This is a genomic window from Synechococcus sp. MIT S9452 (genome assembly GCF_047304245.1).
Classification (GTDB): domain Bacteria; phylum Cyanobacteriota; class Cyanobacteriia; order PCC-6307; family Cyanobiaceae; genus RCC307.
In genome coordinates this window covers 215,769-269,515 of record NZ_CP138956.1, presented here as the reverse complement: position 1 = coordinate 269,515, position 53,747 = coordinate 215,769, and the positions used below count along the sequence as shown (strand labels likewise).

60 protein-coding genes and 1 other RNA gene (2 of these 61 cut by a window edge) are annotated in these 53,747 nt (G+C 60.0%); 27 read left to right on the top strand and 34 right to left on the bottom strand.

All coding sequences use genetic code 11. The annotated features are described in order from the left end of the window. Positions 1–1,173: the 5' portion of an FGGY family carbohydrate kinase gene (locus tag SIB46_RS01355; RefSeq protein WP_413296762.1), read on the bottom strand. It extends 342 nt beyond the left edge of the window; 1,173 of the gene's 1,515 nt are visible here — the first part of the coding sequence; its start codon is at positions 1,171–1,173; its stop codon lies beyond the left edge, outside the window. A 175-nt stretch (positions 1,174–1,348) separates the two neighbouring features. On the opposite strand from SIB46_RS01355, the gene rpmB reads away from it, so the two are divergent. Then, positions 1,349–1,585, top strand: a complete 237-nt coding sequence (gene rpmB, locus SIB46_RS01350) for a 50S ribosomal protein L28 (protein ID WP_413296760.1) — start codon at positions 1,349–1,351, stop codon at positions 1,583–1,585. A 37-nt stretch (positions 1,586–1,622) separates the two neighbouring features. Next, positions 1,623–2,168 carry a peroxiredoxin gene (locus tag SIB46_RS01345; RefSeq protein ID WP_413296759.1) on the top strand — a complete coding sequence of 182 codons (546 nt, stop codon included), beginning with the start codon at positions 1,623–1,625 and terminating at the stop codon, positions 2,166–2,168. Here SIB46_RS01345 and csaB read toward each other — a convergent pair. Continuing rightward, the gene (csaB, locus tag SIB46_RS01340) at positions 2,149–3,201 is read right to left on the bottom strand and encodes a polysaccharide pyruvyl transferase CsaB (protein WP_413296758.1); all 1,053 of its coding nucleotides are present in this window, start codon (positions 3,199–3,201) and stop codon (positions 2,149–2,151) included. The genes SIB46_RS01345 and csaB overlap by 20 nt on opposite strands. A gap of 64 nt (positions 3,202–3,265) precedes the next feature. Between csaB and SIB46_RS01335 the strand changes: the two genes are divergently transcribed. Genes SIB46_RS01335 through psaK form a run of 3 tightly spaced genes read left to right on the top strand, consistent with a single transcriptional unit; the run spans position 3,266 to position 4,205 of the window. Next, positions 3,266–3,571, top strand: a complete 306-nt coding sequence (locus SIB46_RS01335; RefSeq protein WP_413296757.1) for a DUF2499 domain-containing protein — start codon at positions 3,266–3,268, stop codon at positions 3,569–3,571. After that, entirely contained in the window at positions 3,568–3,933 is a 366-nt protein-coding gene (locus SIB46_RS01330; RefSeq protein ID WP_413296756.1) for a DUF3593 domain-containing protein, read from the top strand. Before SIB46_RS01335 ends, SIB46_RS01330 begins: the two co-directional genes overlap by 4 nt. Continuing rightward, positions 3,930–4,205: a photosystem I reaction center subunit PsaK gene (gene psaK, locus SIB46_RS01325; RefSeq protein ID WP_011935805.1), complete on the top strand. Its 276-nt coding sequence runs from the start codon at positions 3,930–3,932 to the stop codon at positions 4,203–4,205. The genes SIB46_RS01330 and psaK overlap by 4 nt, the downstream gene beginning before the upstream one ends. Positions 4,206–4,216: 11 nt before the next feature. On the opposite strand, the gene SIB46_RS01320 is transcribed toward psaK, so the two are convergent. Beyond that, positions 4,217–5,383: an NAD(P)/FAD-dependent oxidoreductase gene (locus tag SIB46_RS01320; RefSeq protein WP_413296754.1), complete on the bottom strand. Its 1,167-nt coding sequence runs from the start codon at positions 5,381–5,383 to the stop codon at positions 4,217–4,219. Between the two features lie 18 nt (positions 5,384–5,401). After that, positions 5,402–7,324 carry a 1-deoxy-D-xylulose-5-phosphate synthase gene (gene dxs, locus SIB46_RS01315; RefSeq protein WP_413296753.1) on the bottom strand — a complete coding sequence of 641 codons (1,923 nt, stop codon included), beginning with the start codon at positions 7,322–7,324 and terminating at the stop codon, positions 5,402–5,404. Between the two features lie 101 nt (positions 7,325–7,425). Here dxs and ilvA point away from each other — a divergent pair, with 101 nt between their 5' ends. The 4 genes from ilvA to SIB46_RS01295 all read left to right on the top strand — a co-directional run bounded on the left by ilvA (position 7,426) and on the right by SIB46_RS01295 (position 10,994). Continuing rightward, entirely contained in the window at positions 7,426–8,949 is a 1,524-nt protein-coding gene (gene ilvA / locus SIB46_RS01310; protein ID WP_413296752.1) for a threonine ammonia-lyase, biosynthetic, read from the top strand. A gap of 27 nt (positions 8,950–8,976) precedes the next feature. Beyond that, the gene (gene scpB / locus SIB46_RS01305) at positions 8,977–9,465 is read left to right on the top strand and encodes an SMC-Scp complex subunit ScpB (protein WP_011935809.1); all 489 of its coding nucleotides are present in this window, start codon (positions 8,977–8,979) and stop codon (positions 9,463–9,465) included. 219 nt (positions 9,466–9,684) lie between these two features. Continuing rightward, positions 9,685–10,617 (top strand): phycobilisome rod-core linker polypeptide, encoded by a 933-nt coding sequence (locus SIB46_RS01300; protein ID WP_413296751.1) that lies wholly within the window; start codon positions 9,685–9,687, stop codon positions 10,615–10,617. Positions 10,618–10,703: 86 nt separating this feature from the next. After that, a complete protein-coding gene (locus tag SIB46_RS01295; RefSeq protein ID WP_011935811.1) occupies positions 10,704–10,994 on the top strand; it encodes a YggT family protein in 291 nt (96 codons plus the stop codon). Positions 10,995–11,534: 540 nt separating this feature from the next. On the opposite strand, the gene SIB46_RS01290 is transcribed toward SIB46_RS01295, so the two are convergent. Together SIB46_RS01290 and SIB46_RS01285 are read right to left on the bottom strand one after the other, a co-directional pair. After that, on the bottom strand, positions 11,535–11,996 hold the full coding sequence (locus SIB46_RS01290; protein ID WP_413296750.1) for a hypothetical protein: 462 nt from the start codon (positions 11,994–11,996) through the stop codon (positions 11,535–11,537). Further along, positions 11,993–12,322: a nucleoside triphosphate pyrophosphohydrolase family protein gene (locus tag SIB46_RS01285; protein ID WP_413296749.1), complete on the bottom strand. Its 330-nt coding sequence runs from the start codon at positions 12,320–12,322 to the stop codon at positions 11,993–11,995. Before SIB46_RS01285 ends, SIB46_RS01290 begins: the two co-directional genes overlap by 4 nt. 45 nt (positions 12,323–12,367) lie before the next feature. Between SIB46_RS01285 and pyk the strand changes: the two genes are divergently transcribed. Genes pyk through ftsH form a run of 4 tightly spaced genes read left to right on the top strand, consistent with a single transcriptional unit; the run spans position 12,368 to position 17,783 of the window. Further along, positions 12,368–14,152 carry a pyruvate kinase gene (pyk, locus tag SIB46_RS01280; RefSeq protein ID WP_413296748.1) on the top strand — a complete coding sequence of 595 codons (1,785 nt, stop codon included), beginning with the start codon at positions 12,368–12,370 and terminating at the stop codon, positions 14,150–14,152. Beyond that, complete coding sequence (locus tag SIB46_RS01275) at positions 14,121–15,395, top strand: ABC transporter permease (protein WP_413296747.1); 1,275 nt, start codon at positions 14,121–14,123, stop codon at positions 15,393–15,395. The genes pyk and SIB46_RS01275 overlap by 32 nt, the downstream gene beginning before the upstream one ends. Beyond that, positions 15,392–15,817, top strand: a complete 426-nt coding sequence (locus tag SIB46_RS01270) for an NUDIX hydrolase (RefSeq protein WP_413296746.1) — start codon at positions 15,392–15,394, stop codon at positions 15,815–15,817. The genes SIB46_RS01275 and SIB46_RS01270 overlap by 4 nt, the downstream gene beginning before the upstream one ends. 49 nt (positions 15,818–15,866) lie before the next feature. Next, positions 15,867–17,783 (top strand): ATP-dependent zinc metalloprotease FtsH, encoded by a 1,917-nt coding sequence (ftsH, locus tag SIB46_RS01265; protein ID WP_413296745.1) that lies wholly within the window; start codon positions 15,867–15,869, stop codon positions 17,781–17,783. An 81-nt stretch (positions 17,784–17,864) separates the two neighbouring features. On the opposite strand, the gene clpP is transcribed toward ftsH, so the two are convergent. After that, positions 17,865–18,455, bottom strand: coding sequence for an ATP-dependent Clp endopeptidase proteolytic subunit ClpP (clpP, locus tag SIB46_RS01260; RefSeq protein ID WP_011935821.1), 591 nt, complete (start codon positions 18,453–18,455; stop codon positions 17,865–17,867). Positions 18,456–18,512: 57 nt separating this feature from the next. Here clpP and psb29 point away from each other — a divergent pair, with 57 nt between their 5' ends. Continuing rightward, the gene (gene psb29, locus SIB46_RS01255; RefSeq protein ID WP_413296744.1) at positions 18,513–19,247 is read left to right on the top strand and encodes a photosystem II biogenesis protein Psp29; all 735 of its coding nucleotides are present in this window, start codon (positions 18,513–18,515) and stop codon (positions 19,245–19,247) included. Here the strand turns inward: psb29 and SIB46_RS01250 are convergent. The 3 genes from SIB46_RS01250 to petN are packed head-to-tail and all read right to left on the bottom strand — an operon-like array spanning position 19,193 to position 20,684. Next, positions 19,193–20,431 (bottom strand): hypothetical protein, encoded by a 1,239-nt coding sequence (locus SIB46_RS01250; RefSeq protein ID WP_413296743.1) that lies wholly within the window; start codon positions 20,429–20,431, stop codon positions 19,193–19,195. The two genes, psb29 and SIB46_RS01250, sit on opposite strands and share 55 nt — an antisense overlap. 6 nt (positions 20,432–20,437) lie before the next feature. Beyond that, on the bottom strand, positions 20,438–20,572 hold the full coding sequence (locus SIB46_RS01245; RefSeq protein WP_255445338.1) for a hypothetical protein: 135 nt from the start codon (positions 20,570–20,572) through the stop codon (positions 20,438–20,440). Positions 20,573–20,582: 10 nt separating this feature from the next. Then, positions 20,583–20,684 (bottom strand): cytochrome b6-f complex subunit PetN, encoded by a 102-nt coding sequence (petN, locus tag SIB46_RS01240; protein ID WP_011935824.1) that lies wholly within the window; start codon positions 20,682–20,684, stop codon positions 20,583–20,585. 83 nt (positions 20,685–20,767) lie between these two features. Between petN and clpS the strand changes: the two genes are divergently transcribed. Both clpS and SIB46_RS01230 read left to right on the top strand, forming a co-directional pair. After that, a complete protein-coding gene (gene clpS, locus SIB46_RS01235; RefSeq protein ID WP_413296742.1) occupies positions 20,768–21,064 on the top strand; it encodes an ATP-dependent Clp protease adapter ClpS in 297 nt (98 codons plus the stop codon). Between the two features lie 4 nt (positions 21,065–21,068). Beyond that, positions 21,069–21,350, top strand: coding sequence for a DUF2103 domain-containing protein (locus tag SIB46_RS01230; protein ID WP_413296741.1), 282 nt, complete (start codon positions 21,069–21,071; stop codon positions 21,348–21,350). Positions 21,351–21,449: 99 nt separating this feature from the next. Here the strand turns inward: SIB46_RS01230 and SIB46_RS01225 are convergent, their stop codons facing one another. From SIB46_RS01225 to SIB46_RS01195, 7 genes are all read right to left on the bottom strand, one after another. Continuing rightward, positions 21,450–22,196, bottom strand: coding sequence for a methylglyoxal synthase (locus SIB46_RS01225; RefSeq protein ID WP_413296740.1), 747 nt, complete (start codon positions 22,194–22,196; stop codon positions 21,450–21,452). Between the two features lie 519 nt (positions 22,197–22,715). Further along, the gene (locus SIB46_RS01220; RefSeq protein ID WP_413296739.1) at positions 22,716–22,907 is read right to left on the bottom strand and encodes a hypothetical protein; all 192 of its coding nucleotides are present in this window, start codon (positions 22,905–22,907) and stop codon (positions 22,716–22,718) included. 101 nt (positions 22,908–23,008) lie between these two features. Next, positions 23,009–23,479, bottom strand: a complete 471-nt coding sequence (locus SIB46_RS01215; protein ID WP_413296738.1) for a hypothetical protein — start codon at positions 23,477–23,479, stop codon at positions 23,009–23,011. 70 nt (positions 23,480–23,549) lie between these two features. After that, positions 23,550–23,801: a hypothetical protein gene (locus tag SIB46_RS01210; protein WP_413296737.1), complete on the bottom strand. Its 252-nt coding sequence runs from the start codon at positions 23,799–23,801 to the stop codon at positions 23,550–23,552. Positions 23,802–25,241: 1,440 nt separating this feature from the next. Then, positions 25,242–25,424, bottom strand: a non-coding RNA gene (gene ssrS, locus SIB46_RS01205) — 6S RNA. Between the two features lie 6 nt (positions 25,425–25,430). Further along, positions 25,431–26,591, bottom strand: coding sequence for a 5-(carboxyamino)imidazole ribonucleotide synthase (locus SIB46_RS01200; RefSeq protein WP_413296735.1), 1,161 nt, complete (start codon positions 26,589–26,591; stop codon positions 25,431–25,433). Between the two features lie 25 nt (positions 26,592–26,616). Next, on the bottom strand, positions 26,617–27,489 hold the full coding sequence (locus SIB46_RS01195; protein ID WP_413296734.1) for a carbohydrate ABC transporter permease: 873 nt from the start codon (positions 27,487–27,489) through the stop codon (positions 26,617–26,619). A 91-nt stretch (positions 27,490–27,580) separates the two neighbouring features. Here SIB46_RS01195 and aroB point away from each other — a divergent pair, with 91 nt between their 5' ends. Further along, complete coding sequence (gene aroB / locus SIB46_RS01190) at positions 27,581–28,684, top strand: 3-dehydroquinate synthase (protein ID WP_413297807.1); 1,104 nt, start codon at positions 27,581–27,583, stop codon at positions 28,682–28,684. Here the strand turns inward: aroB and SIB46_RS01185 are convergent. Then, the gene (locus SIB46_RS01185; protein WP_413296733.1) at positions 28,681–29,451 is read right to left on the bottom strand and encodes a methyltransferase domain-containing protein; all 771 of its coding nucleotides are present in this window, start codon (positions 29,449–29,451) and stop codon (positions 28,681–28,683) included. The genes aroB and SIB46_RS01185 overlap by 4 nt on opposite strands. 74 nt (positions 29,452–29,525) lie before the next feature. Further along, complete coding sequence (locus SIB46_RS01180; protein WP_413296732.1) at positions 29,526–30,020, bottom strand: DoxX family protein; 495 nt, start codon at positions 30,018–30,020, stop codon at positions 29,526–29,528. A 285-nt stretch (positions 30,021–30,305) separates the two neighbouring features. On the opposite strand from SIB46_RS01180, the gene SIB46_RS01175 reads away from it, so the two are divergent. Next, on the top strand, positions 30,306–30,716 hold the full coding sequence (locus tag SIB46_RS01175) for a tautomerase family protein (RefSeq protein ID WP_413296731.1): 411 nt from the start codon (positions 30,306–30,308) through the stop codon (positions 30,714–30,716). Between the two features lie 5 nt (positions 30,717–30,721). Here SIB46_RS01175 and SIB46_RS01170 read toward each other — a convergent pair whose 3' ends face one another. Beyond that, positions 30,722–31,906, bottom strand: a complete 1,185-nt coding sequence (locus SIB46_RS01170) for a class I SAM-dependent methyltransferase (RefSeq protein WP_413296730.1) — start codon at positions 31,904–31,906, stop codon at positions 30,722–30,724. Between the two features lie 33 nt (positions 31,907–31,939). Here SIB46_RS01170 and SIB46_RS01165 point away from each other — a divergent pair, with 33 nt between their 5' ends. Continuing rightward, the gene (locus SIB46_RS01165) at positions 31,940–32,734 is read left to right on the top strand and encodes a TPM domain-containing protein (RefSeq protein WP_413296729.1); all 795 of its coding nucleotides are present in this window, start codon (positions 31,940–31,942) and stop codon (positions 32,732–32,734) included. Between the two features lies 1 nt (position 32,735). Here the strand turns inward: SIB46_RS01165 and SIB46_RS01160 are convergent, their stop codons facing one another. From SIB46_RS01160 to SIB46_RS01140, 5 genes are all read right to left on the bottom strand, one after another. Beyond that, on the bottom strand, positions 32,736–33,452 hold the full coding sequence (locus SIB46_RS01160; RefSeq protein WP_413296727.1) for an endolysin: 717 nt from the start codon (positions 33,450–33,452) through the stop codon (positions 32,736–32,738). Positions 33,453–33,733: 281 nt separating this feature from the next. Continuing rightward, complete coding sequence (locus tag SIB46_RS01155; RefSeq protein ID WP_413296726.1) at positions 33,734–34,813, bottom strand: hypothetical protein; 1,080 nt, start codon at positions 34,811–34,813, stop codon at positions 33,734–33,736. Positions 34,814–34,830: 17 nt separating this feature from the next. After that, positions 34,831–35,004: a hypothetical protein gene (locus tag SIB46_RS01150; protein ID WP_413296725.1), complete on the bottom strand. Its 174-nt coding sequence runs from the start codon at positions 35,002–35,004 to the stop codon at positions 34,831–34,833. Further along, the gene (locus tag SIB46_RS01145) at positions 35,005–35,568 is read right to left on the bottom strand and encodes a recombinase family protein (RefSeq protein ID WP_413296724.1); all 564 of its coding nucleotides are present in this window, start codon (positions 35,566–35,568) and stop codon (positions 35,005–35,007) included. It lies immediately after the preceding gene. A 119-nt stretch (positions 35,569–35,687) separates the two neighbouring features. Beyond that, entirely contained in the window at positions 35,688–36,542 is an 855-nt protein-coding gene (locus SIB46_RS01140) for a TIGR04168 family protein (protein ID WP_413297806.1), read from the bottom strand. A gap of 57 nt (positions 36,543–36,599) precedes the next feature. Between SIB46_RS01140 and nadA the strand changes: the two genes are divergently transcribed. Continuing rightward, a complete protein-coding gene (gene nadA, locus SIB46_RS01135) occupies positions 36,600–37,553 on the top strand; it encodes a quinolinate synthase NadA (RefSeq protein ID WP_413296723.1) in 954 nt (317 codons plus the stop codon). Next, positions 37,550–38,539 (top strand): ligase-associated DNA damage response exonuclease, encoded by a 990-nt coding sequence (locus SIB46_RS01130; RefSeq protein WP_413297805.1) that lies wholly within the window; start codon positions 37,550–37,552, stop codon positions 38,537–38,539. The genes nadA and SIB46_RS01130 overlap by 4 nt, the downstream gene beginning before the upstream one ends. Before the next feature lie 14 nt (positions 38,540–38,553). On the opposite strand, the gene SIB46_RS01125 is transcribed toward SIB46_RS01130, so the two are convergent. From SIB46_RS01125 to SIB46_RS01105, 5 genes are all read right to left on the bottom strand, one after another. Beyond that, the gene (locus SIB46_RS01125) at positions 38,554–38,847 is read right to left on the bottom strand and encodes a hypothetical protein (protein ID WP_413296722.1); all 294 of its coding nucleotides are present in this window, start codon (positions 38,845–38,847) and stop codon (positions 38,554–38,556) included. 51 nt (positions 38,848–38,898) lie between these two features. Next, positions 38,899–39,606, bottom strand: coding sequence for a LuxR C-terminal-related transcriptional regulator (locus SIB46_RS01120; protein ID WP_413296721.1), 708 nt, complete (start codon positions 39,604–39,606; stop codon positions 38,899–38,901). An 82-nt stretch (positions 39,607–39,688) separates the two neighbouring features. After that, positions 39,689–39,955 carry a hypothetical protein gene (locus SIB46_RS01115; protein WP_413296720.1) on the bottom strand — a complete coding sequence of 89 codons (267 nt, stop codon included), beginning with the start codon at positions 39,953–39,955 and terminating at the stop codon, positions 39,689–39,691. Positions 39,956–39,958: 3 nt separating this feature from the next. Continuing rightward, a complete protein-coding gene (locus tag SIB46_RS01110) occupies positions 39,959–43,357 on the bottom strand; it encodes an efflux RND transporter permease subunit (RefSeq protein WP_413296719.1) in 3,399 nt (1,132 codons plus the stop codon). 8 nt (positions 43,358–43,365) lie between these two features. Then, positions 43,366–44,445, bottom strand: coding sequence for an efflux RND transporter periplasmic adaptor subunit (locus SIB46_RS01105; RefSeq protein WP_413296718.1), 1,080 nt, complete (start codon positions 44,443–44,445; stop codon positions 43,366–43,368). 151 nt (positions 44,446–44,596) lie between these two features. On the opposite strand from SIB46_RS01105, the gene SIB46_RS01100 reads away from it, so the two are divergent. Together SIB46_RS01100 and SIB46_RS01095 are read left to right on the top strand one after the other, a co-directional pair. Further along, positions 44,597–45,913, top strand: coding sequence for a cation:proton antiporter (locus SIB46_RS01100; protein WP_413296717.1), 1,317 nt, complete (start codon positions 44,597–44,599; stop codon positions 45,911–45,913). A gap of 8 nt (positions 45,914–45,921) precedes the next feature. Beyond that, the gene (locus SIB46_RS01095; RefSeq protein WP_413296716.1) at positions 45,922–46,608 is read left to right on the top strand and encodes an esterase/lipase family protein; all 687 of its coding nucleotides are present in this window, start codon (positions 45,922–45,924) and stop codon (positions 46,606–46,608) included. A 96-nt stretch (positions 46,609–46,704) separates the two neighbouring features. Here SIB46_RS01095 and psbA (SIB46_RS01090) read toward each other — a convergent pair whose 3' ends face one another. From psbA (SIB46_RS01090) to SIB46_RS01080, 3 genes are all read right to left on the bottom strand, one after another. After that, positions 46,705–47,784, bottom strand: a complete 1,080-nt coding sequence (gene psbA / locus SIB46_RS01090) for a photosystem II q(b) protein (RefSeq protein ID WP_011935857.1) — start codon at positions 47,782–47,784, stop codon at positions 46,705–46,707. Between the two features lie 236 nt (positions 47,785–48,020). Continuing rightward, positions 48,021–49,097 (bottom strand): photosystem II q(b) protein, encoded by a 1,077-nt coding sequence (gene psbA / locus SIB46_RS01085; protein ID WP_413296715.1) that lies wholly within the window; start codon positions 49,095–49,097, stop codon positions 48,021–48,023. Positions 49,098–49,235: 138 nt separating this feature from the next. Beyond that, a complete protein-coding gene (locus SIB46_RS01080; protein ID WP_413296714.1) occupies positions 49,236–50,510 on the bottom strand; it encodes a DUF697 domain-containing protein in 1,275 nt (424 codons plus the stop codon). A gap of 42 nt (positions 50,511–50,552) precedes the next feature. On the opposite strand from SIB46_RS01080, the gene SIB46_RS01075 reads away from it, so the two are divergent. From SIB46_RS01075 to SIB46_RS01060, 4 genes are all read left to right on the top strand, one after another. Continuing rightward, on the top strand, positions 50,553–51,077 hold the full coding sequence (locus tag SIB46_RS01075; RefSeq protein WP_413296713.1) for a hypothetical protein: 525 nt from the start codon (positions 50,553–50,555) through the stop codon (positions 51,075–51,077). Positions 51,078–51,099: 22 nt separating this feature from the next. Next, positions 51,100–51,597, top strand: coding sequence for a hypothetical protein (locus tag SIB46_RS01070; protein ID WP_413296712.1), 498 nt, complete (start codon positions 51,100–51,102; stop codon positions 51,595–51,597). After that, positions 51,597–52,619, top strand: coding sequence for a tryptophan--tRNA ligase (trpS, locus tag SIB46_RS01065; RefSeq protein WP_413296710.1), 1,023 nt, complete (start codon positions 51,597–51,599; stop codon positions 52,617–52,619). The genes SIB46_RS01070 and trpS overlap by 1 nt, the downstream gene beginning before the upstream one ends. A 237-nt stretch (positions 52,620–52,856) precedes the next feature. Then, positions 52,857–53,516, top strand: coding sequence for a muramidase (locus SIB46_RS01060; RefSeq protein ID WP_413296709.1), 660 nt, complete (start codon positions 52,857–52,859; stop codon positions 53,514–53,516). Position 53,517: 1 nt separating this feature from the next. Here the strand turns inward: SIB46_RS01060 and hslO are convergent, their stop codons facing one another. Next, on the bottom strand, positions 53,518–53,747 hold the 3' end of the coding sequence (gene hslO, locus SIB46_RS01055; protein WP_413296708.1) for an Hsp33 family molecular chaperone HslO. 679 nt of this gene lie beyond the right edge of the window; only the last 230 of its 909 coding nucleotides appear in the window; its start codon lies beyond the right edge, outside the window; its stop codon occupies positions 53,518–53,520.

The following is a 53,747-nucleotide window of genomic DNA, read 5'->3' as shown; positions in this document are numbered from 1 at the left end:
CGTTGTGACCGCCAAGGCAATGCCCTCGAGGGCCGCACGGGCGATTTGGCCGGGCCCGGTGTCTCGGGTCAACCCAATCATGAGTCCACGGGCTTCGGGATCCCAGTGGGGAGTGCCCCAACCGGTGAAGGCGGGCACCAGCATTAGTTCACCAGCGCTATCCACCGAAGCGGCCAACTCCTCAATCGCCGCTGAGTTAGGAATCAGCCCCAAGCCATCGCGCAGCCATTGGACAACGGTTCCGGCGTTGAAGAGGCTGCCTTCGATGCAATAGGTGGTGCTGCCATCGGCCTCGGTCCATCCCACGGTGCTGAGCAAGCCCCCGGGTGCGCGCACAGGCGTTGACCCCACATTGATAACCAGAAAAGCGCCCGTTCCATAGGTGCATTTGGCTTGGCCAGGCTCCAAGCACAGCTGACCAAAACTGGCGGCCTGTTGATCCCCCAACAGGGCGGTGATTGGCACCCCGGCAAAGGGCAGGCCTGCCGCGATGAAGCCGAAATGGCTGCGGCAGGGCTTGAGCTCCGGCAGGGCTGAGGCCGATAAACCCACACGCTCACAGGCCTCTGGCAGCCAACAGCCACGGTCGAGATCCAACAGCAAGGTGCGGCTGGCATTGCTGAGGTCGGTGGCGTGCACCGAGCCTGCGGTCAGCTGCCACAGCAACCAACTGTCAACGGTGCCAAAGCGCAGGCTGCCATCGGCCTGGGCTGCAGCCGCCTCGGCGCTGTTCTGCAGCAGCCACTGCACCTTGCTGGCACTGAAATAGGGGTCGAGCACCAGCCCCGTGCGCTGCTGCCAGCTCTCAGCTTCCGGCTGCTGACGCCAGTGGCGGCAAATGGAAGAGGTCCGCCGGTCCTGCCAGACCAGCGCCGGGCCGCAGGGTTGGCCCTGATCCGATCGCCAGAGCACCGTGGTTTCGCGCTGATTGGTGATGCCACAGGCGGCCACAGCAGCACGCTGCTCCGGGCTCAATTGGTCCTCCAGCTGCTGCATGGCTTGCAGCTGGCTGCTCCAAATCGCAAGCGGGTCCTGTTCCACCCAACCATCGGCGGGGTATTCAATCGGCAACGGCACTTGCACCGATGCCAACGCCTGTCCGCTGCCATCGAAAATCACGGCGCGGGAGCTGCTGGTGCCCTGATCAAGGGCCAGCAAGAGAGGTTCGGCCATGCCTTGCATCACCACCCTCCGGTCTTAACTCGCCTCAGCTGCGCTTTCAGGCAGCTGAGGCAGGAGATTGACTGAAGATTGAAGTGAGTTGGTAGGCTTAGCCCTTGGCTAATTGATCAAAGATTGGCCAATCGGATCAATGCATCCGATTCAATTCGTTCGGAAGGAATCAGTCATGTCCCGGGTCTGCCAACTCAGCGGCAAGCGCGCCAACAACGGCATGGCTGTGAGCCACTCCCACGTGCGCACCAAGAAGCTGCAACAGGTGAACCTGCAACAGCGGCGCCTGTGGTGGGCCGAAGGCAACCGTTGGGTGAAGCTGCGGGTTTCCACCTCAGCGCTGCGCACCATCCAAAAAAAGGGCTTGGGCGCTTACGCCAAAGAGATGGGCATCAACCTCGCCAAGATCTGAGCGCGCTGCCTAGCTTGGCGGTCGCTTTACAGCTGTGATGCGGCGTCAAGAGGTTCTCAAATTGCTCGGGGCTCTGCCCCTATTGGCCTTGCGGCCCAGCCCAGCAGCAGCGATGGGCGGCACCTTGCCTGCACTCGATCAACTCGCTCCTGATTTCGATCTCGAATCAGCAGGTCAAACCGGGGCACTGGGCCAACGTCTGCAGCGCGATGACTTTCGCGGCAGCTGGCTCGTTCTCTATTTCTATCCGCGCGATTTCACCAGCGGCTGCACCCTGGAAGCCCGTGGCTTTCAGCGCGATTTGAGCCTCTACAAAGCCGCTGATGCTGCGGTGGTGGGCGTTAGCGCTGATGGCAGCGACAAACACGCCAGCTTTTGCACCAGCGAGGGGCTCGACTTCCCGCTGTTATCCGATCCCGGCGGCGTGGTGAGCAAGCTCTATGGCTCGTGGATTCCGCCCTTCAGCCAGCGGCACACCTTTGTGATCGACCCCGACGGCATCCTGCGGGCCCGCTTTGTTGGTGTGAATCCATCGATTCACAGCGAGGAAGTGCTCAGCACACTCAAGGAGTTGCAGGTTTAAGCAGCTCTCGGTGCTGCGCGGCCGACTGGACCTGCGCCGCGATCGCGGCACTGGGCAGGGGGTGATCAAGCTGCTGCTGCCAGCTGATTGTCAGCGCTTGAGCCGAAGGCAATGGCTGCAAATCAGCCCAGGGGCAGCCCAAGGCGTCAGCAGCAGCAGCCACTTTCGGGTCGTAACTCAGGGCCGACACCGGAGCCCCGGCGCGCGCCGCCAGGATTAAGCCATGCAGACGCATCGCCAACACCAGGCCCGCAGCTGAGGCCTGAGCCATCAATTCTTCAGGGCGCTGCAATCGAATTTCGCGGCTGCGCGCCGCCAAGGTCTCCGGCATCAGCTCTTGCTCCTTCAAGCGCTGCATCAAGCCTCCGTCTTGGATGTCATGGAGTGGCAGCCACAACACAGGGCGATCGTTCTGTTCTGCCAAGGCATTCAGGGCCTGAAGCAACACGCCCCAATCGGCATCGCTGAGCAGGCTTGAGGGTCGCCAAGCCAGCACGATCGGACCGCCACGGCCGCGCCAATGCATCGCTGGCAGGGTCCAAACCGGATCCGCAGCCACTGGATCCATCCCACGACTGACGCCGGCGAGCCGCTGGGCCAACGCAGCCGACTGTCGGTCGCGCCAACTGGCAGCAGATACCAGCGGCAACAGGCGTGAGGCAAGCGCACGGCTGCGGCGCCGCCGCAAGGGTCCCAGCCCTTGGGCCCACAGGATCACAGGCTTGCCCTGAAGCCGTGCCGAGAGGATCAAGGCTGCGTAATAGAGCAGGCTGCGCCAGCTGGTGCTGTCTTGCAGCAGGCTGCCGCCACCGAGGATCAACCCATCGCAGTCCGCCAAGGCGCGCAAGGTGGCGCGCAAACGGCGCCGGTCGCAGGTGGTCACGCCAAAGCGCTGCTGCACCTGCTGTTGATCAGCTGCCGTCACGCACGGCTTGGCCTCAGCCGGCAACGCACTCAACAGCGCTTGCAACAGGGCGTCATCGCCGATGTTGTGTTCGCCGTAGTAACCGCACAGCAGGGGACGAGCCAACACGGCCGAAGAGGGCGTCACACAGGCAAATCCAGGGCCCGTACATTACGGATCTTCGCTGAGGTTCATGCACGTTCTCTCCTTTCACACCTGGGTGATCCACATCAGTTCTGTTCTGGAGTGGATGCTGGCGATTGCCGCGGTGACGCTCTGGGGAGAGCGGCGCGCCGAGCCGGAATGGCGTTGGCTGGCGGTGGCGATGCTGCCGGCCCTGGCGAGCGCCCTGTGCGCCTGCACATGGCACCTATTTGATAACGCCCCTGAGCTGCACTGGCTGGTCACCGTGCAAGCCGCGCTGACCCTGGTGGGCAATAGCGCTTTGGCCATGGCGGCTTGGTGGATTTGGCGGAGCCAACGCCAGGGGGCCGCATGAACGATCCTGCAGCCCCTCTTTTCGCCCTCTCGCTGCTGCCCTATCTGCTGTTTCTGTGGTGGGCCTGGCGTAGTCAACGCTTTCCACGGCTGGCTTTTGTGGGCTTTGCCCTCACCCTGCTGTTTGTGGCGATCACCATTGCCGCCGCCCTGGTGGCTCAGCTGCGCTATGACGCCGAGCTGGCCAATGTTGACTGGCTCCATGGCGGGGCTGAAGCCTTTTTGAGCCTTAGCAATCTGATCTTGCTGCTGGGCTTTGGCGGTGAACAACTCTTACGAGCTGACACAAAAGCCAGAGGTTCAAAGGATGATGCCGGGGACATCCCGTTTGACCCGTCTGCCTGCAGGCGCCTCTCCCCATGACCCTGTTTCCCGCATTGGTGTCTCCTCTGCTCGCCTTGGCTCCCGCCACCGTGGCTTGGAGCCCCAAGGTTGGTTTGGTGATGATCCTCTGCAACGTCATGGCCATTGCCATCGGCAAAGCCACCATCAAGTACCCCAATGAGGGCGGTGCTCTGCCCAACAGCTCCTTCTTCGGCGGCATGGGCATGGGCGCCCTGCTTGGCACCACCAGCCTGGGTCACGTGATCGGCATCGCCAGCATCCAAGGCTTGGCTGCCAGCGGCGTTCTCTGATCGTCAGATCCCTAGCGCCCTAGCCCCAGCATGTAGGGCAGGGCGCGCCAACCGAAGCGTTCGAAGCGATAGTCAAACAGCAGCGCGGAGAGCTCAACCGCGCTGCAACTTTCGAGCGCTCTGAGCCAATGCTCGAGGCGCTGATCAGCTTTGGGGCTGTGCAAGCCAAGCCAGGTGCGCCGGGCCAAACGGCCGCTCAAATTCCAACGCCAACCGAGCTGCTGACGTAGCGCTTTGCGGTAGGGCTCAACCAGGTCAGCTTGCGGATGCTGCAGCAGCGAAGCCAGCACGCGAGCACTGGACATGGCATGGCGAATCCCCTCTCCCCCCAACAAATTTCCAGTACTCACGGCATCGCCCAGGGCCAATAGCCGGCCATGGCCGTGGCAGTCCTGGCGCCGAATGCGGCTGCGCATCAAACCGCCATGGCGATCGAGCACTTCAGCATCGGCTAAGTCCAACTGCGCCAACAGCTGCTGCTGCAAGGTTTGCAAGCCCGGTTGGGTGCGGCGTGGGTCCAACAAACGACACACCCCAAGCTTGAGCACACCTGGCTGCATCGGAAACACCCAGCCATAGCCCTGGGGAACCCACTGGGAACCCAGCACAAACGACAAGCTGCCCTGCCAGCGCAACCACTGCTGCTGATTCACCTGCAGCAACCACTCCAAGCCAACCCCGCTCACCAACGGATCGGGACCTAAGGGGCCATCGCCAACCAAGGCCCGTTGCTGACCACTGGCATCGATCAGCCAATCGCTGCGGATGCTGCAGCGGGCGCCGCTGGCATCACGGCAGAGGGTGATCACCCCGCCATCGGCTGCCGATTCGCTGCCAATGGCGGTCCAACCCAACTGCAAACGGCCGCCCCACGCTTGCAGTTGCTCACCGAGCCAGCAGCGCAAGGCCCCGAAATCCAGCACCACCCCCAAGGGCTGCTGCTGCTGCCAAGCGCGCCACTGCCCGCTAGGCCCCAGCAAGTTCCAGCTCGTCCAGCGCGAACCCACCACCTGGGCGGGCAAGCCAAACTCCTCAACAGCTCCCATCGGCATGGCAGCACTGCTGAAGGCCGCCCGCCTCAGGTCAGGCAAGCGATCAATCACGCAGACATCAACGCCGGCTTTGGCCAGGCAACGCCCGAGCTCAGCCCCCGCAGGACCGGCTCCCACCACCAGCACGGAGCAACGCTCCAGAACTCACACCGAGAGGGTTTGGCGCTGCAGACGATCGCCAAAGGCCGAGCCGAAGCGTTCGCAGATGCGCTCAGCCATTTGCGGCGGCGTCAAACCAAGGGCTTGTTTGGATTCATCGGGGCTGGCGTGATCCACCAACTGATCAGGAATGCCCAACCGCAGCATCGGCACCAACACATCACGCTCATGCAGCGCTTCCATCACTGCAGCACCAAAACCGCCGGCCAAACAGCCTTCTTCCATGGTCACCACGCGGCCGATGCGATTGGCAAGAGGCACCAGCAACGCTTCATCAAGGGGGCGCAGGAAGCGGGCATTGACGACGGTGGCGCGGATGCCCTGCTCTTGCAGCAGACCAGCTGTGGCCATCGCTGGAGCCACCATGGCGCCATAGGCCACGATCAAAAGATCATCCCCCTCAGCCAGCAGTTCACCGCGACCGATCTCGAGAGGTTCCCAGCCATCTTCCAAACAAGGAACACCCTCGCCAGAGCCCCGCGGAATGCGCAAGGCAATGGGACCGTCATGGCGCAAACCAGTCACCAGCATGCGCTGCAGCTCGGCTTCGTCTTTGGGCGCCATCACGGTGAAGTTGGGGACGCAACGCAGGTAAGAGATGTCGTACTGGCCTTGGTGGGTGGGGCCATCAGCGCCCACGATGCCGGCACGGTCCAACACAAAGGTGACCGGCAGCTTTTGAATTCCCACGTCGTGGATCAGCTGGTCGTAGGCCCGCTGCAGGAACGTGCTGTAGATGGCCACCACAGGCTTGAGGCCATCGGAAGCCATGCCTGCGGCCAGGGTGACGGCATGTTGCTCAGCAATGCCTACGTCGACGTATTGATCGGGTACAGCCTTCTGCAACAAATCCAAGCCGGTGCCGGTGGCCATCGCCGCAGTGATGCCAACGATGCGTGAGTCCTGCTCGCAGAGCTTGACCAGGGTCTGGCCAAACACCTTGCTGTAGCTGGGGGGCTTGGGTTTTTTCGCCGGGAAGGATTTACCGGTGGTGAGATCAAAGGCCGACTGGGCGTGATAACCCACTTGGTCGGCTTCGGCATAGGGGTAGCCCTTGCCCTTGGTGGTGGCCACGTGCACCAGCACCGGGCCTTCGCTGCGGTGAGCCTCCTGGAAGGTGCGCACCAGGGCCCCGATGTCATGGCCATCAACCGGGCCCATATAGGTGAAGCCAAGCTCCTCAAACACAGCGCCCACCTTGGGCACCGCCAAGCGCTTCATGCCCTCTTTGATCCGGTTGAGCTCAGCTGGCACTTGCCCCTGCATGAAGGGCAGATGACGCACCGCTTCTTCCGCACTGCCCGTCAGGAATTGCATGGGCGGGCTAAGCCGCATGCGATTGAGGTGATTGGAGAGGGCCCCCACCGGTGGTGAGATCGACATGTCGTTGTCGTTCAACACCACCAACAGGCGTGTTTTCGGCAGATGGCCGGCGTGGTTGATGGCCTCCAGAGCCATGCCTCCGGTGAGGGCTCCATCGCCAATCACCGCAACACATTTGTGGTTTTGCCCCTGGCGATCGCGGGCAATCGCCATACCCAGAGCCGCCGAGATGCTGGTGGAGGCATGGCCTGCGCCGAAATGATCAAAGCTGCTCTCGGAGCGCTTGAGATAGCCAGCCACACCATCTTTCTTGCGCAGGGTGTGGAATTCGTTGAAACGCCCGGTAATCAGCTTGTGGGGATAGGCCTGGTGCCCCACGTCCCACACAACCCGGTCGTGGTCGAGATCCAGGGTTTGATAGAGGGCCAAGGTGAGCTCCACTACCCCCAGGCCTGGGCCCAGGTGTCCACCACTGGTGGACACGGTTTTCAGGTGCTTCTCACGGATCTGTCGCGCAACGTCTTCGAGCTCTGAGCTGCTCAGACCATGCAATTCATTGGGATGACTCAGCTCGCTGAGATGCATTCTGCTGACGCCCCGTAAGCGTCAAATCTAAAACCCCTTCCCAACGGTTGATGGCATCAACGGCAGCAAACCGGGAGGATGGGGGCAATCAAGACCAGGTCATGGAGGGTTACCTGCAGCGGATCCTGCGCGCCAGGGTCTATGAGGTGGCCCGCGAAACGCCACTGGATCCTGCCACGCGCCTATCGCAGCGACTGGGCCACTCGGTTCTGCTCAAACGCGAAGATCTGCAACCTGTTTTCTCCTTCAAGCTGCGGGGCGCCTTCAACAAGATGGTGCAGCTGCCCGCCGAACAGCTGCAGCGCGGGGTTATTGCAGCCAGTGCCGGCAACCATGCCCAAGGCGTGGCCTTAGCCGCCCAGCGCCTGGGTTGCTCAGCGGTAATCGTGATGCCGGTGACAACGCCGCGCACCAAGGTGGAAGCGGTCCGTAGCCGCGGAGCAGAAGTGGTGCTCCATGGCGACAGCTTCGACGCGGCCCAGGCCCATGCCCGAAGCCTTGAGGAGGAGCGGGGGCTTTGTTTTATCCATCCCTTCGATGACCCCGAAGTCATCGCTGGTCAAGGAACCATTGGCATGGAAATCCTCCGCCAATGCAACGAACCACCGGCGGCGATCTACCTGGCCGTGGGGGGCGGGGGCCTGATTGCTGGCGTTGGCGCCTACGTCAAAGCCCTCTGGCCGAATGTTCAGATCATTGGCGTCGAACCGCTGGATGCCGATGCCATGACCCGCTCCCTCGCAGCCGGCGAGCGCCAACGGCTCGAGCAGGTGGGGCTATTTGCCGATGGCGTGGCTGTGCGTGAAGTGGGGGAAGAAACCTTTCGTCTGGCGCAGCAGGTGGTGGACCGGATGGTGACGGTCGATAGCGATGCCATCTGTGCCGCTATCAAAGATGTCTTTGAAGACACCCGCTCAATCCTTGAACCGGCTGGAGCCCTTGCTGTGGCTGGTTTAAAAGCCGACGCGGCCCGTTGGCCCCAGGGCAGCGCCTTGGTGGCGGTGGCCTGCGGCGCCAACATGAATTTCGAGCGGCTGCGCTTTGTGGCCGAACGGGCGGAATTGGGCGAGCAACGCGAAGCGATGCTGGCCGTCGAAATCCCTGAGCAACCCGGCAGCCTGCGGAAGTTCTGCCGTTTGCTTGGCAGTCACAGCCTGACGGAATTCAGTTATCGCCAGGCCCGCGGGCACCGGGCGCAAATCTTCGTGGGGGTGGAGACCAGCAACCGCCAAGACGCCATGGCATTAACAGCCTTGCTGGAAGAGGGGGGATTCTCCTGCGTGGATCTCTCCAGCAATGAATTGGCCAAATTGCACCTGCGCCACATGGTGGGCGGGCGGCTACCAGAAGCAGCACCAGGGCAAGACCCAGTCCCTGAGCGGCTCTATCGCTTCGAATTCCCCGAACGCCCCGGTGCCCTGATGGCGTTTGTGGAAGCCCTTCACCCGGGCTGGACCATCAGCATTTTTCATTACCGAAACCAGGGCTCTGATGTGGGCCGGATCGTTGTGGGAGTCCAAGTTCCAGCTGAGGAGTTGGAGCAATGGCAGCAGGTTTTAGCTGGGCTGCCCTTCCAAAGCTGGGAGGAAACCAACAACCCCGCCTATCAGCTTTTCCTGGCCTGAGACAAAAACGACCGCTACGTTGCGCCAATGGTCTCAACCGAGCTCTCCCTTCCAGCCCAACTCGAGGCGATCCTCTACCTCAAGGGGCGCTGCCTGAGCCTGGCGGAATTGAGCGAGCTCGCCGGTTGTGAGCGCGATGAGGTGGAGCTAGCGCTGATCACCTTGATGGCGGACTATGCCCACCGCGATACGGCGCTGGAAATCCGCCAAGAAAGTGCTGGTTACAGCCTGCAATTGCGCCAAAACCTGGCGGCGTTGGTGCAAGAGCTGGTTCCTGTGGACCTCAGCACCGCCAGCCTGCGGACCCTGGCCACGGTGGCGCTGAAAAAACGAATCCTGCAATCGGAGCTCGTGGACCTGCGCGGCAGTGGGGCCTACGACCACATCAAAGAGCTGCTGCAACACGGCTTCATCGAACGCAAACGCCAGAGTGAGGGCCGTTCGTTTTGGATCAGCCTCACCGAGAAATTTCATCGCACATTTGCCTTAAACAACGTCAGCGCCGAAGCGGCGTAGCAGAAGCAGCACATAAAAACAGCCTGAAGTTCGCACTTTCACATTCCTCAACGCAAATTTTCTTTGAGGTAATTCAAGTTTGATTACCTGGCGAGTTGATTGCAGTCGTAGCGGATAGTTTGAGCTGGCGCAGAGTGCGTTTATACGCCCTCAAGTGCATCCTCTGCCTGGCTTTATCGCCATGGCAATGCATACAGCCGACCCGAAAATCGACGCCCCATGGACAACTCCCTGTCACCCAAGATGGACTTTGGTGGAATCACCAAAACCGAGGGCGTTACCTACAGCAAATCGAATGGTGATGCGGCCGTTGCAGCGCTCACCAACGCCGACTTCCTGCGGGCTTCTTGCGCTGAAATGAAGCTTGGCGTGGGGCCTCGAGATCACCACGAGTGCCCGCACCGGGTGACCTTCAACTATTACTCAGCCTCGGATAGCGCAACGCTTCAGCAAGCCATTCATGCCACCTACCGGCATCTTCATGGCAACTGCTATGTGATGGACAATGAGCGGGCCTCTGAGCTGGAATCCCAGCTCAGCAACGGCTCTCTCAACATTCGTGAATTTGTGCGTGCTTTGGTCAAGCGCGATTTTTACAAGGACCGTTTTTTCTCAGCCGTTGCCCCATTCCGCGGGATTGAGTTGGCCTACAAGCATTTGCTCGGCAGACCGCCCCTAAGCGAGCAAGAAGTAGCTGCTGCAATCTCACTCCAAGCCGAGCATGGGTACGACGCCATGGTCGATAGCTTGATTGATTCGGCCGAATACACAGAAGTCTTTGGAGCTGCCACGGTTCCTTACTCAAGAGCTTGGACCTCAGCCAGCGGCATGCCAATGATCAACTTTGTTCGTATGGCAGCGCTGGAGCAAAACTTTGTGACCAGCGATCGCAACAACGGCTCCGCATCGATTTTGCTTAGCAATCTGGCCAAGGGAACTCCCCTGCCCATCAAGGTGAGCAAGAAGGTCAATTTCGTTGGCGTGTCGGCGGCTTGGGGGGCTGGCAAGCCTCCAGCCGATTTCGAGAAGCTGTGGCGTGGTCTGGCCCTGGTCGGTGGCGCTCACCTGGCGGGAATGCTCGTCAATGTGCTCTCACAGATGGCCGGCATTCATGCCCTTGATCGCATTCCAGCGATGTTCCTGGGTCTTTGATCGCTGTTAATCCATCAGGGGCTGCCACCACAGCCCCTCTTCCTTTAAAAGTGATGCTCGATAGATTCGGATAAATCCCACACACGATGGATCTCAGCTTCCTACTCGGTGTTCTGGCTCAAACCTTGAGCATCTACACGGTCGTGCTGATCGTTCGTGTCCTGCTGAGCTGGTTTCCCAACCTCGACTGGGGCAACCCCGTGCTGAGCGCCGTCAGCTCGATCACCGATCCCTATCTCAATGTCTTCCGAGGCTTGATCCCACCCCTTGGCGGTTTGGATCTATCGGCCATCATTGCCTTCATCGCCTTAAACCTTCTGCAATCACTGCTCTCGAGCGCCAGCGCGTCGTTTTACAGCGGTGGGTTCGGTTACTGATTCAGAGCCCAATCCAAGACACAAGGCCAGCTGGAGGAGCAAACTGATCAAGTGCTTTTGATTAGTTAGGTGAACCCTGAGCATGTGGCGTCTGCCACGCAAGAAACGCTCAACGAGGTGGTTTGGCTACTGGACCGCCTTAAGGCAATGAGTGGCTGCACTGATGAACACATCGCTAAAAGCCTGGAGCACTTGGCTCGTGGCTATCGCCAGTTCCGCCAACCCAAATCAGTGACCTACGGCAAGACGGGCCAACCTGACGCTTGAGCACTGAGCGCAGCCGTTAGCCAACCGTTTACCGAATCTTTGCCTCAAGCCAACGGCAGCTTGACCTTGCTCGAGCAACGTTTGCCAAAATCCCTCTGTCTCCATGGACTTGGCGATCAGATGCGTGTGTGCCTGCGTGATCTTGTGGGCGGCCGAGAAGATCTTCGAAGACGGCTTTCACCTCAGCCTTGTGGGGTTTGTGGGGCTGGCCTTTGTGGTGGCTTGGGCAACCCTTCAGGCGTGAAGTCAACAGCTCGAGCACCAGTAAGGGCCTTAGCCCTGCAGCTCCAGTTCCAAGGGCAGCAATTCATCGTCTGAGCCAGCGCGGGTGCGCACGGGCGCGGTAAAGCCCCTGGCCCGTGCCTTCGACACGCTCAAAGGCTCTGGGGTGCCCGCAGGGATCGATAAGCGCAGAGCAAAGTCGGAATCACCAGGCGGCACATCGCCAAGGGATCCGACCCGGGTGCGGTTCTGCAGAGCAGGCTCACCCCCGCGATCGAAGATCTGTGCAAACAGATCGGCATCCACCACGGCCCGCTTGCCGGGGTTGTGAACCACACCGCGCAGGGCATAGCAACTCGCCCCCACAGGCCGCTTCAAATCCGGCTGGGCGCCGGCGTCACCCTCTGGGCAAGGGGCCAGCTGCAAATCACTAACGCTCAGCTCAGCGGCCCAGAGCGGCTGCGGGAAACACAGGGCAAGCACCACAAGGGCCATCAAAAAGGCGCGTTTCATCGCTGATCTCCGCTGCCGCCAATCACCTGACGCTGGGCTCGACTGGCCAGCTTGTCCAGATTGGCCTGCGCCACGCTCTCCAGGCTGAAGCCCAGCTCATCGGCGAGTTGAGAGACGTACCAGAGCACATCACCAAGCTCCAAGGCGATGGCCTGGCGGCGCTCATCGCTGAACACCCCTGCCTCATCCCGCAACACCTTCTTGACCTTGTCAGCCACCTCTCCGGCTTCCCCACAGAGCCCCAAAGCTGGATAGATGGGATTGCTGCCCAGATCGGGGTACAGGGCTGTGTTGCGCGCTTGCCGCTGATAATTGTTGAGATCCATGGGAACGTTCGGGTGGTAGCTTCCGCAACGCTTCAGGCCCGGTCCATGCCCCTGCCCGATCATCAGCGACGTACCAAAATCGTCGCCACAATCGGGCCGGCCACAGAATCACCAGACAGCATTCGGCAGCTGATTCTGGCCGGTGCCACAACCTTCCGACTGAACTTCTCCCACGGAGATCATGAGGAGCATGCCCAGCGCGCCGCCACGATCCGACAGGTGGCCCATGAACTGGGAGTTCACGTTGGAATCCTGCAAGACCTGCAAGGGCCGAAGATCCGCCTCGGCCGTTTTGCCGATGGTCCAATCACCGTGGCCAAGGGAGATTCCTTCGCCCTAACGGCACGCGATGTGCCCTGCACCCAAAGCATCGCCACAGTCACCTACGACAAGCTGGCCAGCGAAGTGGAGCCAGGCAGCCGCATCCTTCTTGATGACGGCAAGGTGGAGATGAAGGTCGACTGGATCGACCAGGCCGAGCAGACCCTGCACTGCAAGATCACCGTTGGCGGCAAGCTCTCCAACAACAAAGGCGTCAACTTCCCCGACTGCCTACTCTCGGTCCGCGCGCTGACGGCCAAAGACCGTAATGACTTGGCCTTTGGTTTGCAGCTCGGCGTCGACTGGGTGGCGCTCAGCTTTGTGCGCAACCCCTCCGACATGCAGGAGATCAAGGAGCTGATCAGCTCCTTGGGCCATGCCACGCCAGTGGTGGCCAAAATCGAAAAATTTGAGGCGATCGATCAGATCGACGCCATCTTGCCGCTCTGCGACGGGGTGATGGTGGCCCGCGGCGACCTGGGCGTGGAGATGGCGGCCGAGGAAGTGCCCCTGCTGCAGAAGGAGTTGATCCGCAAGGCCAACTCCATGGGCATCCCGATCATCACGGCCACCCAGATGCTCGACAGCATGGTGGCCAATGCCCGGCCCACCCGCGCCGAGGTGAGCGATGTGGCCAACGCGATTCTCGATGGCACCGATGCGGTGATGCTCTCTAACGAGACCGCTGTTGGCGACTACGCCGTTGAAGCCGTTGAAACCATGGACCGGATCGCCAGGCGCATTGAGAAGGACTACCCAAACCGCCAACCCGACACCCAGCTGGCCTGCACAATCCCCAACGCCATCAGCATGGCGGTGAGCACGATCGCCACCCAACTCGATGCCGCCGCGATCTTGACGCTCACCAAAAGTGGCGCCACGGGACGCACCGTTAGCAAGTTCCGCCCTTCAACTCCGATCCTGGCGATCACGAGCGACGTGAAGGTGGCCCGCCAGCTGCAATTGGTTTGGGGCGTAAACCCTCTGGTGATTGCCACCCAGGCCTCCACCAGCCGCACCTTCAGCCTGGCCATGGGCGTTGCTCAAGAACAAAAGCTGCTGCAAGACGGCGATCTGGTGATCCAAACCGCAGGAACCCTGGCCGGCGTCAGTGGCTCCACCGATCTGGTCAAGGTGGGCATCGTTTCAGCAGTGCTGGGACGGGGCACTGGTTTTGGCAGCCAGCCAGTGAGCGGCCAGGTGTGCATTGCCAATTCACCGCAGGAAGCCGCCCGCATCGAAGCCGGCGAAATCTTGGTGGTGCCCCACACCGATGCGAGTTACCTCGAAGCCATTCGCCGCTGCGGTGGTGTGATTGCTGAAGAAGATGGCAGCCAAAGCCATGCCGCTGTGATCGGCCAGCGGTTGGGAATCCCTGTGATCACAGGGGTAGCCAATGCCACCCGCGACGTGCGCCAAGGAGAGGTGGTTACCCTCGATGTCCGCTACGGGATGGTGCACCGGGGCACCCACGTCCATGACCACAGCAGCGCCGACACGATCGGTTGAATCCGCCGCGGTGGTCGTTGCCCGACTACCGCTCCGTGAAACCGTTGGAATGGCCCTGGGCGCGCTCGGGGCCAACCGCTTGCGCTCTCTGCTGACGATGCTGGGCATCGTCATTGGCAATGCCTCGGTGATCACCCTGGTGGGTGTGGGCCAAGGCGCCCAAAACCTGGCCAAAGATCAGCTCAGCAGCCTGGGGGCCAACGTACTGTTTGTGGTGCCGGGCAACAACGACACCCGCCGCCGCGGCATTAGCAATCCCAAAACCCTGGTGTTGGCCGATGCCGACGCCATCGCTGAGCAAGTGCCGAGCGTGGCCAAGGTGGCCCCTCAAATCACCACCAGCCAAACGGTTCGAGCCGGCAACCTCAGCGCCACGGTGACCGTGACGGGAATCACGCCGGAGTTTCTCTCGGTGCGGCGCTTTGACATGGCCCAGGGCCGTTTCTTCTCGGACGAAGACCTCAAAGCGGCCCGCACCGTGACGGTGTTGGGACCTGATCTCGCCGAGCGACTGCTGCCTGAAGGCTCACCGATTGGACGCTCGGTTCGCATCAAGAACCAAAGCTTCCAGGTGATAGGAATCATGGCCTCCAAAGGGGCCTTCCTAGGGCAAAACCAAGACGACGCGGCCTATGTGCCGCTCAGCACGATGGTGAACCGCCTTAGCGGACGTGATCCCACCTATGGCACGTCCTTGAGCTTCATCAGCGTTGAGGCTCGCGACCCGGCATCCATTAGTGCAGCAAGGTTTCAGATCACCAACCTGCTGAGGCAACGGCACCGAATCCTGCGAGAAGACGATTTTGCTGTGAGATCCCAGAAAGATGCCCTCTCGATCGTGGGCACGATCACAGGCGGGCTCACTTTGATGCTGGCCGCCATTGGCGGTATTTCCCTGTTGGTGGGCGGCATCGGGATCATGAACATCATGTTGGTGTCGGTGAGTGAGCGCACCCAAGAGATCGGGCTGCGCAAGGCCGTGGGTGCCCGCAGCGGCGATGTGCTGCTGCAGTTTTTGGTGGAAGCGCTGGTGGTCTCCAGCCTTGGCGGCTTACTGGGCAGTGGCCTGGGTGTGGGCGCTGTGATAGCCGTGGCGGCCTTCACCCCGCTGCCCGCCAGCATTGGCGCGGTGAGCGTGCTGGGCACGGTGTTGCTCTCCGGCTCGATTGGCCTGTTCTTTGGTGTAGTGCCCGCGCGCCGCGCCGCCCAACTCGATCCGATCGTGGCCCTCAGACGCCTGTGAGCGAAGTGGCCATCGCGATGATCGAGTGCGATGGCCGCTGGTTGCTGCAGCTTCGCGACGACATCGAAGGCATCCTCTATCCCGGTCAGTGGGCTCTCTTTGGCGGCCATCTCGACCCCGGCGAGACGCCCGCAGCGGCCCTTCGCCGCGAACTCGAGGAGGAGATCAATTGGGCAGAAAGCGATCTGCCCCCTTGGTTTGAACTGCGCGATGCCCAGCGCATCCGCCACTTTTTTCGTGGTCCCCTAGCTGTGCCGCTGGAGTCGCTCACCCTGCTGGAAGGGCAAGACATGGTGGTTGCTGCACTCGATGAATTGCTCAGTGGCTCGATCTGGAGCCCGAAGTGCCAGCAATGGCGTCCTCTTGCCCCTTCACTGAAGCGGGCAGTACAAGAGCTGAAAAAAGAACGCGATCAAGCCTGAGAAGACTTTACAATCGCGAAACATTTTTGGTGGCACGGGGCAGCTTCCTATGAACAACCGCTGGCGACTGATCGCGCTTTGGGCCCTGCCCATCGCCCTGGTTGTCTTCTTTGGACTGCAAGTGGTGCGCGGCGGCGGCCCAATGCAAGCGGCCAACGGCCCCACTGAAGCTCCTCGCAACAGCGCAGTGGCGCGCGTGGCTTACGGCCGTTTCCTCGATTACCTCGAAGCCGGCCGAATCACCGCTGTTGATGTCTACGACGGTGGCCGCACCGCGGTTGTTGAAGCCGTGGACCCCTACATCGATAACCGCGTTCAGCGTCTGCGCGTTGACCTGCCCGGTCTGGCTCCTGAACTTATCAGCCAGATCGAAGAGCAAGGCATCAGCTTCGATGTGCATCCTCCCCGCACAACTCCACCGGCCCTCGGGATCCTGGGCAATCTGGCCTTCCCGCTGCTGCTGATCGGCGCCCTGATCTTCTTGGCACGCCGCTCCAACAACATGCCCGGTGGCCCTGGTCAGGCCATGCAATTCGGCAAGAGCAAAGCTCGCTTTGCCATGGAAGCGGAAACCGGCGTCATGTTTGATGACGTTGCTGGTGTGGAAGAAGCCAAGCAAGACCTCGAAGAGGTTGTGACTTTCCTCAAGCAGCCGGAGCGTTTCTCCGCCTTGGGCGCCACCATCCCCCGCGGTGTGCTGTTGGTGGGCCCTCCTGGAACCGGTAAAACCCTGCTCGCCAAAGCCATCGCTGGTGAAGCTGGTGTGCCGTTCTTCTCCCTCTCCGGTTCGGAGTTTGTGGAGATGTTTGTGGGCGTTGGCGCCAGCCGCGTTCGCGACCTGTTCAAGCGCGCCAAAGAGAACGCTCCCTGCTTGATCTTCATCGACGAGATCGACGCCGTTGGCCGTCAACGCGGGGCCGGTGTTGGCGGTGGTAACGACGAGCGTGAGCAGACGCTCAACCAGCTGCTCACCGAGATGGACGGCTTTGAGGGCAACAGCGGCATCATCTTGCTGGCGGCGACCAACCGCCCGGATGTACTCGATTCAGCGCTGATGCGCCCCGGCCGCTTCGACCGTCAGGTGACGGTGGATGCCCCTGACATCAAGGGCCGCCTGTCCATCTTGGAAGTGCACTCCCGCAACAAAAAACTGGCGGAAGACGTGAGTCTTGAGGTGATTGCTCGCCGCACTCCCGGTTTCACAGGGGCTGATCTGGCCAACTTGCTCAACGAAGCGGCGATTCTGACGGCGCGGCGCCGCAAGGAAGCCACCACCTTGGCCGAGATCGACGATGCCGTTGATCGCGTGATTGCCGGCATGGAGGGGCAACCCCTCACCGATGGCCGCAGCAAGCGTTTGATCGCGTATCACGAAGTGGGCCATGCCTTGGTGGGAACCCTGGTCAAGGATCACGATCCCGTGCAGAAGGTGACCCTGATTCCACGTGGTCAGGCCCAGGGTTTGACCTGGTTTGCTCCTGATGAAGAGCAAATGCTGGTGAGCCGCGCCCAACTGAGGGCTCGAATCATGGGCGCTCTCGGCGGCCGCGCTGCTGAGGACATCGTTTTTGGCCATGCTGAAGTCACCACCGGTGCCGGTGGCGATATTCAGCAGGTGGCCAGCATGGCCCGGCAGATGGTGACCCGCTTCGGCATGAGTGACTTGGGTCCTCTGTCTCTTGAAGCTGGCAACCAAGAGGTGTTCTTGGGCCGTGACTTGATGACCCGCAGCGACGTCTCAGACTCGATCACCAACCAGATCGACGAGCAGGTTCGCTCCATCGTTGAGCGCTGCTACAAAGAAACCGTTGACCTGCTGGCAGATCAGCGCGACTGCATGGATCGCCTGGTGGATCTCCTCATCGAGAAAGAAACCCTCGACGGCAATGATTTCCGCGATGTGGTGTCTGAATTCGTCAGCATCCCTGAGAAAGAACGTTTCAGCCCTTTACTTCCAACGGCCTGATCCCAATAGCTCATTAAAAACCCCCTGGTGAATCACCAGGGGGTTTTTTGTTGCCGAATTACTCAGCCTTTGAGATCGCACTCAAATGGCGTGAATCGGTCGTTGATCGATCACCTTGTCGATCAGGCCATACTCAGCCGCCTCAGCAGGAGACATGAAAAAGTCGCGGTCGGTGTCTTTCTGAATCCGATCCAGGGGCTGGCCGGTGCGTTGGGCCAGTTCCTCGTTGAGGCGCTTTTTCAGGAACAAGATTTCATCGGCCTGGATGCGGATGTCACTGGCCTGGCCCTGGGCGCCGCCCAAAGGCTGGTGAATCATGATCCGCGAGTGCTGCAGGCTGCTGCGCTTGCCAGGAGCACCAGCGGCGAGCAAGAAAGCACCCATGCTGGCGGCCAAGCCAACACACACGGTCTGCACGTCGGGTTTGACGTGCTGCATGGTGTCGAAGATGCCAAGGCCGTCGTAGACCGAGCCGCCGGGTGAATTGATGTACAAAAAGATGTCTTTGTCTGGATCTTCCGCCTCCAGAAACAGCAACTGAGCAACGATCCGGTTGGCCGATTCGGCGGTCACCGGTTCACCCATGAAGATGATCCGCTCGCGCAGCAGACGCGAATAGATGTCAAACGCCCTTTCGCCCCGTCCGGACTCCTCAATCACGATGGGAATCATGGGGACAACAAGTCAGATGGGGCGATCTTACTGACGGAAACAAGGTCTCTGAGCGCTATGGTCGCAGTCCTGCAGAGCATGGCCTTGAGCAACCCGCAAACCGTTGCCGACAGCAAGCGCCGTTTTTACGCCGCTTACCCCCATGTCATCCCCGGTCTCTACCGCCGGGTGGTGGATGAATTGTTGGTGGAGTTGCACCTGCTCGCTGGGCAGGCCGGCTTCCAGGCCGATTCGCTGTTTGCGATGGGGCTCACCCAGGTGTTCGACAACCTGATGCAGGGGTTCAAACCTGCTGAACGTCAGGAGGAGCTGTTTGCAGCGATCTGCTCTGGAGCTGGCCTGAAGGCCGATCAACTGCGCAAAGACGCCAAGCAACTCAAGGAGCAATTGGTTCCCCATGGCGAAGCCGAGATCAAGTCTTGGATCGAGCAGCAGGGCCAAGGTGCACCGGATGTGCTCAAGCGCGTCTTGCAGCAGGCAGGCCGCAGCGATTTCCATTACTCACGCCTGCATGCCGTTGGTCTGATGGGGCTGCTGCAAGATCTCAGCGGTGGCGATGACCAAGACCCCCAGGCCCTGCAGGAGCGGGCTCACCAACTCGGCCACAGCATGGGCCTGCAGAAAGACAAGCTGCAGAAAGACATGGGCCTCTACGCCAGCAATCTGGAAAAGATGTCGCAGGCTGTGGAGCTGCTCGAGGAAACCGTGGCTGCTGAACGCCGCAAGCGCGAGCAGCGTCAGGGTGAACCGGCTGCAGCTGCCACAGGCCAGGTGAGCGAGCCCGCCAGCTGAGCTGGACCACCGCTTTGATGCGCTGGCTGCAACTCCGCATCGAGTTGCTGCAAACCGCCCCACAACGCAGGCAGCCCAACTGGCAGCAACTGCAGCTGCTGCATCGCGGCGGGGGCGGCACTGAGCTGCAAGCCCTCACGCAACACCCCACTGGATGGTTGTTGGGGCTGGCTGGCTAACGGGACATCAGCGCCCAGCACCACCAACAATTCACCACTGGGGAACCATCGCCATCCAGCTTGAACAGGACCATCAGGCTGCTGAACGCGCCTGATCGGACCCGCTGCGCTGATTGGCCATCCCGGCGCCTGCTGCGTTTCCAGCTGCCGCTGCAACCGCGCCACAGCCAAGCGGTGGCGATCAGCGGGCCACAAGCGAAGCCAAAGGCTGGCGCGATAGGGCGATTGCTCTGGATTGCGGCGCAGCTCCAATTGAAAGGGGCTATTGAGCAACCAGCTGCGATGGGGCAGCAGCACCGCAGGCCAGCTGAGGGCATCCAGCAAGGGCTGCAACAGCGGCGCCATCCGGCGCCCCTGGAGCCGCAACACCACAGGCTCCGGCAACACACTGATTGGACGTTGGGCGGGGGGCTGCAAGGCGGTTTGCAGGGCTGCTGGGCCCGTGCTGACCTGTCCCCAGAAACGATCGCCGCGCAGCGTTAAGCAGCCCCAGCGCAGGGGTTCAGCCAGCGGCGACCAACTCCCTAACCAACCCGCCAGGGCTTCGCCTTGCCAAAACAGAGCCGGTGGAGAACCAGCCAACGCTTCACAGCCAAGCTCTGAGCTGGTTTGCGCCTCCAAGCTCTGCTGCAGGCTTTGGAGGCTGAGGGCATCGGCAGCCACCAGGCGATACCCCCCCAAACGCAGGCTGTGGGGGATCACATCGAGCTCTGCGCCACCAGGCAGCATCAAATAGGGCGGGGCTCCGGCATGCTCACCCCACAGCTGAAACCAGCTGATCGCTTTATTGCGCCAAAGCTTTGCGGCCAATGGTTGCGGCAAACGCTGCTGCCACAGCGCTGGGGGCTGCGGCCGAGGCAGCGCAGGGAATGCCTGAATCAGGTCGCTGATGGGCAGCAGCTGCTTCAGCTCTGGGCTGGCCGATGGGGGCGCCGTAGCCCATAGCAACGCAGCCACACCAGCCGGCCCTGCAGCAGCCGCGATAGAACCAAGCAGACGGCCCATGGCCGATTAATCACGCTTGCGGCGGCGGCGATCACGCCACTCCACCGCCGAGAGGTAGATCACACCACCACTAACGAACAGCAGCAACGCCGCTGCCACCGTGGCCAGCAGGGTTGTCCCCGGCAGCTCCACCACGGACATCAGATGAGGATCAGAAATTGATGGATCCGTCGCCGTTGCGGCCCCAGACCACCATGGCGATCGAGAAGGTGAACGTGGCAGCCAAAGCAGCCCAACCCAAGGAGATCAGCACAGGACGGTCGTTCAAACGTGCTGACTGTACTGAAAGCGGGAGGGGTGATTGCGCAGAATGGCGCAATCGGTAGGAATTCAGCGTTGACCAGCTCAGCTCCCAGCCGCCAAACAGCCGGCAGCACCCTGCTGGAGCGGGCTCCCTATCCCAATTTCAAGGTGGTGGTACTCAACGATGAGGTGAACACCTTTCAGCACGTGGTGGATTGCCTGGTGAAATACATCCCCGGCATGAATCCTGACCGCGCCTGGTCGTTAGCTCAGCAGATCGATAGCGACGGCCAAGCCGTGGTTTGGGTGGGTCCGCAGGAGCAAGCGGAGCTTTATCACATGCAATTGGGCGCCGAGGGCCTCACCATGGCCCCATTGGAGCGGGCCTGAGGCCATGGGGCGGGTGGTCATCACCCACAGCACCTACCTCGAAGGATTGATCCCGCTGCTCAAGCAGTTGGCCAAGGATCCCCAAGTGGTCACGGTGACCCCGGCAGTGATTAGCCGCGTGAAAGGGCGCTGCCAAGGACTCAAGCTGAGGATCTCAGCCCCAATCACTGGCGGGCACAAGCTGGTCGCAAGGCGCGGCACCAGCGCGCAGGAGGTGTTCGTTGTCACGCCTCTTGAACGAGATGAGCTCCAACAACGCATCAAGGCCTTGCTGCAAAACCCCTGAATAGGTACTCACCTCAAGCAATTTGGAGAAATTGAGTAAATCAAACGTCCCCGTCAAGGCCGAACGAAGCTGTCAAGGCGCGTTGAACGACAAGCTGATTTAGCTGGAGTAGGAATCGATCACACCTTGCTGCTGATTTTTGTAGCTCTGAACAACAGCACTGTCTTGGCGATGCAATTCCCAATCCAAGCCATACGCCTTTAACGACATCATCAGCCCTTCAGCGCTGGCGGGGTTGGTGGCATAAGGAATCTGATGCACATCACACAACCTCGTTAGCGCTTCAATGTCAGAAGCGTGGGCGTGGGAGGTGAGTGGATCTTTGAAGAAAAAGATGGCAGCAATCTGCCCTTCCGAGATCATTCCGCCAATGGCTTGATCACCCCCCAAAGGGCCGCTGGCCACAAGCCTCTCAACCTCAATACCGAGCTTTTTCTTGAGTGATCGACCTGTGCTGCCCGTTGTGACCAGGGGCAATCCAGCGAAAAAGGGCTTGTTTCCTGCAACAAAATTAATCAACACATTTTTCATATCGTTGTGGGCCACCAACGACACAAATTTTGAGCTCTTGCGCTCCTGAATCGCACTGTCGTCAGCTGGGGCCTGATCGTCTTGAACCGGCAGACCCGAAGGGATCGCCCCCAATGCCGAGCACACCTCAGCCAGATCAATCAGACCATCACCAGAATGATCAAAAGATCCAAACAGCTGCTTAACCGAATCTTCTGATCCAAGATTAAAGTTAAGCGAATTTAAAAAATCAGAAAATTCTAATAAATCAATTGTGCCATCTTGATTGACATCAACAGATCTCAAAAGCTGCTCAGGAGTTAACCACCGGTCCAAGGCAGCCTTTCTGAACTGACGTAGCAAGAACTGATTATCCAGGGACATCTTCAAGCAAAAGCGACGCAGAACCTATCACAGGTTGATCAGTCAAAAACAGCGCCAACAACACAAAAACAATCCACGATTCGATCCTTGCAGTCCCGACGCGTCAATCAAGCAACCGCAACCATGCCCACCAAAACAGCCCGATTACAAGTCCAATCACCACAAGCTGCTCGATAACCAACTTTTGAGCCTCTGGATCCATCATCATCAAGGCCTCCCCAAACAAAGCCGTGGCCAAACTGCGGGGTTATCGGCGCCTTGACAGCAGAGACAGATCATCCCGTATGCATCGGGGCTAAAGATCAGATCATGGAGAGCCTTATTTCGGTCGACGTTGCTGCGCAACAAACATGTCAAGTGGAGCTCGATTGGTCTTGAGATTCGCCAGGAATTTTTTCCAGAAGCGACGCAGTACCTCAACAAAACGCATCGCGAGAAAGCAGTGGCATCTCCCTAGTCAACACGGTGGGCTCAGCTGCGGCTATTCCACTCCTCAAGGGTTGTCGGCAGCTCATCAGCACTTTGCAGTTGCAGAAGCTCTTTATTGGGAAACATGGTTATGACCTTGTTCCAAGCCTCGTATCGCAGGGTCGTACTGGTGCTGACCTCGAGCTCTTCTGTGGAGCCATCGCTCTCTTTAAAAACAGCGGTCCACCAGGCCATGGAAAATTTTCTTTGGCGGCACTCAAACACTTGAGTCCCCAAGCTGCCAATGAATGTTGTCAGAGCTTCATCAACCCACGGTCGCCATCGCTCTGGGTTGATCAGTAGCCAACGCGCCGAACACCAATCAAATTCCGTGTCAAGGAATTGTCTTGATCAGATTTTGACTTGGTGTAGAGCACCAAGCCATCCACCTCGAGGCGATACATCGTTGCCTGGCAATCATCCAAACCAGGGATCAAAACGGTTGAAGGGGTGATACACCCAGGTTGATTCTGCTGATCCATCAACGACACCACATCACCGGTGAGGCACTCGTCGTTGTTGCGCACAATCTCTGGGTCGTAGTTGAAACCCTGCACAGTTCCATCTTTGAGCAGAAAACGCTCGTTCACCAAGATCGGATCAGCCGCTTGGAACTGAGCCTCATTCCAATTGGCGATGCAGGTTTCCTGCTTGGCACGCTGCTCCGCTGCCTGCTGCTGGAACTGCTCGACGGTTTGATCAAGATCCTGGGCCAGCGCTGGGCCGCTCAAACTCAGAGCTACCAAAGAAAGGAGGATTCTTTTCATACAGCCAGTGTGCTGCTGTTGTGGTGGTTTGGCAGGACCCCGGCAACCACAACACGTTTCACACCAAGCGTCAGAACGAGCCCCAACAGGTGACCTCAACGTGGGCGCTACCGCTGCGTTGGGCGGCCTCGCATTCCTCGAGGAAGCGGGTGCCCAATTTGTTAGCCAGCGCATCGTTCTTGATGAATACCGTTGCTTCTCGGTTCTGGAACGATTCAGCGGAGGCTTTGTGAGCCGTGGCAGCCTCCAGACCAAGAAATGCTGCACCACCGAGCAAACCGCCAGCGGCCGAGCCAATCACCAAACGAGTCAGAGCGTTCATAGGAGATCACCATCTCCATCCATGGTGTGGACAGCAGCGGTCCAGCCGCATCCCCCGTTTTGGTGAATCAACAACACAGAAGTTCGTTGACGAACGTTGCGAGTCCCTACGTCGTGTGACGACCTCGATGGCGCAGCACAGCAGCGTGTCTTGGATTTGATGGAGCGAGCCAAGGAAAACCACGACCGTGCATAGCGTTTCAACTGGACCGCTCTGGTTCTCTTTGATCAACAAAGTGCTCAGACCCAGCGCCTCACGGCGGTGGAAAGCCAAGACGAAGCCATGGTGGGTGTCATTAGAAGGCATCAGCACCAGGTCCAGCAGGGTGCAAAAGCGTTGGTACTCCAGCCCAACCAAGGCGTTAGCGAACCAACCAGCGTGGATTTATCGCCAGCGCTGAGCCATGACTAAACAGTTCGACTCAGTGGTTGGGATCGGACGCGGCCGGCACCTGTCCTGAGGTTCGGGATCGGTGCCTTCCGTTTATGGATGCAGCTGGGAATCTGACCCATGCGAGGCAGATCCCAACGGCCATCGCCAACCAGTGGATATCCCAAGCACCGGTCAATTCACTACTTGTTCAGATCAAGGCAGAAAGAAAGAGGCGCATCAGCGATAAGGAGTCGGCCGACCGGAGGAAAGGTCCAGCCATTCCTGAGACGCAAAGTGAAAATTCAGCGCTTAGCTGATCAACCCAGTGCTGGCTTCTGGCTTGGATTGGGCAATACCCAAGAGGGGAAAAGCCGATGTTCAGAAGAACAGACTCCTCGCTAGGCAAGCCAAAACCCGTCACCAAGTCCTATGGCTACGCGGACGCCATGCGGCACGGATACCTCACTGAGATGGAAATGCAGTGGCTCTATTGGCGTGAAGCCGCTCGAACTGAGGCCGAACGCGCGCGGCCATGGAACACCTACAAAGGCTGATGAGCAAACCTCTTCATGCGTCCTTTGCATAAGTCAGGACAGCAGGGCTGACTAGCTACTAGAAACATGTCCTGGTTTGTCGAGCAGTCGGACCAGGCGAAAGCAGCGACGCTCTGGGTGAGTCCTCAGGGCGTTTTTTATGGCCGGCTCTTCTGTGAATAAGTGCCCGGAGGATTGCGTCTCCGGGACTTGAGCCGCCCCGTCTAGAGGCCATCTTCAAAGGCGGCTTTTCTGCCTAGGGGTGCCCATGCAGATCCCCCTAGGACTTTGCCCACCACCAGCGCACACGGGTGATGGATGCCGGTAGTTGATGCCTGTCATCCGCCGACAAAACCACGGTGACCCAATCCCCATGGTCGACTTTGTGCCCAATGAGCAGGCCTGGCGTTGCGAGTGATTGATGTTGAGGTTCACCCCCTCAACTGCACCTACCGAGATCCTGCAGCTCAGGCTCAGCTCCACGCGTTAGACGTTGAGCAACCAACAAACCCCGACACTCATTGCTATTGCAATTGGGTGGACCGCCGTGCCGTGATGACCTGAGGTTCGACCTGGATAAACCAGAAGAGGGAGAAAAGCGGAGCTTCGTTTCCAGCTACTGGGCCGGTTTACGTCACTTCCGGGACATCTCCCCCAAGTCGAAAAGGGAGTCAGATCAGAACACTTGGCAGGGCAAACACCAACACAGCAGTCCGAACCGAATTTAGGGGGTTTGACCAGGAGCAGGCCAGTGCTCACGCACCTCTTGCAAACGTTCCATGGCCTCACGGCGGCGCAACCCTGGATCTTTGGCTTGCAGCAGAAAGGTGAGGTGTCCCAACTTCCGCCCCGGCCTCGACTGCTCTTTGCCGTACCAGTGCAGGTGGGCCCCAGGCAGGCGCTGCAACTGCTGCAAACGATCGCTGTAGGGACAGTCGGATGTTTCAAAACCGAGCAGATTCACCATGAAGGCTCCTGAGGCAAGCCACTCCACAGCGGAAGGTGGTTGGCCGCTGAGCAACGTCAGCTGCTGCTGGAACTGGCTGGTGCTGCAGGCCTCAATCGAAAAGTGGCCGGAGTTGTGGGTGCGCGGAGCTAGCTCATTAATCAACAGGCCTTGAGGCCCCAGAAACATTTCGATCGCCAGCACGCCGACGTAGTCGAGGGCCGTGACGAGCGACACCGCAATCGAACGGACACGGGCTTCCACTGCATGGCTCACGCCGGCTGGTGCCAGCACCCACTCACAGACCTGCTGATGCTGATGGGTTTCCACCAATGGCATCAGTTCCACCTGCCCAGCCGCATCGCGCGCCACCACCACGGCCAGCTCATGCTCAAACGGGACCAGTTCCTCGAGGATCCAGCGGCGTGGATCAACGCGCATCAACAACGCTTCCAGCGAGGCGCGGTTGAGCACACGTTCGGTGCCTTGGCCGTCGTAGCCGCCTGTCATCGCCTTGGCCATGGCAGGAAGTTCCATGTGCTCCGGCAGAGCACCACCAGCGCTCACCACCTCAGCCAGGTCGCACCAGCGCGGGCAAGGCAGATTCAACCGCTCCAGCAACAGGTGCTGGCTGCGTTTGTCCACCAGCTGCTGCAGAACAGCCACCGAGGGCTGAAATTCCAAACCACGCTTCTCCAGCTCAGCAATGGTCTTGAGATCAACCCACTCGTTCTCAAAACCAATCGCATCACAACGCTCAGCGAGCTGAGTAGTGGCAGCGCCATCGGTCGCGGCGCCGATCACCACCTCATCAACAAGCTTGCAAGCCGGATCGCTGGCACTGGATGCCTGCAGAGCCAAGTTCAATCCCATCGGGCCTGCGGCTTCCGCCAGCATCACCGCCAGCTGGCCGCTTCCAACGATGCCCGGCCGCTTCACAGGCAGCTCAATTCAATCGCTCAATCTAGTTGGCGCTACCGGTCTTCAGCCCTTGCTGAATCAGGCCAAGCACCAGCACCACCAGAAACAGCGCCAAACCGGCTGTGCAGGCATAGCTGATCTCAAGTTCCTGGAACGCCAAGTCGTAGACGTAATAGACAACGGTGCGGGTGGAGTCAGCCGGTCCGCCCTGGGTCATCAAAAACACCTCCTCAAACACCTTGGTGGCCGCGATGGCTGAAATCACCGCAACCAAGGCCACATAGGGGCGCAGCAGGGGCAAGGTGATGTCGAGGTGCTGCCTCCAGCCGACGCTGCCATCGAGCTCAGCGGCTTCATAGAGGTCTTTGGGAATGCCCTGCAGCCCGGCCAAAAAGATGACCATGTAGTAGCCAAGGCCTTTCCACAGGGTCACCAGCATCACTGAGGGCAAAGCGAGCAGGGGATCGGTGAGAAAGCCAATCGGCGTGAAGGCATCACCAAACAACGCCTGGCCCCAGCCATTGATCAAGCCGTTTTCGGCATAAAGCCAGCGGAAGGCGATGGCAGCCACCACGATCGACACCAGCACAGGGGTGTAGAAGGCGCCACGGAACCAGTGCATCCCCGGCAAGGCGCGATTCACAAGCACCGCCAGGGCTAAGGCGCCCAACACGATCGGTGGCACCACGCCCACCAAATAGATGGCTGTGGTGCCAAGCACCCGCAAAAACATCGGATCAGCCAGCAACCGTTGGATGTTCGCCAAACCAATGAACTGCAGTGGCTCACTGACATCGAGGCCAGAGCGGGTGAAGCTCATCAACAGCGCCATCAACGCCGGCACCAGCACGGTGAGGCAGACCAGCACCATCGCTGGCGCCACGAAAAGCCAAGGGAGCCAGGGGGAGCGGCGCATGCCTTCGGTTCGCTGCCTGCGCATTGTGAGCCAAACAGGCCATACATTCAGAAGCTCTGGTTCTGTGGTGTCGATGGACAGCGGCGGCGCGATGACAACCGTGACGGTGGAGCTGACGCGCCCCTATGACGTTGTGATTGGCCAGGGCTCACTGCAGCAGCTGGGCGAGCGCCTCAAGCAGCAAGCCATCCGGGTGGGCACCAAAGTTTTGGTGGTGTCGAACCCTGTGGTGGCTGAGCACTACGGCACCACGGTGATGGGATCGCTCAGCGCCGCTGGCTACCAGGCCGAGCTGCTGGTGATTGAAGCAGGGGAGGAGCAAAAAACACCGGCCACCGTGGCTCAGATCCATGACAAGGCCTACGCCATGCAGCTCGAGCGCAGCTCATTGATGCTGGCGCTCGGCGGCGGTGTGGTGGGTGACATGACCGGTTTTGCGGCGGCCACTTGGTTGCGAGGTGTCGCCGTGGTGCAAGTGCCCACCACCTTGCTGGCGATGGTGGATGCCGCCATTGGCGGCAAAACCGGCGTGAACCATCCCGGTGGCAAGAACTTGATCGGCGCTTTTCACCAGCCCAGGTTGGTGATGATTGATTCGACCACCCTGGGCACGCTGCCGATCCGCGAAGTTCACGCCGGCATGGCTGAAGTGATCAAGTACGGCGTGATTGGCGATCCGGTGCTGTTTGAGGCCCTCGAAGCTCACGGCCCCCTGGACAGCCTCGAGGCCATCGGCACACCCTTGATGCAACAGATCCTGCGGCGATCAGCAGCGGCCAAGGCGCGGGTGGTGGCCCACGACGAACGAGAAGGCAGCTTGCGGGCGATCCTCAACTACGGCCACACCCTGGGGCATGTGGTGGAAACCCTGACGGGCTATGGCACCTACCTGCACGGCGAAGCGGTAGGCATCGGCATGCAAGCCGCTGGTCTGCTGAGTCAGCGGCTTGGGCTGTGGAGCGCTGAAGAGCAGCAGCGCCAGTTGGCATTGCTCAAGCGCTGCGGCCTGCCGTGGCAAGCCCCTGAACTGGAAACCGAGGCGATCCGAACCGCCATCCTGCGCGACAAAAAAGTGCAAAACGGCCGTGTCCGCTTTGTGCTGCCCACCGCCATCGGCCAAGTGGTAACTCGAGACGACGTAGACCTCGAGGCTGCCGTTGCTGCGCTCAAAGCCACCAGCGGTGTTGAGGCCTAACAGCAGGGCAGCTCAGCGGTCAGGGTTGCCGATCGAAACTCAATTCCGGCGTGCACCTGCCAGGGTTTTTCTTGGCGATCAACGAGCGCAACATTGCGGAAGCCCAGTTGTTCAAAGGCTGAGCAGAACTCGGTTTCAAGCCAAGCGCCACTGATGCAGCCGCTCCAGAGATCGGGATCTTGCTGCAACTCCAGCGGCACTGGCTTGTCGCAAATGATGTCGCTGATGGCCAAGCGCCCCCCAGGGGCCGTAACGCGCCTGATTTCCTGAAGCAGCTGTCCGCGCCGAGACGGCTGCACCAAATTCAAAACACAGTTGCTCAGCACCACATCGATGCAGCCATCGGCCAGCAAGGGCTGACCATCGAGATCGATCGCCAGCTGATCGATTTCAGCGCGCCGAAACGACACATTGCCGTAACCGATTTGACTCGCCACAGAGCCGCAGGCACCGTTGGCCAGCTCCAACATGTTGGGATTGCGATCGAGCCCAAGCACCGAACCCTCAGCGCCCACCAGTTGACTGCAGATGAAGGCGTTCTTACCGCTGCCACTGCCCAGATCAAGCACGCGATCGCCAGGGCGAACCCAGCGGGTGGGATCGCCGCAGCCGTAATCGCGGCTGACCACCTCCTCGGGGATGACCTTCAACAGGGCTGGATCGAATGGCACCGCCGCACACAGGCAGGCCTCTTGCTCCAAAGCAGCAGCGCCATAGCGCTCATCAATGGCATCCCGGTGATCCGGAGGGCAGCAGGAATTAGACATCGAAAAAACCTAGTCGCCCGTAGCAACACCAGTTGGGGCTACAGGCGAAGACCCATTTCTAGGCTCTATCCCGTTCAGTACTTATCGCTGGTGGAGACAGGAACTCCAACAAAGTCCTCGAGTTCATCCAACTGCGGACGGCGCATCACGAAGGCCTTCAGCGGTGAAGAACTCATGCCGATGGCACGGATGATCAAAAAGTCCAGCGAGAAACGGCCAGCTCCATTGAGAGCCACACAAGCCGAGCCACCGAAATAGAGGATCAACAACTCCAGCGCGTAAATATTGAATCCACCGGTAACGATGATGGAGTGATAAATCGCCACTGAGATGGTTCCCACAACAGCCAGGCCACCCAAGCGAGCGCCAAGGCCAAAAATCATCAACCAACTGCCGATGATCTCGGAATAGGCGGCGACGTAGGACAGCAGAACAGGGAAAGGCAGATGCAGTGGTTTGACAACCGATTCAGCAAAGCCCTGAATATCAGCGAGTTTGTCGTAGCCGTGGTGAATCAAAACGCTCCCCACGCAGACGCGTAGGAGCAGGAAGCCAAGTGATCGAGCCATGACTTGCATGGGCTTTACATAACTACATCAACCTTAAGGAGGATTGTCTGCTGCCGTGACTGCTCCTGGCACGCAGCACAACGACAGGCCTGCACTTGGATCACACGACAGGCTCCATCCAGTCCAACGGAGAGCGCTGGCCAAGCAGCTAGCCGATTCCCTCCGTCGATCAGATGCATGGTCTACCTGAAAGCAGGTTGAGCGATCAGCGGTTAAGCGTTGGATACACCTGCTTCAACGCTCCAAAAATCCTGCGCAAGAATCCGCTGACCTCGCGATTGCGTTATGCCCCTGGTCACGATCAATGTTTGGCAGGGACTACCCGAAAATCAAATTGATCAGATTCAGCAGGCCACCCATGCTTGCTTGGTGAAAGCTTGGGGCATTCCTGACAACGGGGGCTACTACCTCATCAACGAGCGTCCCCAATCAAGAATGCAAATCGACAGAACGATGTGGGGGATTGAGCGTTCCAATCAGCCACCCATTCTGCTGCAAATCACGTCGTCTCCAAGGAGTGCAGAGATGAAGACCAGCTTTTACAAGCTTCTCGCCGGCGAGTTCGCTCGACTTGGCTTTCGACCCGAGGATCTCTTCATCAGCATCACACCCAGTAACCCAGAAGATTGGTCTTTTGGTAATGGCATCGCGCAGCTACTCAATGGTGCCCAAACGACTGAATCGAGTTCTGATTGAAGCGATCAGCTGGGCCACCAAGCCGGCGGACAGGCAGGCCGCTGCGGTAGTGGCGCCGTATTGCTCTCGAGCAGCAACCACCAGAAGCCGCCCAACAGGTGGGGATCCACCAACCTCAGCAGTTGTTCGCGGCGGCTGAGACGAGCGGCCAAGGGCAATGGCCCTGGCTCAGAGAGGGCCGTGATCTCCTGGGCCAGCCCCAACTGCAGCAGCACCTCTCCCTGCAGGGCTGCCCCTTGCCAGTGCCAACCGGCAGCCGAGGCGAGCTGCTCAACCAGGGTTGTGCAGACATGGGCTGTGAGGTCCATACGCCCGGGATCACGCAACAGCTCGGTGCTGGTGCGCTGCTCACGGCAGGCCAACAAGGTGCCCCCATCACGGCTTGGGGCGTAGTAGCGCGAAGCCGGCATGGCGTAGTCAATCGCCAGCAGCCATCCCTGGCGCAAACAGGCCCGTGCCTGCTCAAGCCAGGGGCCCAGTGCTGGGCACCATTCGCTGCTCCAGCCATCAGGACGCCCGCCGCCGCCTGGCGGCAACCCCAGCTGCTCCAACTGCGCCAGCACCGCCGGAGCCAAACCAGCCCCCACCTGCCAGCAAGGCTGCTGCTGCCCATCGAGGCCCACCAGCCACTCATGCCACTGGCCGTTCTGCAGGCCAAATCGCTGCACGGGCAAGGCATCGAGAAGCTCGTGGGCCACGATCAATCCGCGGCGCGGTTCAGCAGCTAACTGCTGCGGGGAACACCAGTGCACAGGCACAGCGGCGCCGGCCAAGGTTTGCTGCTGACGCGCCTGCAGCGCCGGACTGCTCTCCACCAACACCAGCTCGAGCCGGTCCAGCCAAGCCGGAGATTCAGCGCCAATCCCATTGATGAGATCGCGCATCAACTGCCCATCGCCAGGCCCCCACTCAATCAAGGTCAGGGGTCCTGACTCGGCGGCCAGGGCATCGAGGCAAGGCCACAGCTGACGGCCCAACAATTCGGCAAACACCGGGCCTTGGGAGGGAGCGGTGACGAAATCACCGCCAGAACCGAAGCGCACCTGGCCACTGCCGTAATACCCATGCGCAGGGTCATTCAGGAGCCAATCCATCACCGCCATAAAGCTTTGCGGCCCAGCGCTGGCCTGAAGCCGCTGCACCAGCCAGGAGCTCTGCTGCTGTTCCTCCACAACACCTCCGCTGGACATCAACGAGAATGCATCACCCCTTTGCCGTTGGTTATGCCCCGCTGGTTGCTGTCTGCCATCTGCGCATTGCTGTTGTGCCTCTGGCAGCCATCGGCGGCCCTTGCCATCGACGATCCCTCGGTCTTACCGGATCAACCCACCCCGGTGATTGATCTGGCCAGGATCCTGACCGACAGCCAGCGCAAAAACCTGGAGCAAGAACTCGAGGGCGTGGAAGCCAAGGTGGGCTGGAAATTACGTGTACTCACCCAATTCGATCAAACACCAGGACTGGCCGTGCGTGATTTCTGGCAGCTGGATGAGCGCAGCCTGCTGTTGATTGCCGACCCCCGCGGCGGCAATTTGCTGAACTTCAACGTGGGCGACGCCTTCTTTGCGCTGATGCCACGCACCTACTGGGTGGAACTGCAAACCCGCTTTGGCAATCAGTTTTATGTGCGCGACCACGGCGAAGATGGCGCCATTTTTGATGCTCTTGAAGCCGTTGAAATTTGCCTGGAGCGTGGTGGCTGCCAGGTGGTGCCTGGTTTACCCCAGGAGCAGTGGATTCTCACCTTGATGACATCCATCTTGGGGGGATTGATTGTGGGTATTGCAGCCTTCCCACGGGAACCGGATCAAACCATCGCCTGGTCATGGGTGCTGCTGCTCTCACCGCTGTGGGTGATTCTCTTTGGCGTCTTTGGGATCGGCCCGGTGGTGACTCGTACAGCTGATTGGTTGCCACTGAGCCGGAACATTCTCGGCTTCATTGGCAGCAGCGTGGCGGCCTATCTCTTGGCCCAATATTTCACCAGCCGCAACACCCAGGCGGGGGACAACACCTAGATCAAAGGCCTTCGCTTACTTTGGCGAGCATGCACTCGAGGCTGTCGTCGTTGCAGGGCTCTGGAGCCACCTCAACCTCCTGGGGCTCATCGATCAGCCCAACAGCTGGGTGCATCTGACGCAACTTTTGCAAGTTGGCCTCATAGAAGCGCTTGAGGCGGCCATATTTCACAACCGGTTGGCCGTAGTAGCTGTAGCCACGCAGGGTGGGGAACGAGGCCCACTCAGGCGCCAGCTTTGCGGCCAACTGCGGGGTGAGCTCACCGCGATCAGCCAAATGCATAGCACCGCGTTTCTTGATCAGATACAGCGCGGCCTGATCCTGGGCATGGGGACCAAAGCCCACCAGATCCAGAGCCCGCACAGCCAAGCGCCAGGTGGCTGGCATGAATTGATAAGCCCCAGCAGCGGCGCTGGCATAACCGCTGGTGTAGTTCACCCGATCGGGGTGGCGGTTCAGGGTTTTCATCAGTGAGCCGCCAAACATCACTCGATAGCCGATGTCGGCGCCTTCTTTCCAGGTGCCTTCGGCGTAGCGAATCGTGTTGAGCAGGGCTCGGCGCTCAGGGGTGATCGCAAACACCTTCGGCATGCGCGGCACACTCGGCATGCGCAAGCGAGGAAAACGCAACTGAGCCAATTCGCTGGATTCTTGCTTGGCGGCGGGCTGAGCTTTGGCTCCAGCAGCCAGGGCAGGGGCGACCGGCAGCACGACCATGGGCGCTAGCAAAACAGCGGCAAACAACCTGGAAGCTTGTGGGCGCTGAAGCATCACAAATAAGGAATTAACGGGAGCACTCGCGACAAACCACGAGAAGCAGACGGCGCAAATATGCCCAGAATTGAGACAGATGGGATTATCCTGCGGACGGATAATAAATTGTCCTCGAGCACTTGATTGATACCAATCCTCCCAACAGCTTGAAAACTTGAAGACTCAATTCAGCGCCAGTCAACAAACAAATTGCCAGCCCAAATAAAGGCATCAAGCTGTCAATATCAGCGCGATTGCAACAGCGCCGCTAACACGCACTCGCTCGCCTTAGCAGCCCCATCGCTCGGAAGCGGCTGACCCTGAGGCGGAGCCAAGGGCTGGTCGAGCAACCACTGCCCTTGCTCAAAGGCGTGGCGGCTCAACAGCCGGTGAAAACCGTGTTGCTGCAGGCCTTTCTGCAGAACCTCGGCCTCAGCAAATCCGCTGCGCTCCACCACAACCAAGCCGCAGTTCTGGGAGAGCGCTTCAGCAAAGGTGCTGTAACCGGGCTTGGTGATCACCACCGAGCACAAAGGCATCACATCCACCGGGCGTAGGTCCTCGGCAATCCAGGTGGCATTGGCGGCTTGCGCCAAGGCTTCATTCACAACCAAAAACTGCCAATCAGGCCAGCACTGCAGCAGGGCTGGATCCAGCGGCAGCCCCAAACCCCCAAAGCACAGCAGGGCCGAGCGCGACTTCAGGCTGCGCCAATTGAGACGCTCCGCGATGCATTCAGGCTGAAAACGGGGCTCAGTGGCACCCAAGCCCAGGGGCTTTACCGGAACATCCCACGGCATCGGCAAGGCAAAGGGGCAGCGCAGCAGCGTTTGCGCGCGGCGGTAGTCAGCCAGGCTGCGCTGGGCCCACTGCTGCAAGGCTCCACCAAGACCTGCGTAGATCGAATCCCAACCGAAATTGCCGTGCCACAGCAACGGCCAGCCCAAGCGCTCAGCTAGGCGGGCAGCAGCCGGAGGGATATCAGCCACGATCACCACGGGCTCATGGGGCTGGCGCCAGTGCTCCAACCAGCGGGCTTCGGTCTCGATTTGCTGAGGCAGCCGCTGCTCCAAACGCTCCAAGGCCTGCAGGGTGGCTGCCGGATCACTGCCCAGGGCATCGGCTTGCACCACGCCCACATCCCATTGGCAAGGGCGGTGTTCGTAGTTGAGGCCAACAAAGGTTCGCCTGAGGAACGCTGCCGGCAAGGCGGTGGAGAGCACAAACCGACACTGGGGCTGGCTTGTCGCCAGGGCCTGCAGCACGGCGGCCACTCGAGCGCCATGGCCAAAACCATGGCTACTGATGCATGCCACCACCAACATCGCGCTAGGGCCCAGGGCTAAGGAGAAGGCTCATCGCCACGCTGCTGCGCCCAGGCCAAATCCGCATCGGTGAGAGCTTTCGCCAACATGCGCCAAACATCACCGCGCTGCCACATCACCCAAGCCAGGCGGTGTTGGCGGGGCGGCGGCACCATCCAGGCCGGCCGAAAAAAGTCTTCGGTCTCTTCCATCTACACCACCCCCAAAATCCGGCGAACCGTGCTCACCGTGAGGCCAGTGGCTTTGCTGATCGAGCCATAGCTCTTGCCCTGGCCTCGCAGGTCGCGGACATGCTCAGCCTGCTCGTTGGTGTATTTGCGCTTGGGACCAAAGGGCACACCCTTGTTGCGCGCCGCTTGGATGCCCTCACGGGAACGCTCCATTGAGAGCTCACGCTCCACCTGCACAGCGGCCGTTAAGACCCCAACCACTGGCTTGGCCATGGTCCCGAGGCCTTTGGTATCGACGCGCCCATCAAGAGTTCGAACGTGCACATCACGCTCGAGCAACTCAGCGACGCGACTGACGCAGTCCTCCATGGTTCGCCCCAGCCGATCGAGCTTGGGAATCAAGAGCACATCCCCGGGCCGGCAGGCATCGATGGCCCGCTGCAGCTCGACCCGTTCACTGAAGGGTGCAGCACCTGAGATGTGTTCACTGAAAAGTTGATCCACCAGGGCCGCCTTGAGGCCCTCGAGCTGATGCTCGAGCTCCTGGGGCGTTGTGGAGCAACGCGCATAACCAACGAGCGCCATGGGGCCTCTTGCCGTAAGTGGATGCCTATAGCGTGACACCTACTTACGACATATGCAAATGCATTGTCTGCATTGCTATTTGTGCAGGTGTCGCATTGATCTAGTTACAGCACAGCCATTCAGGAGCCAACAAGGCCATTGGAATCGAGCAACAGCTGCTGCTCCAGCAGCTCGCCATCGAGGCCATACCAGCGGTGGGCCGCCAGTTGGACCTCGCCGCCACGATCCAGTTCCACCCACGAGAAATGGCGCCAGGGCCGGCCGCTGGCATCGATTCCATGGCGGGGAACACAGGCGGCATTGAGATAGACGGTGCCCTGCCGGTCCTGTTGCACGGTGCGGCGTTGCCCGGCTCCATGCCGCAGGCGATGGTGCATGTGGCCAAAAATCACCAAGGGCAGGGGCCTCTGCTTGCGGATCAGGCGAATCGCTTCCTGCAGGTCTTGATCGCCCCAATCACAGGCCGGACGTTTCCAATCACGGCCGCAGAGATCAGCGGCGTCACTCCCTAAACCGGTGGGCCCGCTATGGGCCAGCAACACCAGGGGACGATCGGTTGGTGCCTGCAGAGCTGCTGCACTGATGCGCTGGGCCGACTCAAACAGGCTGAGCTCGCCCCAATGGGCCTTCACCGCAGGGGAGAGATAGAAACCACCGCCAGCACTCCCTGGCCGGCCACCCACCACCGAGAGGGGAGCCGGGTCCAGCGGCTTGTGCGACCAGCCGCAGTGCAGGCCACCGAGGGCTTGCTCCATGCGCGCCAGAGTGCGGCCACTGGCATCTTTCGCCGCATCGTGGTTTCCCAAAACGCAAGCCACAGGCAGCTCGAGCTCCCGCAGCAGCCGCGGCAACCGCACATCACCATCGGCCAGATCGCCCACCACCAGGAGGGCATCAGGTCGCAAAATCCTCAGCAACGTGGCATCGCCCTGGTCCCACTGACCGTGGAGATCTCCAGCGATGGCAAGTCGCAGCACAATCCGGCGCGCAGGCGTTTCTACTCTTAGGGCACTGCGCCATCCAGTTCCCGCGTGTTTGCCGCCACTCAATCCGCCGCTCCGCGGCTGGATCAGGTCGAACGTATTGCGCAGCTACGGCAGCAACGCCGTGCCGTGATCCTGGCGCACTACTACCAAGAGGACGCCATCCAAGACATCGCCGACTTCATCGGTGACTCCTTGGAACTCTCCCGCAAAGCGGCCAACACCGATGCCGAGGTGATCGTGTTTTGCGGGGTGCACTTCATGGCGGAAACCGCCAAGATCCTCAGCCCGCAGAAAACGGTGGTGCTGCCGGATCTCAACGCCGGCTGCTCACTGGCTGATGCCTGCCCGGCCGATGGCTTTGCGCAATTCAAGGCGGAGCACCCAGACCACGTGGTGATCAGCTACATCAACTGCTCAGCAGCAATCAAAGCCCAGAGCGATCTGATCTGCACCAGCAGCAACGCCGTGGCGATGGTGCAGTCGGTGCCGAACGATCAACCGATCCTGTTTGCTCCCGATCAAAACCTGGGCCGCTGGGTCTCGCGCCAAGCGGGCCGCGAGCTCACGCTGTGGCCCGGCAGCTGCATAGTGCATGAAACCTTCAGTGAAGAGGCCCTGCTGGGCTTGAAGGCAGCTCACCCCGATGCCGCAGTGATCGCCCACCCCGAATGCGAACAGCACCTGCTCGACCTAGCCGATTTCATTGGCTCCACCAGCATGTTGCTGAACTACAGCCAATCCAGTGAGGCCAGCGGCTTCATCGTGCTCACCGAGCCGGGGATCCTGCACCAGATGCGCAAGGCGGTTCCAAGCAAAGAGTTTTATGCCGTGCCAGGGCTCGATGGCTGCAGCTGCAATGCCTGCCCCCATATGCGGCTCAACACGCTCGACAAGTTGGAGCAGTGCCTCGAAACCCTCGAACCAGCGATCGAACTCAATGAATCCCTGCGCTTGCAGGCGCTCAAGCCGATCGAGCGGATGCTGGAGCTGAGCCGCTGATCGAGCACACCCCCGAAGGGCTCTTCTGCCAAGCCGCCAACGCTTGGATCGATCCATGGCGCCCCGTGCCGCGGGCGTTGATCACCCATGCCCACGCCGACCATGCCCGTCCTGGCTGCGGCGAGTACTGGGCGATCGGCCGCAGTGCTGCTGTGTTGCGGCAACGGCTTGGGCAGCAGATCACGCTCAACAGCGTCAATTACGGCGATGAGCAACGCATCGGCGATGCGTGCGTGTCGTTTCATAGCGCCGGCCATGTGCTGGGTTCAGCGCAAATTCGCCTGCAAGCCGGTGGTGAAACCTGGCTGGTCAGTGGCGACTACAAGCGCGACAGCGATCCCAGTTGTGATCCGTTTTCGGTGGTGAGCACCGATGTGTTGATCAGCGAAGCCACCTTTGGCTTGCCGATCTACCGCTGGCCCGCGGGTCAACAGGTGGCGGCCGATCTACTGCAGTGGTGGCGCGAGGCTCCCGAGCGGGCATCGCTGCTGTTCTGCTACGCCTTCGGCAAAGCCCAACGGCTCCTGGCTGAGCTGCATCAGCTCGGCGTTCGCGACACAGTGCTGCTGCATGGCGCCATGGTGCCGATCACCCAGGCCTATCGCGATGAGGGCATTGCGATGGTGCCCACAGAACCGGTGAGCTCATTGCCGCGTAACGCCGATCTATCGGGGCGGTTGGTGCTGGCACCACCCTCGGCGCATCGCAGCCCCTGGATGAAACGCTTCAAGGCGCCGCAAACAGGCTTCGCCTCAGGCTGGATGGCCGTGCGCGGAGCCCGCAGGCGGCGCGGCTACGAGCGTGGCTTCGTGCTCAGCGATCACGCCGATTGGCCCGGGCTGCTGCAAACCGTGCGCGACTCCAAGGCCCAAATGGTTTATGTGACCCACGGCCAAAGCGACGTGTTGGCCCGTTACCTGCGCGAGGAGGAGGGGATTGCCAGCGAACCACTCAGCACCCTGTTTGAAGGCGAGGCTGAGAACTGAAGCCAGCTGTTAACTCAGAGCTGGTTGTCGTCAACTTTGTGCAGCTTGTGGAGCTGCTCAACCACCTTGCTCTGGAACTTGTCTTTTTTCTGGTGGAGCCAATCACCCACCTGATTGCGCTCCTCAGCGGTGAGATTCATCTTTTGCAGATAGTCCTTGGTGGCATCCCACAGGGCACTGCCGAACTCTTGAGAGTGGCGGAGTCGCTCAGCCACACCGGCATGGAGATCGTCGTTGTCGACCAGAGGATGGGTTTCGATGATGTCGGCGGTGGTGTCGACAACTGGAGTTTCGGTGATATCAGCCATGGCAGAGACAAACGGACTGCCTCCAGTGTGAAAACAATTCGGGAAAACGATTTAAACCACACTGAGTAAGCCCATCCGCAGGGCCATCACCGCCGCTTGGGTGCGATCACGCACACCCAACTTGCTAATCACGGTGCTGACGTGGGTCTTCACCGTTTCCTGTGAGATGAACAGCCGCTGGGCAATCTCTCGGTTGCAATAGCCCTCACTCAGGGCCTGCAGCACCTCTTGCTCCCGGCCGGAGAGCTGATCGAGGGCCTCAAGCCCCTCAGCTGAATCGTCTGGATGGAGCGCGGCTGCCTCCCGCACAGGAGCTGGGAAATAGGTGCCGCCCTCCAGGGTGCGAGAGATGGCCTTCATGAAATCGCCGTCGCCACTTCCCAAGGACGAGACAAAGATCACCCCTTGGGCCCCAGCATCGAGGGCCTCGCGCACCACCTCCTGGGTTTCACGGCGCAGGAACAACAAGCAGATGCACTGGGGCCAGCGCTGGCGCAGCTCACGCACCAGGCTGATGCCATAGCCCTGCTCCAGGTCTTCGGTTACCAGCACCAAATCAGGGGCTTGCGCCGCGTGGGCCAAGGCTTCCTGCTCGGTGCTACAGGCTCCGATCAACCCGTCTTGAAAGATCTGACCCAGAGCCAATGCGGCCAGCAGGAGACGATCACCAAAACACAGCAACTTGCTGCGGCCCTTCAATAGCTCCCTCACTGCCGGCAACGCCTGTTGAACCGGAGCCGAGTACAGATCAATGTCCATTCCTTCAGCCTGGAGAGAGCGCGTTAAGAGAAGCCTTAACGCGGGCTGTCCAAATCAAAGCAACCCAGCAATGGGCTGCCGCTTAACGGCCCCACCAGTGGTGGTGATAAGAGGGGTCACTACTACCAGCCTGCAACTGCCGGGTGGTTTCGATCACGATGGCCGCCAACGAACTGGAGATGATCAACATCCCGTAGAAGCCGCGGATGCGCATGTCGTGGATGTCAGCTGGGGTGTGGCTGATGATCACCTGAAAGAAGAACACCAAACACAAACCCACAACAAAGCCGATCCCCAGAGCGACAACAACCCGGGCACCACTAAAGCTTGGGCGTTTGGGGCTTGGCATCAATCAAGCGGCTCCAGCAGTGGGGCCAGCTTTACCCACCAGGTTTTTCATCACCACATAGAACACCGGCACCACCAAGGTGGAGAGCACGGTGGCCACCGACAAACCGCCGAATACCACCAAGCCCAAAGAAGCCTGGCTTTGCGCACCGGCTCCGCTGGCCAGCATCAACGGCAGGAAACCAAATAGCGACGAGATCGCCGTCATCAAGATCGGCCGCAACCTGGATTTGGCTGCATCGGTGGCGGCCTCCAGGGCTGATCGCCCTTCGCCCATGCGTTGGTTGGCCAAATCAACAATCAAGATGCCATTGCCTGCCGCCAGGCCAATCAACATCACCAAGCCAACCTGGGCGTAGATGTTGAGCACTTGGCCTGCCCCCGAGAGGAACACCAAGGCGCCCAACATGGCGGTGGGTACGGTCATCAAGATGATCAACGGATCGGTGTAGCTCTCGTATTGGGCCGAAAGCACCAAGTACACCACCAAAATGCCCATGCCAAAGATCACCACGGCCAACGCACCGGCTTTGACTTCTTCTCTGGAAATGCCGGTCCAGTCAAAGCCGAGCCCCTGGAAATTCTGAGCGGCAAACACATCTTGAATGCCCGTAATGGCTTGACCAGAGCTCTTGCCTGGTGCCGGAGATCCCTCAATCTTGATCGAGCGGAACAGGTTGAAGCGGTTGATGATGCTCGGACCAATCGTTTGCTTCACCGTGAAGAATTCCGCCAGCGGGATTTGCTCACCAGAGGCGTTCTTGACGTAAATCGAGCCCAGTTGATCTTGGGTGGAGCGGCTATCAGCAGCGGCTTGCACATACACACGGCGCACCTTGCCCTCCTGGAAGGTGTCGTTGACGTAGCTGGAGCCGAAGTAAATGCTGAAGGTCTGCATCGCCTGACCGAAGTCGACCCCCAAGGCCATCATGCGATCGCGATCCACATCGATCGTGAGTTGCGGTGAATCAGGGATAAACTGGGTGAACACCTTGGCGAAGGTGGGATCACTGTTGGCGGCCTGAATGATCTGCCCAGCTGAGGCAGCGAATTCACTCATCGAATAGGAACCGCCACTCTGATCGAGCAGCTGGAACTCAAAGCCAGCGCTGGCGCCATAGCCAGGAATGGCCGGTGGCTCCACCACAAACACCCTGGCTTCATCGATTTGGGCCGCCATCTTTTGATTGAGGCGCTGGGTGATGGCCTCCATCGTTTGATCCTTCTGGGGCCTGTCATCCCAGTTCTTCACGCCAAAGAAGAACAGACCGCGGTTGGGGCCATAGCCATCGAGGCTGGCACCACTAAAGATGCCCGCAGCAGCCACATCAGGCTCGGTGCGCAGAATCGAAGCGATCTTTTTGTTCACCTTGTTGGTGACATCGTTGGAGGTGCCCTCGGGCGCCATCACAAACCCAATGCCGAAGCCCTGATCTTCCGTAGGGACAAAGCCCGCGGGGACCGCACTGAAGGCAAAACCGGTGAGCAGAATCCCTGCCCCCAGGGCGCCCATGATCACGCGGCGGTGTGACAACACCCAATCGAGCAACCAGGCATAGAACTGCTCAAAGCGGGCGTAGTAGGTGTTGAAGGTGCTGAAGATCACCGGCACGAAATAGCCCAGCGCGCAGCCCAAACCGGTGAAAAAGACCACGGGGATGGGATTCCAAACGCCCGCAATGGCCAGGCCCACAACAGCGCCACCAATGGCAAAGGGCAGACGCAAGGGGCGGCCGCTAGTTTTGGAAATCGCAAACCCGATGATGGCGGCCACACCTGCAGGGATCAGTGCCATCGCGGCGCCACCACCGACAAACAGCAGGCCGTAAATAAAGCCAATCACCGTGGCTGCAATGGTGTAAGTGCGGCGGTTGGGCTCTTTGTATTCGCTGCTCAGCAGCAGAGCCGAGAGCATCGGCGAAAAGGTCAGCGCGTTGAACGTGGAGATCGCGATCGAGAAGATGATCGTGGCCGCGAACTGCTTGTAGATCGTTCCAGTGGCGCCTGGGAAGAACAGCACCGGCAGGAACACGCACATCTTGACCAGCGATGTGGCGATCACCGCTGAGAAGAGTTCGTCCATGGTGGATTTCGCCGCTTCCACCGCGGTTAAGCCCGTCTCTTTTTTGGAGGAGGTGTCCTCAATCACCGTGATGGCGTCATCCACCACCAGACCGGTGGCGAGCACCAAGCCAAACAGGGTCAGCTGATTGAGCGAGAAGCCAAAGCCGAGCACGAATGCAAAGGTGCCCACCAGAGCCACTGGGATGGCGATGCCAGGAACCAAGGTGGCCTTCCAGTTCTGCAAAAACAGAAACAGGATCAACACCACCAAGACCACCGCATCACGCAGGGAGCCCACCACACCTTCAATCGAGGCTGTGATGAATTCGGTGGAGTCAAAGACCTGCTCGATCTTCATGCCCACAGGCATCTTTTCTTTGAATTCCTCGATGACCTGCTTGACGCCATCAGAGACCACCAGAGCATTACTGCCGCCCAGCTGGCTGATGGCCATCGACACAGCGGGGTTGCCCTCCAGGTTCACGGCGGAGATCTCGTAGCTATTACCGCCAAGCTCCACCTCGCCCACATCGCGAAGGCGGATTAGGCCACCGTCATCGGTGGTTTTGATCACCAGATCGCGGAACTCATCTTCGCTAGTGAGGCGGCCCTGCAGCTGGATGGTGAAGGTGTACTGCTGATCGTCGGGTGAAGGAGCACCACCCACCTTGCCGGAGGGAACCAACCGGTTTTGACTGCGAATCGCATTCACCACATCGCTGGAGGTGAGCTCCATCGTCGCCAGCTTGTTGGGGTCAAGCCAAATCCGGATCGCGAGTTCGCGGTTGCCGTAGTAGGTAACGCTGCCAACACCTGTTACCCGCTTGATGCTGTCGGTGAGGTTTTGATCGAGATAACCGCTAATCGTCTCAACGCTGTAGTCGATCTTGCTGGGATCTTCGTTGGTGAAGTTGTAAACAAGCAGCGTGGAGGTGGAGGCTTTATCCACCACAACACCCGACTGCTTCACTTCAGAGGGCAAACGGGGTTCCGCCAGGGACACCCGGTTTTGCACATTGACCTGGTTGATATCACCATCGGTGCCGCTGTTGAACATCACCGTGATCAGAGCAGAGCCGTCGGAGGAGCTCGATGAACTGATGTAGTCCATGTTCTCAACCCCGTTGATCTGCTGCTCGAGCACCGAGGTGACGCCCTGCTCAACGCTGACGGCATCAGCACCGACGTAGTTCGCGCTCACCCGCACCGTCGGCGGGGCAATATCCGGCAGCATCTCTACCGGCAGGATCGGGATCGCAATCAAACCCGCGATCACGATCAACAGTGAGCAGACCGACGTGAGGACAGGCCTGGTGATGAAGTTATTGGAGAGAGACATCGTTCAGATCACTGGGCCGGCTTTGGCTGGGCGGGTTTGATCTGAACCGGCATGCCGTGCTTGAGGTTCATCAAGTTGGAGGTGATCACCATCTCTCCTGGCTGAACTCCTTCCAACACGGGGTAGAGGTTGTTTTGTACAGGGCCCACCTTCACCGGTGTTTGCAATGCAAACTTGGTGTCCTCTGGCAAGTTCTTGAGCTTGTCGAGCGGCGCTTGGCCTGGCTGCTGCTCCAGCTGCTGGAAGCTGCCAACGCGGAAAACAAAGTTTTGACCAGAGGCGCTGACCACGGCTGTGAAAGGAACCGCATCCAGTTTTTTGGTGCCCAGTTGAACGCTGGTGAGCACCCGCTGTCCGGTGCGGAGGGTGCCGTTGGGATTATCAAAGATGGCTTTCACCAGCAATCCCTGGGTGCCGGCTTGAACAGCAGGGTTGATGGAGCTCACGGTGCTGGTGACGATCGGATCGCTCACCCCTGGCTTCAGCAACTTGACCGTTTGACCCACTTCCACGCGATCACCGAACTTGGCCGGGATATCAACGCGCGCTTCGAGTGTGTTGTTTTTCACCACCATGGTGAAAACGTCGCCCTGGCGAAGTACATCGCCCAACTTGACCTTCACATCGGCAATGGTTCCCGCCATTGGCGATGTGAGGTTGCTATAGCCAACGGTGGCCTGCTGAGCAATCGCCCGCTCCCTTGAGGAGATGTAGGCCTGACGGCGCTGATCGCGCTGCATCTCAGAGACAGCACCCTGGGAGGCGAGGTATTCGTAGCGCTGGTAATTGAGCTTGTCGGTCTCGGCTTTGGCCACTTCACTGCGCAGCCGGGCGTTTTCCTGTTCCTGATCCAACACCAACAGCAGCTGACCGGGCTCAACCAAATCGCCTTGGGCGATCTTCAACTCATCGACGCGACCACCGGCCTGGGCTGCCAAGGCCACCAAGTCCTTGGCTTCCAAGGTGCTGACGGTCTGGATGTCTTCGGTGAACTCAACCTTTTTGACAGCCGTTTCCTGAACAGGAAGCGCCTGAAAAGGGGTTCCCCCACAACCGGCCAATAGGACGCTGGTCCCGGCGAGGACCATCACGCTGGAGAAAAGACGCACCCCAATAGCCGTTGTTGAAAGAATTATGCGGAGTTTGTTGCCGTTCAGCAGCAGATAGAAACCAAATCTGCGGGTTCGCACTGACGGACTGATTTCGGGCCATAACCTTGAAGGGTCAACCAATAAATCGATGCCCGAGCTGAGTGCGCACAGCCTCGAAGTCACCGAGACCTTGATCAGCGGCGCCCGCTTCCTGGTGATCCTGGTCGCGGCACGACTCCTCGCCGAGACGATGGTGCGCTTCAAGCTGCCCACGATCCTGGGGGAATTGGTTGCTGGTCTGATCGTTGGCATCTCCGGTTTTCACCTGGTGGTGCCACCGGAAACCCAAGCAGTCTTGAGTGAAGGATTTAGCGCCGTCCTCGGGGGCTTAGCGCACGTACCAGGTGATGTTGTCGGCGAGCTCTATGCCGAAACATTCCCCAGCGTGGAAGCAGTAGCCAGCCTCGGACTGTTCTCCTTGCTCTTCCTCACCGGCCTGGAAAGTGATCTCGATGAGCTGGTGGCCGTTGGCGGCAAAGCCACCTCGGTCGCCGTTGCTGGGGTTGTGTTGCCCTTTGCCATCGGCACGGCAGGACTGATGGCGATCTTCCAGGTGGACTTGATTCCAGCGGTGTTTGCCGGGGCATCGATGACGGCCACGAGCATCGCGATCACAGCGAGCGTCTTTGGTGAGCTCAAGATGCTGCGCTCCTCCGAAGGCCAAATTGTTCTGGGCGCGGCGGTTCTCGATGACATCCTTGGCATCGTGATCCTGGCTGTTGTGGTGAGCCTGGCGAGCAGCGGTTCGCTCACGATCGGCCCGATCATCTCCCTGGTTGCTGCAGCGGTTGTGTTCGTGCTGGCTGCCATCGGCTTGAGCCGTAGCGCTGCACCACTGTTCGACAAGTTGATTGAGAACCTTCAGGCCACCGGTGAAATCGTGGTGGCGTCGTTTGTTGTTTTGGTGGTTTGCGCCTTCACCGCCACAGCCATTGGCCTGGAGGCAGCCCTTGGGGCCTTTGCTGCTGGCCTCATCCTCAGCAAGTCCAAACACCGCCACGACATTGAGCAACAGGTCAAACCCGTGGTGGCCCTGTTCGCCACGATCTTCTTTGTGCTGATCGGCACGAAGATGGATTTGAGCGTGGTGAACCCCTTTGATCCCGCCAACCGGGAGGGATTGATCATTGCTGCCTTCCTGTTGGTGGTAGCCATCGCCGGCAAGGTGGCTGCCGGCTGGCTCTACGCCTCCAAAGAACCCACCAATCGCCTGGTGGTGGGCTTGGGGATGATGCCCCGCGGCGAAGTGGGCTTGATCTTCCTGGGCTTGGGTAGCCAAGCCAAGTTGCTGAGCCCCTCACTGGAGGCGGCGATCTTGTTGATGGTGATCGGCACCACCTTCCTGGCCCCTCTGCTGTTGCGCTTCGTGCTTGGACACGAAGAAGAGGCGGTTGAAGCCAGCTGAGAAGCACCATGCAACCGGTGGTGATCCTCGGTGGGTTTCTGATCACCGATGAGGCCTACGGGCCAATGGCGGAGTGGTTGAAAGCGCGAGGCGGCATCGACGTGAGCGTGGTGCATGCCAGCCGCTGGGATTGGTTGCTCACCAGCTCGGCCTCGGGCTGGCAGCGCTTGCTCCGGCGCGTCGATAAAACCGTGCGGCAAGCCCGCAGTCGCTGCGCAGGGGCACCGGTGACCCTGATCGGCCACAGCTCCGGCGGTGTGATGTTGAGGCTCTATCTGGCGGAGAGCGGCCTTGAAGGCGCCAGCCTCAACGGGCGCCAACTCTGCAATCGCTTGATCTGCCTGGGCAGTCCCCACCAGGCCAAGCGGGCCACAAGGCTGCGAGCGTTGGTGGACCGGCTACTCCCTGGCTGCGCTTGTGCGCCGCAGGTGGGCTACATCTCCGTGGCTGGTCGATTGGATCTGGCCAGCGCGCAAGCCAGCGGTTTTGCCCGCCGCAGCGCGGCTAACTCCTACAAGCAAATCGGCGCTAAGCCCGAAGATCCCGGCGATGGATTGGTGCCCGTGAGCTCGGCCTGGCTCAAAGGATCAAAGCTGATCGAGCTGGAGGCCACCGCCCATGGAGGCCTGTTTGGCCAGCCTTGGTATGGCTCGATCGAACGCGTCAGCCAGTGGTGGCCGCAAGCCAACAGTTAGTCACCGCCTATTCCCACAACATCCCAACAACAAAAAGCCCCCTCCGAGGAGGGGGCTTTCCGATTCAGTTGATCTGAATCGTTTGTTGATTCCAGATCAACCGATGGCAGGAGCCTGGAGAGCCACAGGGGCGCTCTCGGCAGCAGCCAGGTCGAGGGGGAAGTTGTGAGCGTTGCGCTCGTGCATCACTTCCATGCCGAGGCCGGCACGGTTGAGGATGTCAGCCCAGGTGTTCAGAACACGACCCTGGGAATCCAGGATGGACTGGTTGAAGTTGAAGCCGTTCAGGTTGAAGGCCATGGTGCTCACGCCAAGGGCGGTGAACCAGATGCCAACCACAGGCCAGGCAGCCAGGAAGAAGTGAAGGCTGCGGCTGTTGTTGAACGAGGCGTATTGGAAGATCAGGCGACCGAAGTAACCGTGGGCAGCCACGATGTTGTAGGTCTCTTCCTCTTGGCCGAACTTGTAGCCGTAGTTCTGGGACTCGCTCTCGGTGGTTTCACGCACCAGGGAGGAGGTCACCAGGGAGCCGTGCATGGCGGAGAACAAGCTGCCGCCGAAGACGCCTGCCACACCCAGCATGTGGAAGGGGTGCATCAGGATGTTGTGCTCGGCCTGGAACACCAGCATGTAGTTGAAGGTGCCAGAGATGCCCAGGGGCATCGCGTCAGAGAAAGAACCCTGACCGAAGGGGTAGACCAGGAACACTGCGGAAGCAGCAGCCACAGGGGCGCTGTAAGCAATGCAGATCCAAGGGCGCATGCCCAGGCGGTAGGAGAGTTCCCACTCACGGCCCATGTAGGCATAGATGCCGATGAGGAAGTGGAAGATCACCAGCTGGAAAGGACCGCCGTTGTACAGCCACTCATCGAGGGAAGCGGCTTCCCAGATGGGATAGAAGTGCAGGCCAATGGCGTTGCTGGAAGGAACAACAGCACCGGAGATGATGTTGTTGCCGTAGAGCAGGGAGCCGGCGACAGGCTCGCGGATGCCGTCGATATCAACCGGGGGAGCGGCGATGAAGGCAACGATGAAGCAGGTGGTGGCAGCCAGCAGAGTCGGGATCATCAGAACACCGAACCAACCCACATAGAGGCGGTTGTCGGTGCTGGTGACCCACTCGCAGAACTGCTGCCACGCAGAGGCGCCGGAGCGCTGCTGAATGGTGGTTTGCATGAGTGCGTTGGGGTGTGCCCGAAGGCGGTATGAATTCCCGGATCAATGTCCGGTCCCCCAATTGTAAAGCAACATTGCGGGATGTAACGCGCAGCCTTCATCGCTTCAGGTGATTCAACCAATAAGCCCGGCTGATACCTCTTGCTTGCTCTCGCCTTGGCACAAAAAAAGCCCCCGCCTTAGCGCGAGGGCTTGGCCGTTCAGCTCAGCTGAACAGGTCTTGAGGAACTTCAGCCTCAGCCGACAGCAGGAGCCTGGAGAGCCACAGGGGCGCTCTCAGTGGTTGCCAGGTCGAGGGGGAAGTTGTGAGCGTTGCGCTCGTGCATCACTTCCATGCCGAGGTTGGCACGGTTCAACACGTCAGCCCAGGTGGGGACCACCTTGCCTTGAGCATCAAGGATGGACTGGTTGAAGTTGAAGCCGTTCAGGTTGAACGCCATGGTCGCAATGCCCATGGAGGTGAACCAGATGCCAACCACAGGCCAGGCAGCCAGGAAGAAGTGAAGGCTGCGGCTGTTGTTGAACGAGGCGTATTGGAAGATCAGGCGACCGAAGTAACCGTGGGCAGCCACGATGTTGTAGGTCTCTTCCTCTTGGCCGAACTTGTAGCCGTAGTTCTGGGACTCGCTCTCGGTGGTTTCACGCACCAGGGAGGAGGTCACCAGGGAGCCGTGCATGGCGGAGAACAAGCTGCCGCCGAAGACGCCTGCCACACCCAGCATGTGGAAGGGGTGCATCAGGATGTTGTGCTCGGCCTGGAACACCAACATGAAGTTGAAGGTGCCAGCGATGCCCAAAGGCATGCCATCAGAGAACGAACCCTGACCAAACGGATAGATCAAGAAGACCACCATGGCCGCTGAGAGCGGTGCGGCATAGGCCACACAGATCCAAGGGCGCATGCCCAGGCGGTAGGAGAGTTCCCACTGACGACCCATGTAGGCGGAAATACCAATCAGGAAGTGGAAAACCACCAGCTGATAAGGGCCGCCGTTGTACAGCCACTCATCGAGAGTTGCTGCTTCCCAGATGGGATAGAAGTGCAGGCCAATGGCATTACTGGAGGGGATAACAGCACCAGAAATGATGTTGTTCCCGTACAGGAAGGAGCCAGCAACAGGCTCACGGATGCCGTCGATATCAACCGGGGGAGCGGCGATGAAGGCGATGATGTAACAGATGGTCGCGGCCAGGAGGCAGGGGATCATCAGGACGCCGAACCAACCCACATAAATGCGGTTGTCGGTGTTGGTGATCCACTGACAGAAGCTTTCCCAGCTACTCAGGCGACCACTGCGAACTGCGGTGGACATGAGAACAGTGTGATTTGGATGTATGCAGCCAAGGAATGGCAGCCCTAACAAAGTACGCAAACGGAATCGCTAAGACAAATAAAGTTACTCAAGTTTTTTAAGGGATGTAAAGAGGCCGATCTTTTGAATCCCCGAGTGTTAACTAATGTTTAGCGACGTTGAGGAATGTTGCTTGAACCAGTTGCTGGCTTGATCGGCAAAGCCATTCCAATCCAAACGCTCTTGTTCAGCCGCCTCAGCAACAATCACCGGCAGGCGGGCTTTGAGTTGGGCCAACTCGCTGTCGGGAACGCCAGCAGCCAAGGCCAAGTAATCCGCCATCGCCCGAGCTAGCACCCGCGTGAAATAAGCCGCCGCCAAGGCCTGGAGGGCACCGCCAACGAGCCAGGTGGCGCCATGGAGCTTGAGCAACCCAGCCAGCGCCTGGCTGCCCCACTCCAAGGCCCCCAAACTCAGGGCGCAGCGGCCCAGTTCCATCGCTGCAGCTTGCAGTTGCTCACTGGTCCACTGGCAACGCCAGAGCGCCGCCATCTCCTTGAGCAGCAGGCCATTAATCACCGCACTCAGCAACAAATCAGCGGAGGGAAGCGGCGAAGCAAACACAGCCGCCGCCACAATCCATTGACTGCGCACAACCAGCGGCTGCAGGCGCTGACGGCGCTCAGCCTCCAATTGGGCCTGCCATTGCCCGTGCAGCTGACGCAAACAACGCAACTGGGTCTGCTGCCGTTGGCGCGCGAGCGACGGAAGCGTGATCGGAAGAGCTTCATTGCGCTGCCAGAGCTGAAAACGCGAACCCAACTGCGACGACCAAGCAGCCATCTGCTCTGCGCTGCCCTCAGCAGGGCCCAGCACCAGCAGGGGTAACTCCCAAGGCGCCGCTTCCAACCAGCGCAGATCAGCAGCACTGGGTGCAGCGGCCAAGGCATAAATGACCAAATCCGCCCGCAGCAGCTGCTCAGGCCAGGCCCAGCGCTCAGGGGCCAGTGGCAGGCTCTTGGCCAGGTGCAACTGAAGCGGTGCGCTGGATGGCAGCTTCTGCTTCAGCAGCTCCACCAATTCCAAGTCGCTGGCTCCGGCCAGCACAACGTGGCGATCCGGGCGCTCGCCAAGCTGCTCAAGCTGCTGGAGTTGCTGCTGATGGTGCTGGCAGGGCAGCTCAAGGGCGTCGAATTGCTCCAGCAAGGCGCGGCAATGGACCAGCAAGGCTTGAGGGGATTGGGGCAGCCGGTCTTGCGGCTGTTGGCGCCGGCCGCCGATCCACCAGAGCCCAGCGGAAGCCGCCGCCAATAAGCCGAGGGAGCTGGCGCTGCCATGGAGAAGATCACCAAGCACCACTCCACCCCCCAGCAGGGCTGAGCCCACAAGGGCTGGCTTCAGCCAAGGGCGAGTAGCAAGCGCGGGGATCGGCATGAAACGGCGTTGACAGCCCCTGTCTAAGACCCCTCGCAAGGGATGGACGTTGTTTTTACCTTGGGAAAGATGGCAACGCCACTTCCGCCGCTACCCCGGTTGCAGCTTCAGCTGAAACGCTGCTGGGAGATCCTGCTGGATTCACCGAGCTGGGATGGCGACCTGCCTGTCCCCGTGTTGGATCGCAGCTGGCTGCAGCTGGACATCCTCAGCATTGATGCGCTGCTGGGGCGATTCCCTGTGGACAGCTCAGCCCACGCACCGGAGTTGGTGCGCTTCCAGTCGCTGCTGGAGCAAGGAATGCCGGCCGATGAGGCCGAACAACTGTGCTGGCAAGACTTTGGCCCTGAGGCCTGCCACCGGGCCCTGCGCCGCTTCTGGCAAGAACAACAGCAGCCCAGTTGCCTGTGGAGTCTTGAGGACTACCTCACCTTGATCGAGCGCTACCGGCGCACTCTCCACAGCGGCAAGCCTGAATTGCCACTTTTGGTCTTGCCGCGCCGCGACGGCAAACAACGGCTGAGCTGTCACTGGCTGCCCAAAACGACCGGCGATAGGCCAAACTGAGCCGCTGCAACGGGCAGGGTTGATGGCCGATCAGGATCGGGAACAGGGAGGACGCGGGCGCTCTCGCCAAGGAGGCCAGCGCGATGGTGCTGGCGGCTTCCGGATCCGCCTAAGCGATAACGAATTGCAGGCGGCCCGCACGCTGCAAGAAGCCTTTCAACTGCGCTCCACCGTGGCCGTGCTTGGTTTCTCCCTGCGCACCATGGCTGATCTGCTGGAGCAGGGGGCCCTCGATGAGGTGATCAGCCAGCAGAAGCGCAGCGGTGGCGGCCGTCCCCCCCGCGGCGAACGCCGTGGCGGCGATGGCCAGGGCCAGCGCGATGCACGCCCTAACCCCTTTGCCCGTCCCAGCAAGCCTGCGGCTCCAGAGCCCGAGCCCGAACCCGCTGCGGAAGAGCCCGCTGCGGAAGAACCTGCAGTGACAGCTGACGTTGAGGCAACCACTGAGCCAGCTGCCGCAAGCGACGAAGCCAGCACTGAAGCTGCCACCGAGGCCACCAGCAACGAAGCGGAGGCCTGATGGCAAGACCCAGGGTGCTGTCGGGCGTTCAGCCCACAGGGTCTTTGCATCTCGGCAACTGGCTTGGAGCCATCCGCAATTGGGTGGATCTACAACGCAGCCACGACACCTTTTTTTGTGTCGTGGATCTGCATGCCATCACGGTCCCCCACGACCCGAAGCAACTCGCAGCCGACACGCGCTCCACGGCAGCGCTCTATTTGGCCTGCGGCATCGATCCAGAGCAGGCCACTGTCTTCGTGCAAAGCCAGGTGCCCGCTCACGCGGAACTGGCGTGGCTCCTCAACTGCGTCACGCCGTTGAACTGGCTTGAGCGAATGATCCAGTTCAAGGAAAAGGCCGTCAAACAGGGCGACAACGTGTCCGTGGGCCTGTTGGATTACCCAGTGTTGATGGCCGCCGACATCCTTCTCTATGACGCCGACCAAGTGCCGGTTGGCGAAGATCAAAAACAGCACCTCGAACTCGCCCGAGACATTGCGCAGCAGCGGATCAATAGCCGCTTTGGCAGCGAGGAGACGCCGGTACTCAAGGTCCCCAAACCGATGATCATGAAAGAGGGGGCCCGTGTGATGAGCCTCACCGATGGCAGCGCCAAGATGAGCAAAAGCGATCCCAACGAGGGGGCGCGGATCAACCTGCTCGATCCACCGGAGCTGATCACCAAGAAGATCAAGCGCGCCAAAACAGACCCGGTGATGGGCTTGGAATTCGGCAACCCTGAGCGCCCTGAGGCCGACAACCTGCTGGGGCTCTATGCGCTGCTCAGCGGCCAGAACCGTGAGCAGGTGTCCAGCGAATGCGCCGAGATGGGCTGGGGACGCTTCAAACCCCTACTTGCGGAGACCACGGTGGAGGCCCTCAGGCCGATTCAGCAGCGTTACAGCGAAATCAGTGCTGACCGCAGCGGCCTCGATCAGGTGCTGGAGATTGGACGACAACGGGCCAGCGCGGTGGCCGAGCAAACCCTGCAACGGGTTCAAGAGGCCATGGGCTTCGCCAGACCCGCGACAGCTAATTAGTTTCTGCAGCAAAGATAAACAGAGGTAATGGATGGGCGCTTCGGCGGGCGCTCTCATCAAACTTTCAGGCTCTAAAGCCCTTTTTCTCAACTCAGTCGCAGACTGCGACTTGCGCGTCTTGGGCCTTATCTGGATTCCGCTAGGACGGCGATCTCGGTTGGCAACCCTTTCCGCTCGGCGGAGCGTAAACAACCGTTAATTCGAAACACTGGCGATCCGTCGATTAACAGCGACTGCATGGATCTGGCCCTCACTCTGCGATCTGGTCTTGGCTTGAGCTTCTGCGCCCTCAGTGGCGCTCTGGTCATCACCACCGAAGGAAGTGCCTCCTACCTGCAATCCTCCATGGCCGCGCGGGTTCTGACTGCGCCTCAGGATCAAGCACGCCCGAGTTATGTGCTGACCCCCGAGCGCAAAGCACTGCTCAACACCATTCGTTTTGCCGAAGGCACCTGGAAGAAGGGCTCTGATGTGGGCTACCGGGTGCTCTACGGAGGCTCCACCTTCAGCAGCTTTGCGAAGCATCCCGAAAAGGTGATCGTTAAGCGCTACACCAGCGCTGCGGCCGGTGCTTATCAATTTTTGCCTGGCACTTGGAAGATGGCCTCCCGCAAGCTGGGACTGGGTGATTTCGGCCCCAGCAACCAGGACCAGGCCGCCCTGTTCTTGATTGAGCGCCGTGATGCCCTGGCGATGGCTGATCAAGGAGAGCTGACACCGCAACTGCTGGCCAAGCTGGCTCCTGAATGGGCCTCACTGCCCACCCTGCAGTCGAAAAGCTTCTACGGCCAGCCAGTCAAAAAACACCAAGACCTCAAGGCCTTCTATGAGAAGAGCCTGGAGCAAGAGCGACGCCAAGCCGCTGGCATGGGCCCGATCAGCCTGCTGCTGAGCTAACTCAAGCCGATTGGGGCAGCGCTTCAATCAGCGCTGCCAACTCCTCGGCGCTGAAGCGATACACCTCGCCGCAATAGTGGCAGGTGAGCTCAGCTCCGTTGTCCTTCTCGATCATGTCGGCGAGCTCCTCGGCGCCCAGCAGAGCGAGGGCACCTTCACTGCGCTCTCGCGTGCAGGGACAGAAGAACTCCACATGCTGCTCCGCCTGCTCATCGGCCAGCACCTCAGGGT

Excerpts from the sequence above, each read along its gene's own strand:
- rpmB (WP_413296760.1), top strand. The coding sequence starts at position 1,349 with ATGTCCCGGGTCTGCCAACTCAGCGGCAAGCGCGCCAACAACGGCATG.
- SIB46_RS01345 (WP_413296759.1), top strand. The coding sequence starts at position 1,623 with ATGCGGCGTCAAGAGGTTCTCAAATTGCTCGGGGCTCTGCCCCTATTG.
- SIB46_RS01335 (WP_413296757.1), top strand. The coding sequence starts at position 3,266 with ATGCACGTTCTCTCCTTTCACACCTGGGTGATCCACATCAGTTCTGTT.
- SIB46_RS01330 (WP_413296756.1), top strand. The coding sequence starts at position 3,568 with ATGAACGATCCTGCAGCCCCTCTTTTCGCCCTCTCGCTGCTGCCCTAT.
- psaK (WP_011935805.1), top strand. The coding sequence starts at position 3,930 with ATGACCCTGTTTCCCGCATTGGTGTCTCCTCTGCTCGCCTTGGCTCCC.
- dxs (WP_413296753.1), bottom strand. The coding sequence starts at position 7,324 with ATGCATCTCAGCGAGCTGAGTCATCCCAATGAATTGCATGGTCTGAGC.
- ilvA (WP_413296752.1), top strand. The coding sequence starts at position 7,426 with ATGGAGGGTTACCTGCAGCGGATCCTGCGCGCCAGGGTCTATGAGGTG.
- scpB (WP_011935809.1), top strand. The coding sequence starts at position 8,977 with ATGGTCTCAACCGAGCTCTCCCTTCCAGCCCAACTCGAGGCGATCCTC.
- SIB46_RS01300 (WP_413296751.1), top strand. The coding sequence starts at position 9,685 with ATGGACAACTCCCTGTCACCCAAGATGGACTTTGGTGGAATCACCAAA.
- SIB46_RS01295 (WP_011935811.1), top strand. The coding sequence starts at position 10,704 with ATGGATCTCAGCTTCCTACTCGGTGTTCTGGCTCAAACCTTGAGCATC.
- SIB46_RS01290 (WP_413296750.1), bottom strand. The coding sequence starts at position 11,996 with ATGAAACGCGCCTTTTTGATGGCCCTTGTGGTGCTTGCCCTGTGTTTC.
- SIB46_RS01285 (WP_413296749.1), bottom strand. The coding sequence starts at position 12,322 with ATGGATCTCAACAATTATCAGCGGCAAGCGCGCAACACAGCCCTGTAC.
- pyk (WP_413296748.1), top strand. The coding sequence starts at position 12,368 with ATGCCCCTGCCCGATCATCAGCGACGTACCAAAATCGTCGCCACAATC.
- SIB46_RS01275 (WP_413296747.1), top strand. The coding sequence starts at position 14,121 with ATGACCACAGCAGCGCCGACACGATCGGTTGAATCCGCCGCGGTGGTC.
- ftsH (WP_413296745.1), top strand. The coding sequence starts at position 15,867 with ATGAACAACCGCTGGCGACTGATCGCGCTTTGGGCCCTGCCCATCGCC.
- clpP (WP_011935821.1), bottom strand. The coding sequence starts at position 18,455 with ATGATTCCCATCGTGATTGAGGAGTCCGGACGGGGCGAAAGGGCGTTT.
- psb29 (WP_413296744.1), top strand. The coding sequence starts at position 18,513 with ATGGTCGCAGTCCTGCAGAGCATGGCCTTGAGCAACCCGCAAACCGTT.
- SIB46_RS01250 (WP_413296743.1), bottom strand. The coding sequence starts at position 20,431 with ATGGGCCGTCTGCTTGGTTCTATCGCGGCTGCTGCAGGGCCGGCTGGT.
- SIB46_RS01245 (WP_255445338.1), bottom strand. The coding sequence starts at position 20,572 with ATGTCCGTGGTGGAGCTGCCGGGGACAACCCTGCTGGCCACGGTGGCA.
- SIB46_RS01230 (WP_413296741.1), top strand. The coding sequence starts at position 21,069 with ATGGGGCGGGTGGTCATCACCCACAGCACCTACCTCGAAGGATTGATC.
- SIB46_RS01220 (WP_413296739.1), bottom strand. The coding sequence starts at position 22,907 with ATGGCCTGGTGGACCGCTGTTTTTAAAGAGAGCGATGGCTCCACAGAA.
- SIB46_RS01215 (WP_413296738.1), bottom strand. The coding sequence starts at position 23,479 with ATGAAAAGAATCCTCCTTTCTTTGGTAGCTCTGAGTTTGAGCGGCCCA.
- SIB46_RS01210 (WP_413296737.1), bottom strand. The coding sequence starts at position 23,801 with ATGAACGCTCTGACTCGTTTGGTGATTGGCTCGGCCGCTGGCGGTTTG.
- SIB46_RS01195 (WP_413296734.1), bottom strand. The coding sequence starts at position 27,489 with ATGCGCCGCTCCCCCTGGCTCCCTTGGCTTTTCGTGGCGCCAGCGATG.
- aroB (WP_413297807.1), top strand. The coding sequence starts at position 27,581 with ATGACAACCGTGACGGTGGAGCTGACGCGCCCCTATGACGTTGTGATT.
- SIB46_RS01185 (WP_413296733.1), bottom strand. The coding sequence starts at position 29,451 with ATGTCTAATTCCTGCTGCCCTCCGGATCACCGGGATGCCATTGATGAG.
- SIB46_RS01180 (WP_413296732.1), bottom strand. The coding sequence starts at position 30,020 with ATGGCTCGATCACTTGGCTTCCTGCTCCTACGCGTCTGCGTGGGGAGC.
- SIB46_RS01175 (WP_413296731.1), top strand. The coding sequence starts at position 30,306 with ATGCCCCTGGTCACGATCAATGTTTGGCAGGGACTACCCGAAAATCAA.
- SIB46_RS01170 (WP_413296730.1), bottom strand. The coding sequence starts at position 31,906 with ATGTCCAGCGGAGGTGTTGTGGAGGAACAGCAGCAGAGCTCCTGGCTG.
- SIB46_RS01165 (WP_413296729.1), top strand. The coding sequence starts at position 31,940 with ATGCCCCGCTGGTTGCTGTCTGCCATCTGCGCATTGCTGTTGTGCCTC.
- SIB46_RS01160 (WP_413296727.1), bottom strand. The coding sequence starts at position 33,452 with ATGGTCGTGCTGCCGGTCGCCCCTGCCCTGGCTGCTGGAGCCAAAGCT.
- SIB46_RS01155 (WP_413296726.1), bottom strand. The coding sequence starts at position 34,813 with ATGTTGGTGGTGGCATGCATCAGTAGCCATGGTTTTGGCCATGGCGCT.
- SIB46_RS01150 (WP_413296725.1), bottom strand. The coding sequence starts at position 35,004 with ATGGAAGAGACCGAAGACTTTTTTCGGCCGGCCTGGATGGTGCCGCCG.
- SIB46_RS01145 (WP_413296724.1), bottom strand. The coding sequence starts at position 35,568 with ATGGCGCTCGTTGGTTATGCGCGTTGCTCCACAACGCCCCAGGAGCTC.
- SIB46_RS01125 (WP_413296722.1), bottom strand. The coding sequence starts at position 38,847 with ATGGCTGATATCACCGAAACTCCAGTTGTCGACACCACCGCCGACATC.
- SIB46_RS01120 (WP_413296721.1), bottom strand. The coding sequence starts at position 39,606 with ATGGACATTGATCTGTACTCGGCTCCGGTTCAACAGGCGTTGCCGGCA.
- SIB46_RS01115 (WP_413296720.1), bottom strand. The coding sequence starts at position 39,955 with ATGCCAAGCCCCAAACGCCCAAGCTTTAGTGGTGCCCGGGTTGTTGTC.
- SIB46_RS01110 (WP_413296719.1), bottom strand. The coding sequence starts at position 43,357 with ATGTCTCTCTCCAATAACTTCATCACCAGGCCTGTCCTCACGTCGGTC.
- SIB46_RS01105 (WP_413296718.1), bottom strand. The coding sequence starts at position 44,445 with ATGGTCCTCGCCGGGACCAGCGTCCTATTGGCCGGTTGTGGGGGAACC.
- SIB46_RS01100 (WP_413296717.1), top strand. The coding sequence starts at position 44,597 with ATGCCCGAGCTGAGTGCGCACAGCCTCGAAGTCACCGAGACCTTGATC.
- SIB46_RS01095 (WP_413296716.1), top strand. The coding sequence starts at position 45,922 with ATGCAACCGGTGGTGATCCTCGGTGGGTTTCTGATCACCGATGAGGCC.
- psbA (WP_011935857.1), bottom strand. The coding sequence starts at position 47,784 with ATGCAAACCACCATTCAGCAGCGCTCCGGCGCCTCTGCGTGGCAGCAG.
- psbA (WP_413296715.1), bottom strand. The coding sequence starts at position 49,097 with ATGTCCACCGCAGTTCGCAGTGGTCGCCTGAGTAGCTGGGAAAGCTTC.
- SIB46_RS01080 (WP_413296714.1), bottom strand. The coding sequence starts at position 50,510 with ATGCCGATCCCCGCGCTTGCTACTCGCCCTTGGCTGAAGCCAGCCCTT.
- SIB46_RS01075 (WP_413296713.1), top strand. The coding sequence starts at position 50,553 with ATGGACGTTGTTTTTACCTTGGGAAAGATGGCAACGCCACTTCCGCCG.
- SIB46_RS01070 (WP_413296712.1), top strand. The coding sequence starts at position 51,100 with ATGGCCGATCAGGATCGGGAACAGGGAGGACGCGGGCGCTCTCGCCAA.
- trpS (WP_413296710.1), top strand. The coding sequence starts at position 51,597 with ATGGCAAGACCCAGGGTGCTGTCGGGCGTTCAGCCCACAGGGTCTTTG.
- SIB46_RS01060 (WP_413296709.1), top strand. The coding sequence starts at position 52,857 with ATGGATCTGGCCCTCACTCTGCGATCTGGTCTTGGCTTGAGCTTCTGC.